The following is a 57,671-nucleotide window of genomic DNA, read 5'->3' as shown; positions in this document are numbered from 1 at the left end:
CTACAGCGAATCGCTGCTGTCATTGCCGGGGTTGGGCTGCGAACCTCGCCCGCCGGCTGCCGCGGCCGCATTCGATGTCGCCGCCGAATTGCGTGCCGATGGACGGCCCTTGCTGCTGTGCCTGCAGAACCTGATCAAGCTGCCGCCGGCTTTCGACGATGTACTCGCGCGCGTGCTGGTGCAAAGCGGCGCACGCCTGGTGATGTTCAATCGCGGCCACGGCATCACTGCACGCTATCGTGCGCGGCTGGTGACGGCTTTGCGCCTGTACGGACTGGATCCGGACGATTGCCTGCACATGGAAGATGCGCGGCCCTATGCGCAATTCCTCGCGCTGGTGCGGCAGGCCGATCTCATCCTCGATTCGCCCGGCTTCAGCGGTGGCGGTACCAGTCTCGATGCCTTGGGCATGGGCACGCCCGTGCTGACCTTTGACGGCTTCTTCGCGCGTGGAAGGCAGACCGCGGCAATGCTGCGCATGCTCGACCTGCCGCAGCTGGTTGCCAGCAGCGACGACGACTACGTCGCCAAGGCTGTCGCCTTGTGCGCCGACCCAGCGGCGCGGCAGAAGTTGCGTACGCAGATCGAACAGTGCAATGCCGGTCTTTTCCACAATGCCGACGTGCTGCCAGCGCTGGAGAATTTCCTCTACACCGCCGCAACCTCCACGTAGGGCGCGATGAGCAGCGCGAATTGCGCCGCGAGGCCCTACAGCAATGCCCGCAACCGGTAGATCGCCTCCAGCGCCGACTTCGGCGTCAGTTCGTCCGGATCGAGCTCGCGCAGCGCTTTTTCCGCTGCCGACGATTGCGCGAACAAGCCCATCTGCTGCGGCATGCCCAGCGCTGCGGCGCTGGTGGCGGCCGGCACTGAGGCCGGCTGCTGCTCCAACGCCGCCAGATAGCGCCGCGCATTGGTAATCACGCCCTTGGGCAGGCCGGCCAGCGCGGCCACCTGCAGACCGAAGCTGCGATTGGCCGGGCCTTCCTTCACCGCATGCATGAACACCAGGCTGTCGCCGTATTCGACCGCATCCAGATGCACGTTGGCGATGCCGGCGTACTGCTGGCTCAGTTCGGTCAGCTCGAAATAATGCGTGGCGAACAGGGTGAATGCCCGATTCTTGTCCGCCAGCTGCACCGCACAGGCCTTGGCCAGGGCCAGGCCGTCATAGGTCGAGGTGCCGCGGCCGACTTCGTCCATCAGCACCAGACTGTGAGATGTGGCATTGTGAAGAATGTTCGCCGTCTCGGACATTTCCACCATGAAGGTGGACTGGCCGCGGGAAAGGTCGTCGCCGGCACCGATGCGGGTGAAGATGCGATCGACAGGCCCGATGCGGGCTGCGTCCGCTGGCACGAAACTGCCGATATGCGCCAGCAGCACGATCAGCGCGGCCTGGCGCATATACGTCGATTTGCCGCCCATGTTCGGGCCGGTGATGACCAGCATGCGGCGGCTGTCATCGAGCAGCAGGTCGTTGGGCTCGAACGGATCGTCGCGAACCTGTTCCACCACCGGATGACGGCCGCGGCGGATATGTATGCCGGCTTCGGAGGTCAGCTCCGGTGCGGCCCAGTTCAGGGCTTCGGCACGGTCGGCCAGCGACGCCAGTACGTCCAGCTCGGCCATCGCCGCAGCGGCTTGCCTGAGCGCCTGCAACTGCGCGTTCAAGCTATCCAGCACCCCTTCGTACAGTGCGCGTTCGCGCATCAGCGAACGCTCCCGTGCCGACAGCACCTTGTCTTCGAAGCTTTTCAGTTCCTCGGTGATATAGCGCTCGGCGCCCTTGATGGTCTGGCGCCGGGTGTAGTGCGTAGGCGCGCGATCGACATGGGAATTGGTGATTTCGATGTAGTAGCCGTGAACGCGGTTGTAGCCGACCTTGAGGGTTGCAATACCGCTGGCTTCGCGCTCGCGCTGCTCCAGGTCGAGCAGGAACTGGTCTGCATTGGTGGACAGGACGCGCAACTCGTCCAGCTCGACGTCGAAATCGCTGCGCAGCACGCCGCCGTCGCGCAGCAGGGCTGGTGGCTGATCGACGATCGCCGTCGCCAGGTAATGCGCAGTGGCAGCATGCTCGCCCAGGCTGTCGAGCAGGCGAGTCAGCAGCGGGCTGTCGGCGCCGGCCAGGCGTTCGCGCAGTTGCGGCGTCAGTTGCAGACCGTCACGCAAGGTGGACAGATCGCGCGGCCGCGCCGAACGCAGGGCGACGCGGGCGAGTATGCGTTCCAGATCGCCGATGCCGCGCAGCACCTCGCGCAGGCCGCCGCCACGGCGTTCGTCGATCAGCGCGGCGATGGCCTGGTAGCGATGGCGCAGCAGATCCTGGCCGCGCAGCGGCCGGTGCAGCCAGCGCTTGAGCAGGCGCGCGCCCATCGGAGTGACGCTGTGGTCGAGCACGCCGAGCAAGGTGTGTTCGCTGCGCCCGCTGGCATGTGTGTCCAGTTCGAGGTTGCGCCGCGTCGCGGCATCCAGGGCAATCGTCTCGGCGGCATTCTCCACCGCGAGGCCGGACAGATGTGGCAAAGCACTCTTTTGTGTTTCTTCCACATAGCCCAGAAGGCAGCCCGCCGCGGCAACCGCCAGCGGCAGGCCCTCGCAACCGAAGCCCGACAGGTCGCGCGTACCGAAGAAACGGCAGAGCTGGCGCGTCGCCGTCTCGCCGTCGAAATGCCAGGGTGCGCGCTTGCGCAGGCCCGGCAGCTCGCTGACGAAGCGCGGCCAGGCCACGTCCTCGCTGACCAGGCTTTCCGCCGGCTGCAGCCGCGCCAGCTCCGAGGCCAGGGCTTCGGCGCTGGCGGCTTCGGTCAGCAAGAAGCGGCCGCTGGCCAGATCGACCCAGGCCAGGCCATAGCCGGTCTTGCCGGCGGCAATGGCGAGCAGGAAATTGTCGCGGCGTTCTTCCAGCAGGGCTTCGTCGGTCACCGTGCCCGGCGTGATGACGCGCACGACCTTGCGTTCGACCAGACCCTTGGCCAGTGCCGGATCGCCGATCTGCTCGCAGATCGCCGCCGACTCGCCCAGCTTGACCAGCCGTGCCAGATAGCCCTCGGCCGAGTGATGCGGAATGCCTGCCATGGGAATCGGCTGGCCGGCCGAATTGCCGCGCTGGGTCAGGGTGATGTCGAGCAGCCGTGCCGCCTTGCGGGCGTCGTCGTAAAACAGTTCGTAGAAATCGCCCATGCGGAAAAACACGAGCGTCTCGGGATAGTCGGCCTTGGCGGCAAAGTATTGGCGCATGAGTGGGGTATGCTCACTGCTGCCGGACTTGCCCGTTAAAATATCTTTTGAAACAATTGGTTGTTCGCTTGTCTGGGCGGTCATAATCAATGAGCTGTGTTCCGATGTAGTCATTTTTCGGGGTAATGTGTGTCCATATGGTGTCCATGGGCCTTTGATTGCACTGGCCCTTGTGTCCATAGAACATGGAGGCGTGGCACAATTAGCTGGCCATGGACACACGGGGTGCAGGATGCCGCAACCTAAGGTTGTGAAGTATCGCCTGTCGCAAGCTCAACTGCGGGGGCTGGACGTCGGGCAGCGCCCGGTGCTGGACTCGCAGGGAAAGACGACGCTTGAGCCGAATCCCGGCCGCAGTCCTTATCGCTTCGCCGACGGTTCGCAAGGTGCTCCAGCTGGCTTCACCATCTATGTCGGCCCCAAGGGCGCGTTCTACGAGATCCGGTCAAGAGTCGGAACGAAGGCGGTGCGCATCTCGCTCGGATCAGTTGCTGAACTCACGCTTTCCAAAGCCCACGAACTCGCCGGTGCCAAGCGGTCCTTCATCCGGGAAACCGGCGAGGATCCCCGCCGAGTCCTGGTGGAGGCCCAGGCCGCGCAGGATGCGCGCGCACTCACGGTGGGCCGCGCCCTGCAAGGCTATGTCGACTATCTGAAAAGCTTGCAGGCGCGGGGCAAGGTCAAGGCCACCGGTGTTGAGGGCGCCGAGGATTCGCTGGTCCGCCTGTCCCGGCCTGAGGTCGATCTGGCCGATGTGGCGATCACCAGCTTGACCGACGAGTTGATCAAAGATGCTTGGAATCGGCTCCGGCATTCCGCGATGACCCGGTCCAATCGCGTGCCGACCGAGGTCAAGAAGAAGCTGATCCAGGCCGGAGCCTGGTGGTGTCTAGACCGCGCTGCACTGGTCTCGCAGCTACGCCTTACCGGGAAGAACGTGGAGCTGGCCTACGCGGCCGGAATGGCAGCGGCCGAGCATACGATGGCCGATGCCTCGCGTGCGGTCGACCGGGTCATCAATCAGGAGCGCAAGGCGGCCGATGCGGCATTGCGCCGCCCCGCGTTGATGCACAACCCGTTCACTGTGCTGGCCGACGAAGGTCTTTATCGGTCGACCCGTGAGCTGCGCAAGCACTACGAGGCGGCACGGGTGCGAAATCCGCTGGGCGTCGATGACACCGCTACGGGGCAACGATCGCTGCCGACGGTGCTGAAATCGCTAGTCGAGCGTCGCGACATGCAGAACGGCCGCAATGCCACCGCAATCGACTACATCTTGCTGACCCTGCTATGGGGAACGCGACGCAGCGAATCCGCTCGGCTGTGCTGGTTCGAAAGCTGCTCGCCGGAAGAATTGCGCGGCCTAGCCTCATGGGTGTGGCTGGCACCGACATCGACGGCGAAGAATCCCATCACCGGCTTGCGCGGCTCACAAGTCTTCCTGCACGACACGAAAGCCGGCGAAGCTCAACTGCTGCCTGTGGCTTACTTCGCTGAGCGCGTACTGCGTTGGCGTGTGGACGCACGCAGGGAAGCGGAGCAGGCGCTGGCCGCCGAGATCGAGAAAGGCCGCTCGGCAGCTGCTGCCGTTCGTTCCCGCACGCGGGACGTTGTGGTGCGTGCGAAGGCCGATGCCGTAGTAGAGCGTGCCGAATGGCGCTTGGAGCAGGTGGGGCGCTGGGTGTTCCCGGCGCGCAATCCGAACGCCGTTGCCGGTCACTACCTCGATAGCAAATCGATCCTGGCCACCATCCGAGAAGATGCGAGTTTGTCGGATATTGGCCTGACGATGCACGATTTCCGGCGGACCATGGGCCGGTTCGCCGCCAAGCTGCTTTCTGGTCACATGGTCAGTCAGTTGCTCAGGCACCACAATCCCGACGACAAGGCGACGGCGATGGCCGAAGTCAGTCAGCGCTATTCCGAGGCAGAGTGGCCGGATCTGCGTGCGGCGATGGCCAAAGTGGATGAAGCCATCATTGCCACGAGTCCTTCGACCTGGAACCTGCTGCGTGAGGCAGGCAACGAAGCTTATCCTCGCTTGGACGAGCGCGACGACACGCCGTTGAACGTACCCAAATACCGAGGACGCAAGCGTGGGGGCGATTGAAGTCCGAAGGACGCCTAGGGAGGCAGCTGACACCTTGGCGCAACGCCGCGCCGCCGCCGATGCGCGTGCGAACCAGGCCATCGATATCCTTCGTTTGACCGCCGACAGCCGCCGCCATCAAGCGGCAATCGATGTTCTACAGCGGATACTTTTACGCGGCCGGGTGATGCGCTTCGACACGCTGGCGCAGATCCTCGAACCCCAGCCCTGGGTGACCGACGCCCAAGGCTATCTGATGGACCACGTCCTCACCGCTGAGACGGCGATTTTGGAGCACGTTTGCGAAGCCGCACTGTTCGAGGTGCTGGCATTGCCTGACGCACTGGAAAAGCCTTGGGCCGATGTCGAGCAGCGCAAGAAATGGAGTGAGCTGTACGCCGCGACTCTGCGTGCGTTGGCAGATCGTGCCGATGATGCGATGAGAGCTATGCGCGAGGCGGCTGCCTTGCGTCAGGCGCTGGAGAGGCCGGAACAGTAGGCGAAAACAAAGCGGATTGGGGCAGGGCACAGGGACCACGGAGAATTCGCGTGGCAGGTTGAACACCTGTATGCCTCTTTACTACTGGTAAGTGCTTACTCAAACGGCCAATCGGGATGGTCGTTTCCCATCGCTGCAGCCAACTTCGCGCGATCTTCCTCAGTAGAAGCCGGAGCGAGCCCCGGTAGGTCAATCACCTGATCGGCAGACGGTTTCATTTCCTCTTGCGATTGCGCACCCGGAGCGGTACGCCGACCGCCCAGGTGCTGTTCGCCATAGCGACGGAACGCCACTCGCACCGTCGTGGATTTCGCCACACGAGATCGGCTATCCAACACGGCGCCCGCTACCTCTGCTGTTGTCCAATCAGGCACGAGACGCATCACGAGTGACCCGATTGCTGCTCGACTTCGCGACACTTTGCGTCGTGCCTCTGCTCGGTGTCGATCAACTTCCCGCATTTCACGTAAAAGCTTCCGTGCTTGCCGTTGTGCTTCCCGTCGCGCTGCCCGTGCAACTTCGTCATTCATGCGCTGCTCTGCTGCCGAATCGTCCTTCATACGCGGGGCCTGCGAGGTTTCGTGGGAGCGGCTGGATCTGATCGAAGCGGTGCCTCTTGATCCCCATTCGGTTCCGCTTCTTCCGTGACTCGTTTGCGCCCTGGTTCGGGCACGAGTTTCAGTGATGGTGACGTGGGCCAACGCTCGAAAATATGGCGAGCCAATGAGTAAACCATCGTCGCGTTATCCATGAGTTCACGAAGATCGTCGCGTGACAGGTGCTTGTCGGGATCCCGATACTCCGTGGGCATGCCGGGCAGCAGAGATGACGTGTGAATGAAGTAGAGAATTGCTGATTTTAATTCGACGCTGAGATGCATGGTGTGTCCATGTGTTGTGGGTGGTAGCCCCATAAAACTGCAGGCCAACCACTTGCGCAATATGAAAAATATGCGCCCACGTGTGCCTTGTTGCGCCTGCGGTAGAGCGGGCTTTGCGAAAAAGATGCTCGATTCGATCCGTCGTTTTCCGCACGAATACAGAACGCCGCAGCATCGTATGCAGCGTCAGAATGAAGTCACAGCGTGGTGCTCTGATCGAGTCTCGAAAGTCGCGATTTCGTCGAGTTCAACGGGGAAATTTTCGAAGCAAGAGCGCATCTACGCAAACTCTTCGAGTTTGCGCCGCCCTTCGGTCGGCGATGCGCTGGAGCTTCGCCCCAGACCCCGGCGCTGCGCGCCGCAAGAAGAAACGGAGCGAAGCCTGCCGCGTCACTGATCTGCCGCAGTGGGCCTTCGGTCGTCATCTTGCCATTGCTGTTTCGCGATTTACCGTCGACACGAACAGTGCGCAGTGGCGATTACATCGGTGGCCCTCTTTTACGTCGATATCAAGGTATTTAGCCGTGCGAAAGGGCAGTCAGCTACCGCTGCCGCTGCCTATCGCGCGGGGCTTCGTGTCGCCGACGAACGAACGGGACTCGTGCACGACTATCGTCGCCGCAGCGGTGTGGATTCGGTGTCGACTCACGCACCGGCAGATGCACCACTTTGGGCGAGTGATCCCTACGTCTTGTGGAATAAAGCCGAACTTGCAGAAACACGCATCAATTCGCGTGTCGCTCGTGAGCTTGTCGTGGCCCTTCCCGCTGAACTCGATGGGAGCCAACGCAAGGAATTGACCGCTGCTATGTCGCAGCTGCTGGTGGGGCGCTACAGCGTGGCCGTTATGGCGGCTATCCATGAACCAGGGAAAGGAGGAGATGATCGCAATCATCACTGCCATCTGTTGATGACCACACGAGTAGTAGGTTTGGAAGGCTTCGGTGCGAAAGTTCGCCTGCTCGACGATCAGGCAACCGGCCCCGTCGAGGTGAAAGCACTACGCGAGAGCATTGCACTGCTGATCAATCAGCATTTGGCTGGCGCGGGGAAAAGTGCGCGCGTTGACCCCCGCTCGTTGGTGGCCCAGGCCGAAGAAGCAGCGGAACGCGGTGACATGGAAGCGGTGGCCCGGCTTGTACGTGTCCCGCAACGACACGAAGGCAAAGCCGCCACCGCAGCGCGGCGCCGGGGAGAAAGCAGTGGTGCACGGGACGCCAATTCGTCTATTCGAACCGACAACCGTGCGCTCGCTCACTTCGCTCGACTGCGTACCGTGGAGTTACGTCAGGAGATCGAGGCGAAGAATCGAGCAGGTATTGATCGGAAGCGCAGACCTCGCCGCAGCCGCCCCGCCGGTTTGCCAACACCACGACCTCACAGGCCGCGCCGGCTACCTCAAGAGTCTCGCAACCCCTATCTGGCAGCGCTCGCGGAAACTGTCGCACTCATGAAACGCCAAGCAAAAGAAACACTGCGCCTTGGTCGCAGGCGAGGGCACGAATTGGAACGCGAACTTCGGGAGGCTAGGCTGCGGGGAGATCGAGCAAGGCTACATCCAACCGATCGCTGGGATACGGACTTGTGGCGCACAGCAGTCGACCGCGAATCACGACAGACAAGCGCGGGCCATTCGGTGTTGCGCTCACCGGAAGCATTGCCAGCGCCACGGATAGCCCCGAAGACAATCGATGACGTCTCTGCAGCTGATCCAGTGCTAGCGAGTGAGCGCATCGCACTGAGCGATCCTCCTTCGGCCGAAGTCACTCCTGCACCTCAGGCATGCACTGAAGCGGTGGAAAGAGTTCAGTCGGTAGTAGGTGAAGTTCGTCACCGAGAATTCCCCGAGAACAAAAACCCGGAGTCTGTGCGTCGAACAGCGTCGCAACGGCAAGAACATTCACCACAGTCGAGCCAGCCGCAGAACCGGCGTCAGTGGGCAGAGTTGCGGCGCAGACAACGTGCAGCAGGAGCTGACCATGCGAAGGAGCAAAAGGGAATCGCGAACGCACCTTTTCCAGGTGCGGAAAAACTGCCTTCGATTGTGTTCCCGGACTCCACGGTGGATAGCCTTCCTATTGCGCAGCAGCCGACAGTGCCGGCGAAGCCACGGCGACCACGGCCGCGATAGGAAGCCGAGAAGCGCTCGTGCTTGCGACGCGAAGCATGACAGTCTCCGCATTTATTGCAGGGCGTTCAAATGTCGAGCTTAGAGCTGTTGACAAGAAAAAGCGAAAGTTTATGTTGTTCCGGGATGGGGTAGCCGATAGCTGCCATGCCCATACGATCAAACTGATCGTCGTCGTTGGTTGCCGCGCGATGTTTCACGCTTAGGAAGGAACCCAGAAGTAAGGACAGAGAGTCCTGCTGTTGTACAAACACGCGGCAGCGTAGGGATAGAGTCAGTGGCCCGGAATACGCAAAATTCCGGGCCACCGAGGGTGTGGTTTCCAGAAGTCCCCACACCTCGACTCTAGCTCACCGGGCCACTACGTCAAGCCGAACTCGGCTTGTCGTGTGGTGCGCGCTGCTTCTTCTCATCTAGAGTCGGAGTTACCCATGAATTTGATGCAATTAATCAGTTTGATCCTCAACCACCCTGAGCTAACTAACGTCCGTATCGGGCGTCTGTGCCGTGCCAGTTCACGCACCGTTTGTCGCTATCGAAGACGCGTTGCCCAGGCGACGGCGGTTGAGCCGCTTTCCGAATTAGACCTCAGCGACGAGCAGCGGCTGCGACGGCGGCTGAATCAGCCACGCTACACGCCACCGACCAAAACCGCGATCGATTGGGCTGAAACAGAAAAAGTGCTGAGCCAGCCGAACGTCACGCTACGTGACGCGTGGGAAAACTACCGGGCGAACCAGCCCCGTCCTCATCTGAGTTGTTCACGGTTTCGGCGAAAGGTGCGTGCCCGGTTGGGTCGGACGGAAACCCGGTGGACGCGAAAGCCGGGCATAGATTCTGCGTCAGAGAATTCCTTGCTATGAAGCGGCGAGAATTTGATATCGAACCTGGGATCATTATTCCGAGAAGCTTTTTCTTATTTTGGATGTACTGCAGAACACTCCGATCGCCTAGGGAGGGAAAGCAATTCGTAGAAGACAGGGAATCTCTCGATAATTTCTCAACCTCTGCATCTGCTGGTTTACGAAAAAAAGTCAGAAAAAGTTCAAAAAAAGTAATTTAAATCAGCGAGTTGCAAGTATTTTAGTCGACAGTAAAATCGGCAATAAATGCGAAAAAGGTTTTGAAAATAGGGGCTTGCGGGTTCGTTACTTTCTGGTATGTCTAAGGGTCTCCCCGCCACTGGGGAGAGTCGTAGACCACCGTCCCCGCAGGGACGCGCAAACGAAAGAGGCCCGAACTCCGTAGGAAGAGTTCGAGCCTCGTTGACGCGGATTTTGACAGGACCGCATCGGCATCGTAGCGCGAAACCCGTCGTCGTCAAGAGTGCTCAGGCATTCGGCGATGGCCTACGGCTTCCTTTTACCTGGAGCATGCCGATGTCCAATGCCGCTAAATCCCTTTTCAATACGATTTCCGTCCCTTCGACTGACGGTCCTCAGACCACCCCGGTTCAGCCTGGACGTTTCTACCACGTCAGCCACGAACTGGTGCCGTCGCTGACTGATCCCCGCCGTCATATCTACGTCCTGCGGACCTGGGGCAGCGACAGCAAACCCGTTCGATTTGAGCCGTTGGTCCAGTATTTTGATCATCTTGGAAAGCGCTGCGAGCCCAAGCGTCAGCGACGGATCGCAGGCATGGTGGGTCGGCTGCACGATTTCACCCAGGCACATGCCCTCAGCGGTTCCAGCGAACCCCTGTGGGTCGCGTTTCCCGAGGCATTGGTGGGCGGGACCGAGCATTTGACGGGTCCACTGAAAGATCTCATGTGGCCTCCCGCCTCGCCGGTGTCGGCGCGCGCGCGGCTCGGTTTGCTCAACGGATTCCTGGAATGGGTGAGCGACCGCGCGGGGTCGCCGGTGACGTCCGCACCCTGGCTTGATCCACTGCTGACCGCCCGTCGTGCCTCGCAGCGAGCGCGCCACGCGACCTTGCCGTATCGGGCACATACGTGGGATGCGCATGAGCGTGGCCGTGCTTCAGCACGCCAACCGGTGGTGATTGATCGTGATGCCGTTGCTTTCGACGAAAGGCATTTGGAGGAACTGTTGTTCGTCGGTTTCCGCCGAACTGGCGCGCTCCCCGAGCACGGGGCGCTGTCCCTCGATCTGAAGGATGTCCTGATCACCATTCTGCAGCACGGTGGTGGCCTGCGGTCGTGCGAGGCGTTTCACCTCTTTGAGGACGATATAGGGATAGATCCGAACGATCCGCTCAGCGCAGAAGTTCGGCTCTACCATCCCGAAGATGGCTGGGCGCCATCTCATGCCCAGCTGAAGCGCGCAGGGCGCGATGCCGTGCGGCGCGAGGAATATTTGCGCGAGTGGTACGGCAGGGTTCCGCGCAACCGTGATGCTTCTGGTCAGCACGCCGGGTGGAAGCATCTTCGCCTTGATCGTCCTGGTGAGGCGTATTCAGTCGTCCGGTGGTTTCCGTCCGAGTGGGGGCGCGTGTTCCTGCATCTGTTTAATCTGTATCTGGCCCATCAGCGTCCTACTGCGGCCGGGCATCCGTTTCTGTTGGTGAGCGACCATGGCCCTGAGCGCGGGCAGCCCTACACGCTGCAGAGCTATCGGCAAGCGCACGCCATTGCGATACGACGGATCGGATTGAAGGTAGCCAAGTCCTTGGGCACTACTCCGCATGGGCACCGGCACGCCTACGGGCGGCGTCTCGCCGCCGCCGAGGTGTCGACCGGTGTCGTGCAGGTCGCCATGCACCATCGCTCACCGCTCTCGCAGCTCGTCTACACCGCACCCACGACAAGAGAGATCGCGGATGAGATAGAGCGGCTTAGCCGCCGCTTGCTAGGACGCTTCGGTGCCCTCAGCGAGCCGTCCGAGGATGGGGGTGACGAATGAGCGTTCCTTCGAACTTCCTGAAAGCGGACACTTCACCGTTTCGCCTCGGCAACCAGGATCCTGAGTTTGGTTGGGTGACATCGCAGGACTCTGCGATGGAACTCTGGCGGTCGGCGCTGGCCGAGTGGGTGCGCGAGCTGCTCCATCCAGCACCGGCAATGCAGCACGGCCGCGAACTGATCCGGTATCTGTGGCGGTATCCGACCGTCACGCGCGACCCTCGGCAGTTTTGTCGTGCGGACTATCAAGCCCCTGTCGATCTGGCGGTGTTCCTCGACAAACCGGATTGCCGTTCAAACAGCGCTGCCAATATGCATAACGGCATTTATCGATTCTTCTGCTGGCTCTTGCACGAGAGGCCATCGGGACCGTTGACGGCTGACGGGGGAAGCTATCGCAACCCTCTGAGCCGAAAACCACTGGCCGCCGGCCCGGCGCGTACCCACCGCACGGCGATGCCACTGGCGTTGCTCGACGCTTTGGCCGACGTGCTGACGGCTGACGACTATGCGTGGCCGAAGACGCTGGCTGTGGACTGGATCACCGATGTCCACGGCGTGCGGGTCTGGTGCCCCGTGCGCGCGATAGCGGCATTGATCAAGGTGCTCCTGCCGCTGCGGCTGGCAGACGTGCGGTTCCTGGAGTCGAGCGAAGGCGACCTGGAGCGATTCACGCCGGACGGTTGGGTAACGAACCCCACACCCTGCTGCTCTGGGCGGCGCGGCTCGGCACCGCAACGCGGCTTCTTACAACGTCTGCAGGGCGCAGATCGGACGGTGTTCTTCGTGAACACGGACAAAGGCTACGACCGCCTGAAACATGCGCACCATCCTGGTCGGACAATGCCATGGCCCCAACCGCAGGTCGAGCAAGCCGTCTACGAACTTGAGGCGTGGCAAGAGCAACACAACCCGGTGACTACACCAACCCGGTGGACGACGTTGCAGGACCGGCGCGTGCGCAGGGATCCGAAAGCCTACAACCGGCAACCCGACGCGTTCTTCCTTTTCCGCGATCCTCGGGGAACGTTGCCAGCCGAGCCAGTTACCGACGCCGATATGCGGTCGATGTGGCTGGCGCTGATGGACGAAACGGAGCGGCGGTTGAAGCGAGGCGATTACCCCGCGCTGGCGGCTGCGGTTCCCCGGTTGATTAGCGCGCGCTCGGCCAAAGGCCGGCCGCTGCGCGCGGTCTATGACACGCACACACCGCGCGTGACCTACGCGACGGAGCTGGAAAAAGCCAAGGTGCCGTTGGGCGCGATCGCGAAATGCCTCGGTCATTCCAGCGAGCGCATGACCAGTCACTACTTGGCGCCGTCCGATGCCAGCATTGCCGCGACCTTGAGCGAAGCGGAGCAGCTGTTGCTGGAAAGTCGCAGTGCCAACTTGGCGGCCTGCGAGGTGCCTGGGATCCGGTCTTTGTGGGTGCCGGCTCGGAGCGCTATCAGTCCCGGGCTCTCCGGTAGCGAAGCAGGCGGCTTGGCATCAGCGGTGTCGGCTGTAACGGGCTTTGGCGTCTGTCCGGTCGGTGCTGGCCGCTGTCATGTTGGTGGGCCGGTGACCGCCGAAGGCGTGCATGGTCCTGCACCGGGCGGCGCCGATCGGTGTTTGCAGTGCCGTTTCTTTGCTACCAGTCCGGCGCACCTGCCGGGGTTGCTGGATCGCCTCACCACGTTGAGCAGAGCGTTCGTTCGTTGCATCGCCACCTACTGGCGACGGGAGTTTGATACGCGCGAGTGCGAAGACGGCTGGAACGCGGCGAAGGATGCGGCGGCACGTTCGGATCTGCAGGAGCGGTTCGTGGCGGCGAAGCAACGCTCGGACGAAGCGCTCAGCGCACTGACCGCATTGCAGCCGTCGTGGGAAGCCGCATTGACGGCGGTGACCCGGTGCCGAGCAACGTCTCACACAGCGGCACAGGGCGTCGACCTGGTGCTCAACGGCACGTCCGATGATTGGGCCGAGGCACAAGCGGCCGCGAAGGAGCCTGACGTCCTGCGTGCCCTAATGGAGGACGCGCGAGTGCACTACGGCCCGGATGTAGCGTGTGCCGATCGCGCTCGCGAGTTGGCCGACTACCTGGTCATGACGCACTGTGTGGAGCCGCCACCCGCCCCGTTGAGCGTGGAGGACGCGAGAGCTGTCGCGGTGGCGCAGCTGGCCTGGCGGGAGCGGGTAGCAAGCGCTCAGGAGGCAAGCAAAGGGCTGCCACAACGGACACTGTGGTCGTTGGCGGAAAGCCAGTGCTCAAACTGACGGCCAGCACGGATCCGAGCACCCTGTGCGCTGAGTTGTGCACCGCCTATCCCCGGCGAGCAGCGGTGGTGCGGCGGCTTTTCGACGTGTGCTCGGAACTGGAGAAGACGCCGGGCGTGGTCTTCTCGATCGCCTCGGTGGCGGCGGCGTGCGCCAAGGAACGACACCCTGGTGATACGCCGGGACCCGCAGAAGGCACGATCCGAAATCCGGAGGGTGAACCCTATAGGCGGTTGATCACGGCGTTCGCTCAGCGGCACCCCGCTCGGAAGCCGGTGCGTGCGGTGGATCCAAGTGAGGCAGAACTGTTGCGGGCGCCACCGGTGGTGCGGCACCGCGTTCGCCAGCTGGAGCGCTCGGTGGCGAGCTTGCGCGCGGAAAACAAGGTGCTCAAGGACAAGGTATTCCGTTCGCCTGCTGCCACGCCTGACGCCGCTATGCCGGTCGAACCGCAACTGTCTGCCGCAGGTCTGGACGGCTTGCGGGAGTGGCTGTCACCGGCGCATTTGGCGTCGCGCGGGTGGACAGTGGATGGAGGAGGGCGATTGCTCGATGCGCGAGGAACGACCCTGATGGCGTCGGCCGCGTATCGAACGTTGCGGGAGATGGTCGCGGGCTTGCTGCAGAGCTGATTCCGCCGAAGCGAGCGCGAAGCGCGACGTTGATAGAGAAGCCAGGTCAAGATCGAAGCGGCAAGCTATATCGTGCCTTCTTGGCGCTGCCGGCTTGGAAAACTGCTCTGGCTTGAGGGCTTCTTCAAAGTGCATGAGGATGAGATCATTCTTGCGTGCCTTTTCAGTGACCTCTTGGCGCCTTGAAACTCGGCGCCGCACTTGAGCGGTGCAATCTGGAATTGAGAGCTGTCTCAGCTCCCGTTGGTGAAGCAGGGCAGTAGCTGCAGATGGGTTCGTGCGACAGGGCCTTGCCCTGCCATGGCGTTCAGCAAAGAAATGGGAATGAGCATGGGCCGATTCTTGAAAGCTTCACTATTGGTGTTGACAGCACTTCCCGTCTTCGCCGCATCCCAGCACCCTGATACCAAAATGGCCAAGTGGCTGAAGTTGAGCGCGGTGGATCAGTTTGATACTGCGCAGGTCTTCGTCAGCAAACTGCACGCGCTGGACGCGTTGCCCGCCACGAAGAACCGAGCACCCGCCCAGATTGCACGGGAACTCGTGCTTTGCGCGAAGAATCAGGCCGACGGCCGGGACACGTTCAACAAGGAAGCAACCATCGGCTACTACCTCGCCATTTGTGTAGAACCCTACATGACGCCGTGACACACCGCCCGCAGGCCGAGGGATGAACAACATTGAAGGCCATTAGGGTCGTGTGTTCGCTGCCGTTGTGGGCCGCTCTCGAGAACTTGAAGGCGAGCCGGCGGTCGTTGGGCGGTCTTTAGCCGTGCGGAGTGCGCATCGGAACGCTTCGGATGAATATTTTTCCAGGCAAGCGAGGTTTTCGCTCCCGCCGCAGGAGGTTGTTTGGAAGGAAATGCGCTCAAGACCGGAAACAACCCGTACTACGTCCGCTTAGTCGCACTGCTTCCGCCTGTGCTGCCTCAGATCGACGCGGAGCGGGTTTGGAGCCAGCGCTTCGTATGCCCGTTCGGCTCGGAACAAACCGATGTGCGGCTCCGCTTGCGCGAGACGCTCGGAGGTCGCTCCCAGCCGTTGGCGGCAATGGGTTCGTCGACCTGAAGGTGGTCGATTGCGCTTTGAAAACGGTCACGCAACACTACAACCGCAGTAGGGACGAATCGGACCAAGCATGGGGCTGCCCTATCCGATACTTCCGTTGTCGTTCGCAGCAATCCTGGCTCGGGTCTGCGGGCGAGTCATTGGTTACGGGTCAAGATTTCGACGCAGAAAGTTTATTCGATGCGAGCGTGAGCGTCGGCTACAGGTGTTCGGCGACGGACGGATGACCCAGGTCTAACTGATGGATCGAGGCTATTTCATTCCATGAACGAGGATGAAACTTTCGCTATTTACGAAGCACTGTCCGACGCTGCTCGGGACTTTGGAAGGGATGAGGAACGCCTTACGACTCTCGCGGCTGAAGCTCGCGCCCGACAACTCGATTCGGCGACGCAGCAGACCTGGGCCGCTTCGCTGAGGAACTGCCTCCACGCAATCGCTGAAACGCCGACGTTGCTGGTTCGGGCGTTGTCGATGTGGTTGACCGTGGATGCGGACGTACCACTTGCTGCGGCACTGTTGGCGCATGCCGACCAAGCCGCCATGTCGTTGGATCATCCGACCGAACTACCGTTGGACGCTGTGTCCATCGATCAAGCCATACTGGTTGCCTACCGGTTGTGCTCCCGACATACGTCGCCTCAGCTTTCGCTGGGATGGCTGCTGAGCATGGCGCGTGCGCATCCCAACGAGGGGCCGGTTCAGCGGGCGGTCGAGCAGCTGTTGACACACCACGCGGACGAGTTTCCGCGTACGACGCTGCAACTGCTCGAGTCGGACGCCTGTGTCTTTCAGAATCTTCCGGCCGTTCAGGCCACCACAACCGTGCTGGTCGAGCAGGCTGCTGCCAGTAGGACGCGGCCGCGACTGCGGGAGTTCGCCATGACCGCGTCGATGCGACTGCAGTATGCGAGCCTTAAGCGAGATGAGCAGCGCGACATTGAGCGCGGCGCCCGTCAACGGTCGGTCATGATGCAACTGGTGCGCTCCCAACGAGTGAAGTACGCCAGCAGGGTGTCCATCCAGATAGCCGATCACGATGCCGTCCGCGAGGTGCCAATGGCCATGACGGAAATGAGCCATACCCTCGAGTTGCCATTGTCGGAATCGACAGATCCACTTATCGGGCGTTGGGTTCGCAAGAAGCTCGGCCTAGGGCCGGATCGATGAGCCTGCGGTTGGTTCTGAATCACTATCTCGCGAGTCTTCGGGAACGCGACGAACTCGATGTGCTTCTGCCCGAACTGCTGGAGGCTATGGGGCATACGGTGATTAGTCGCCCCCAGGTCGGCGTCAACCAGGCGGGCGTCGACATCGTCTCCACCTTTGCGGAAGACGGAGCGCACGAGGAGGTATTCTTGTGGGTTCTGAAGTTCGGTGATGTGGGCCGCCCAGCTCTGGTGGCCGGACCCCACGCCATCGAGCCGTCGGTGCGGGAGGCTTGTACGGATTTCGCCGAGCATCGTCTTGACGCGGTGCGCCGCGCGTTGCCCAAACGTGTCGTGGTTGTTTCGAACGGCGACTTGCGTCAGGAGGCACAAGCGTTATTTACCGGCTTGGTCGACCAAATCGAGAGGCACCACAGGATCCGCGTTGAGTTCTGGGGAGCCAGCGAACTGACGCCGCTCATTGAGGAGCATCTCTTCGATGAGGCGCTTTTACTGGGGCCGGCCAAATCCGATTTACGGGCAGCGCTGGCAGGCCTCGAGGATACTGAAGCAGCAGTCCACCGATTTGTTCGGTTCGTCGATGGTTGTCTCACCGCGACGGCGGAGGGAGAACTGCGTACACCGGCGGCCCACACGAGGGATTTCTTTCGACGTTGCGCAGCGGCGGCGATGGGGTTCGGCGTGCTGTGCGTTTGGGGGCGCACTGAAAACAACCTCAAGCCCGGCGCCATCGGCGGGGATTACCTCATTCTACGGTTGTGGGCCGCCGCCGCTGCTCGTGGACTTGAAAGCGAGCCAGCGTTTGTAGAACGGTTCATGGCTGTGCTGGGCGCGCATCTGGACAGCTTGGACAAATACTTTGGAAAGGTGAGGGAAGCCTTGCTCTCACCACGGGAGCTCGTTAGCTACCGGCCTAATCATGTCTTCTACACGCAACTACTGTTCGAAGAACTCGGTCGTTTGGCGACATTTTTGATTGCGTTGCAATACCTTGATGCTCCTGCGGCTCCACGAAAAGGAGCACTGGGATTTCTTCGCGAAGTTCTTAGTGCTCACGTGGCGTGGAGGCGTCCGGTGCTTGACGAGCAGAGTATTGATTTGGCTCTCGTGTGTGTGGCACTGCTCCGCGCCGGCGACGACGCTGTTGTACGCGGCGCGGTGCAGGAATGGCTGCATGTTCTCCGCTGGGTTCTTCGGAAGCACGAATTCCTTCCCGTGGATTCCGATTTACTGGAAGACGCAATCGCCACGCAAATCACGCGCACGGCGGCGCCTGACGCATTCTTTGAGAACTCGAGTTTTGTTCCAATGCTAGGTGCTGTGTCGGCGCTGATCGGGGACGAAATCCTTTTTACGCAGGTGCGAGAGCTTCAGCCATCGTTAGAAGGGGTTACCCTGGAACGCTGGTGGCCCAGCGTTGCTCTGGAGACTTTTACGGGATCGGGCTTGAATCTAACTGCTGTCGGTGTCTCACAAACGCTCGATGGCTTTCGAACCACTGCAGCGGAGGAAGCAATCGCGTGCCGGCAACCGTCTGAGCACGCAGCCGCACGCATCGACTTCCGATGGCGCGGTACTCCGGCGGAGATGCTTGTAGCCGTTTCAGCGCGGTTGCACCGTCATCCCGTGCCCACGTGGTTTATATCGCTCGCCGTAGAGGAGTGTGCGAGGCTCCGGGGCATGGAGCCAACGCCGGGTGGCGAGGGCGCTGGTGCGGATGTTTCCGCTGCGTAGCGATGCGCCGAATCGACGCACGCCGACGACTGGATGCCGGACAGCCGCCGTTCTGTAAAACTATAGCCAGGCTCAGCCCAAGCCGTTTCGCACTTCCTAGCATTCTGGAGGCTTGGGTACACCCGCGCCGGCACCGTCAAGCTCGACCAAGCGCCGGCCCCCGGATTCCTCCAACGTGGTTGCTGTGCCCTGTGCAGAACCTGACATGGTGCCGTAACGCTCACCACCGATCGGCCGGCGCGGGTAAGCCGGCTCAGAGCCTGTCGGAACTGGGCTCTGGAAGCAGCACGCTGCTGACGGAAGACCGCACACAAAAGCCGTGACGTTCGCACGCGACGGTTCCGGACGGTTTGCGGTGCTGGTTTCGATGCGCCCGAGGTGCTGGATGCAAAGCCGCAGCAGCGCACTGCATTGAGCTGTATTGAAAAACTCGGTGCTAACTTTCGGTTCTCGGATCCCATTGCCCGGGTTCGGCTCGAAGCACGTTGGAAAAAATACTGAGAATTTCTTTCAGCAGAACGAAGGTGAGAACAAAGCCCCCAACCGCCACGAACAACGTGTCTTCGCCCTGAAGGCACGCGTTCATGGCACCCGAAAAGAGCTTGTAGAAGATATGAAACGTTCCGTACAGACCTACGGCGTGAACGGTCATCAAGCATATTTTGCCGGCTGCGGGCGTAATCCGGTGTCGCCGATAAGCAGTCCACACGTAAGTGACAACGAGAACAACCATCACGGCGCAGCAAACAATTATCGATTGCGATACGCCGGCGTTTGACTCAGCAAGATGTGTGGCTGCTGTCGCCGATTCGGGAGGCATCGTTTATCTTCCTGGCGTTTCGATTCAGGTGCCAGACGCCACCACCTGCGAGAACCCCGGCCATGGTAACGAGCAGGGTTCCTCCGGTAAGCGTCGCGACTCCGAAGCCGAGATAGGCGCCTCCAATAAGGTACGGCCCTACATCGTCCACAATTAAGAATACATGATCAATGAAAAACAATACACGATTAGCTGTAGTGCTCACGATGTGCTTCCTTTTGGCGCGCGGTCTTTGCAAGGGCGGTGCGCGTTACCGCCCTAGGGGGCCTGAGTGCTCAGGTTGTTCGAACGCACGAAGCCGGAACGATGACCGGCCGGCGTAGATTGTCGGATGTACCGTGTCATCGTTGAGGGCCAGATCTAGCTCAACAACGCTCCTTATCCGATTTCGACGGAGGAGAAGTTGAGGGTGCGGGGCAAGTTGATGAAGGTTTCCATTTTCTGGTGACCTGGCGGATCCACCGCGCACCGTTGTGGAGAGGGCTGTGCCCGACGGATTCAGTCGGTTCGTTTCAAATGCGCTGAGGTTTAGGGGCCGGATACGCCGAAAGCACGCGACGTTCATGTCGCCGAAGCGTGCCATGACCTGCGCGACGTCGGCTGCCTTGCGCTCCAGAGCGACCGACCTGTCTCTGTAGATGCTCCACTCGGTAGCGGGCACGTCCTTCGCTTCGTCCATGATGCCGCGCGACTGGCAAAAAAGGGCCAGGTAGATCTGCTGCAGGGACATGTCTCCGAGCTCAATCGGAAAGCCAACCAACGAGGCCGGCGGGGAAGGCGGAGGGGGTGCGTTCATGGCGTCGACTCGGGGATTCTGATTGAAGCAGAAATCGACCGATCCGCAAGGGGGGCGGAGCCTGTCCGGAAGAGCACCGACGAACACGAAGATGCCGGTTTCGTGACGCTCTCGTAGGAGCGGTGGTGACGATGTGTTGGGAGCGCCCGACCCGCCCGAGTGCACCGCATGTTGCTCGTCCGCGCGGGCCAGGTCGACGGGAAGCGGGTTGCAAGCAGGTGGCTTGTGCGCCCTTTTGGGTTCGCGACGTTCCGTGATTTTCCTGTACTCACAATTTCCCGCCAAATTGTGAGTACAATTTAATTTTTTGATAAAATTCATTGAGTTGGAATCGTGATATCACGACTCAGAATGGTGGGTATCACGACTCCCACTACCTCGGACGGGTTGGTGCTCATAGCCACTTGAGCTCTTGATTGCGGTGAGCAAGACAGGACTTGTTGGCTACTGTCCTACTGGCTACGCATTGTCGTTTGGCGCGACCGCCAGTTGCTAAGCGAGCTGGCCAATTTTCTATAGTTAACTAAATTCATATTTTTACTTGATGGTGGGCGCGCGTCCGATTTGGAGACTTGCACGATCGCCGGCGGCGGATCGTCGTGCGGGGTTGCGCGTGTCGGGAAATCTGTTTGAATGTCGAACACGATCCCGTACTCGAGCAACTTGATGAATGCGTCCGATGTTTACAAAGCGAAGCTCGAAGAAGCTTCGCGCCTTGAAGGCCGACTCGCGAAAGCCACAGGCGAAGACCGTCGTGAACGGCTCTCCGACGGCATAGACGAAGCGGAGCTGGACGCTGAAAACGTCGCCCATTGCGTGGCCCTGTGGGGCGACATCGACCTTGAGCGAGCTGACTTCGATGCACTGTTGAAGGAAGTCGAAGGCAAGTCGTTGGGTGGTTGCCAGCGATGGCGGTTCGGCGTGGAGGTGCTCAGGGCCGCGGCACAGAACTAGGCGCAAGCCTTTGCCACCAGCACCTTGAAATCTCGCTGCCGCCAGATTTTCTTCACTTCTATCCCGTTCTTGAACACTTTACCTTCCGCTAGGACGAACGTGGATCGAATCCGCAGCGTCTTCGGATCCGGCCACGTCATTTCGAAGTGCCTACCCTTCTTGGCATCAAGGAACTGTAGGAGGACGATGTAAGGTGTGTGTTTGGTCGCTGACAGCATCGCGAGCAATGCTCGGGTTTCAGGAGCGTGGTCCTTGATGACCTCAATGGCGATCATCGGCGTGCGAACCGACATCTTGGGCCCTTTGGCGGCGCCGAAAACGTCGTGTCGAACGGTCGCACGGTTGGTCAGAATCCGGGAGCGCTCTTTGCCCCAATCGTAAGAAACAGTTTTCGTTCGCGCCAAAATCTCGTCTACTGCGTTAACCTTTCCCGCCTGATCTTTCTTAAAAACTCGTGTGACGATCTCCATGCGAGTCGACGATCCGATCGCATTAAGGAGGTCCTGCACCGCCTGTGTGTGCGCAGCGTCCAGTTCCTTGCGGGTGTAGCGTCGACGTCTGGCGGGATTTCCGCTGAAAGTGGCGAAATGGTACAGGCCCGAACTGCTACGTCTTATATAGAGGGGCTGTTGCCCGTTCGGTGTCCGGAAAACCTCGGCCGCGAGAGCAATATGTGCATTGGTTGGCGGGCCCAAGGTTAAGTAGCTCACCTGGATGGTCTTACCGGTGCGATCTGTGTATTTGGCAAACGGATGGGCGACAGAATGTTTGCGCGTGGCCACTTCAGTTCCTCGCAAATGTCGGAAGTAGCAGTATACAGATGCATGTGTTGGCTTGTACTCCGTTCTCCTGTTGGAGAACCGCGGCCCTAGGATCGCGCACGCATCGCCGTCCACGAGGTTTGAGACCGGCGCTGGCGGCGCACATTCTGCGTAACCGAGCGCCGCAGGTGGAAGCGGTGAAAGCCGGGTCGGGCAGTTGAGGAACCGTTCGCGGAGCTCTCTGGAAGTAGCTTCCCGGGGACGAGGCGTCGCGTAGACGAGATCCTCGGCGCGCGAAACGTGATGGGCGCCAGTGACCCCCAGGTGGTCGCGCGGCAATGCACCGTAGGCGACTTGATCGAGCGTCGAGCAGAGATAGCCAGGGACGTCACCGCGTGCCCGCCATCCCCCCTTAGGCAATCAGCAAGGTCGGTTGGCCGGTGGTCGAGCCACGAGTCGGCCTGGGCGAGTAGGCGAAGGCCCGTAGGCAAGGTCGCATTACTACCGCTCCGGGACCGCTGGATCCGGGCGGCGCTCAGCGCATCAAGCAGTGGCAGCTTCTGGGCTATGTCGGCTTCGACAGTTTCAATATCGAGGACGCGTCGGACATGAGACGTTTCTGCCGCCGCGCCACGCGCGCGAACTTGGTGCGGGGAGGGCATTGATCACCTGAGACGTGAAAAGCGCGCTGAGTAGCGTGATCGGAACCAAATGGCGGCGGTCTGCCCCAAGTTCAATACATACGGTTGTGACGAGCCGAGAGGTCGAAGCGAGATAGCTCAGCAGCATCGCGTTGCTTGGGATGAAGAGCAAAAGTGGTGACAAACACCGTGATGGGATCTCGATCAAGGCCACATACACTTGTCCCAGGCGTATGCACGAGAGCTATCATTCGCTGCAGTCTGCACCGAGCGGCGTGACATCTCGGTTGAGGCCGATCGCCTCACCGCGCTCCGTGCGTCGCAGATCCGTTCGTAGCAATTTTTGCCGGGCAGTCGATGTAAGGCAGATCTGCAGTGCGTCGAGTCAATACGTCATATTGCGTTAGACCATGCCTCGCTGACAGAAATGAAACGGAATCGCTACTGCCAAACATCAGGTCATACTGTCCGCGATCGCATTGTGTAACTAGTAATTAAAAAAAATACATTGTACACACTTGACAGATCGAAATGGGGCGCTACTATCATTGCGTGGCTAGCAAGATATCCTCCTAAGTGTCAAGCGACCGCCATACGTTTGGATCCCTTCCTGAGGGGTAGTGAAGACTGACTAGGAGTTCTTTTCGAATTCCAAGTAAAGGCCAGTGTATTCCCCGAATAGGGGGTAGTGAGAGAAAGTTTTAGGGTCCAGTTTTCGTTCCTCAGACGGATTGCGGTAAACAGGCGTTGCAAACGCTCACGGAAACGTGGGCGTTTTGCTTTTTGGGCGAGCTGGCTGCGTAGGACACGCATGTCTGTTGCTAGGGAAGGTCTGAACAACCCCCGAAAACTGCTTGCCTGCAGACTCAATCGCTATCGGTGGTGATGAAAATCGGCTCCGAGTACCGAAGATTGCCTTGCAAAGGCTGCAAATTGCAGCCTTTCTGCCGCGCTACGCGGCCGTCAGACGCAACTCACCTGTCATCGCCAGTAGTCGCTTTCGCGCCATCCACAGATTCGATAGCGCGAACAGCGTCAGGATCTGCGCGGTGTTCTTCGCCAGCCCTTTAAAGCGCACTTTCACGTAGCCGAACTGACGCTTCACGACACGGAACGGGTGCTCGACACGCGCGCGAATACTCGCCTTGCATTTCTCCGCTTTCTCGATCGCTCGCTTCTCACGGCCTTCTGGCAGCGCCTTCACCGTGCTACGACGACGCGCGATCTGCCAGTCCAGTCCCTTGCGCGCGACGTGGCTGTCCGCGCCCGTGTAACCCGCATCGGCGTGCACCACGCTTTCCTTGCCGTGCAGCAGATACTCCGCTTCATTTACGTCCGCTTCGTTCGCCGCCGTCGTCGTTACCGTGTGCACCAGACCCGAATCGACATCCACACCGATGTGCGCCTTCATGCCGAAGAACCATTCGTTCCCTTTCTTCGTCTGGTGCATCTCCGGATCGCGTTCGCCTTCCGCATTCTTCGTCGAACTGGGTGCCGCGATGATCGTCGCATCCACGATCGTTCCTCGCTTGAGCATCAGTCCCTTGCGCGACAGATAGCCGTTCACTCGCGCCAGTATCTCTGCGCCAAGTTCGTAGGTCTCCAGCAATCGACGGAAGTTGAGGATCGTCGTCTCATCCGGAATCGGCTTCGTCAGCGACAAACCCGCGAACTGACGCATCGACGCGATCTCGTACAGCGCCTCTTCCATCGCCGGATCGCTCAGTCCGAACCAGTTCTGCATCAGATGGATCTTCAGCATCACCTTCAGCGGATAGGGACGCCGACCGTTGTCAACGGCAGTTCAATTCTGACCCACCCCGGCAGCCGAAAACTGACCCACCGGCTGCGTGGTTTTGGTTCACTGCTCCATGGAAGGAATCGTCATCGACTGGCCGATGACACCGGCTTTTCGCTTGTCCTTGAGTCGATAGCTTTCGCCACGGATCTGCACGACATGGGCGTGGTGCAGCAGCCGGTCGAGCATGGCTGACGTCAGGGCTGCATTGCCGCCAAAGACGGCTTCCCAGTCACCGAAAGACAGATTGCTGGTCAGGATGACCGACCCGGCTTCATAGCGTTTGGCGATGAGCTGGAAGAACAGGTTGGCCTGATCGGTGGAGAGCGGCAGATAGCCGACTTCGTCGATGATCAGGAGCTTGGGTGCGAGCACGCTGCGCTTGATGAACTCCTTGGTGCGTCCCTGGCGTTTGGCGTTCTCCAGCAACAGGACGAGGTCGGCGGCGGTGATGAATCGCACCTTGCAGCCGGCCTGTGCGGCGGCATAGCCCAACGCGATAGCCAAGTGCGTCTTGCCGGTACCTGAGGGTCCCAGAAGAATCACGTTCTCGCGTCGTTCGACAAAAGCGAGGCCGGCCAACTCGATCAATCGTTGTTTGGGTGCTCCGGTGGCGAACTCGAAGTCGTAGCCGTCCAGGGTCTTGATGGTCGGGAAGCCGGCGAGCTTGGTCAGCGTGTGCCGGCTGCGGCCCACGCGAATGTCGATCTCCTGCTTGAGAGCGGCTTCCAGGTAACCCAGCAGGGAGGTTTCCTTGGCGGCCAGCTGATCGGCCAAGTTGGCAAACTCGGTGGCCGGCGTCATCAGCTTGAGCTGCTCGCAGAGCGCTTCCAGTCGTGTGCTCATGCGTTCACCTCGAACAGGTGCTGGTAGACCTTGGGCGATCGCTGCAGGCGCTCGCAGGGCCAGGTGGCTGCGACGAGACCTGTCGCCGGCATCGTGGTGTTCGGCAGAGGCTGCAGCGCCTGGCGCTCCTGGACCAGCCGATCCGCCGGACGCGCGTCGATCTCGCGAATCGGACGCTGATCGGCTGTCTCGGCCAGCCAGCGGCGTAGCTCGGTGTTGGCCAGATCGATGGTCAGCGCCTCCTCGGCCGCCTGCAGCCGAGTGATCAGCGGTATCCAGAAGCACTCGCGAAAATAGCGGATGAACCGCTCCACCTTGCCCTTGGTCTGTGCCCGATACGGCGCGCACAGCTTCGGCTCGAAACCGTACGTCTTGGCCTGATCCCACAGCGCGGCATGAAACCGGTGCAGCCCTTCACCGTAGGCGCCGCGCTGGATCACCACCGTTTTCATGTTGTCGTACAGCACCTTGCGCGGCACGCCGCCGAAATGGGCCAGTGCGCGCGCCTGGCAACCCAGTAGCGACTCAATCCGTTCGTTGTCGACGATCTCCACATACGTCGACCGGCTGTAGCCCAGCACGGCGACAAATGCCGACAGCGGCGCCACCCCGCGCCGAATCACCGCCCAATCCACCTGCATCTGCTCACCCGGCTCGGTCTCGTAGCGCACGACCGGCGCCGCCGGTGCCTTGGCGTAGCGCGCCGAGACCAGTTGACGCAGGATCCGCTCGCCGCCGACATAGCCCAGCGCCTGAGCTTCACGAAACAACACCGTAGCCGGCAGTCGATGCGGCAGTGCCTGATCAATACGCCGCTCTAGATAAGCGCGCACCCCGTCCAGCTTGGACGACCGCCCGCTTCGTCGCTGATAACGCGGCATCTCCTCCCCGCCGCGCAGATAACGACGCACCGTGTTGCGCGAAACCGATAGCCGCCGCGCAATCTCCCGCACGCTGGCGCCCTGCTGATGTAACACCCAGATCGTCATAAACACCTCGACCTTGATCATGTGTCCCTCCGCGCGCAGCCGGTGCGGAGAAACTACGGGTCACAGGTGGGTCAGTTTTAACTTGCCGAATGGGTCAGTTTTGCACTGCCGCTAACACCGTTGCCGGCCTTCGGATACACCGGCTCGATCAGGTTCAGCAGGATCGTCCACGGAATGACCTGTTCCATCTCCGCCAGAAACGTTTCCCGGCGCGTGCGTTTGCGCTTGCTCGCATACTCGCCATCGCCGAAGCTCATCTGATCCATCGTTCGTGTTCCTGGCGGCAGTGTTGTGCTATCTCAGCACAATTGGCGGGGCTTGTTCAGACCTTCCCTAGCACTAGAGCAATTCCAGCCATTCAATGTGCTTTGGAGAGCTCAGCTCATATGCTATCGGAGGCGCCGACGCGCTCGAACAGCAGGCCGGTAATTAGCTTCGACGCGGCCATTTGGCGGCTTTACCACGAATAGATCGCAGCCCCTTATGCGTGTGCCGAGACAAGTACACGCTCCCCCTTGCGGTGCACCGCAGCGAGCTGAGGGTGGACATGTGTTCGAGTCACAGTCTGCCAATCCTGCGGGTGATGCCGAGGGGTGACGACCGACAGCAAGCCGGTCGAGCCCCGACCTTCAAGAACCCAATCGCGCCCAGTCGAAACGAGTAGGGACGGAAGTCCTGGCCTCCGCTGGACGCAACCTAAAAAACTGTAATGGCTTTTTGCTTTCGGATCACTGGCGCGGTGATTCGCCGAGGCCATGAGCCGTTGTAGAAAGTCCGCGATTCGTTCTGCCCACAACAACGGGGCCTTGCCAAAGTTCCCATTTCTGCTTGTATGGGACCTCGGCTCAACCAGTGCATCGGTTTGCCTCCAAACACCAGTTCGCAGAGGCATTGGGTATGAGCAGAAGAAAAGCAAAGAATAGGTACGGACGGACGTTACTGACAGAAGCATCGAAGTTCGACTGCTCGCCAGAAGCCGTTCGGCGATTGATCCCGCTGTGCAGAATTCATGAGCGCAACTTGGCACTGTGCAAAGCGGCCAAGAATGGTAACTTGGCAGTTGTCCTCGAACTGATACCGAGGTGCGACGCAAGGGCTGGCGACAGCAAAGCCTTACGGTTGGCGGCAATGTACGGTCACCTTGACGTGGTCAACGCACTGATTCCAGTCAGTGATGTAGCGGAGGGTAACAACAGACCCCTGTTTTGGGCGGCAGTACGGGGCCACATCGAGATTGTCCGTGCACTGATTCCATTCAGCGATCCAACCGTCAACAACAACAGCGCCTTGTCCGCCGCTGCAGAGCGCGGCAACTTAAAGATTGTGCAAATCCTCGTTCCGTTGAGCGATCCTAAGGCCAACCACAGCGAGGCTCTGCGTCGTGCAGCGGCGGCCGGCCACCGCGAGATCGTGGCAGCGCTCATTCCAGTGAGTGATCCTAAGGCCAACAACAGCCAAGCCCTGCGTATGGCGGCGGAATACGATCAGGTCGACGTGATAGGGATGCTTCTTCCATTGAGTGATGCCGTGAACGTATTTAGGGAACTGCTAAACGCTTTAGTTGAGATCGTTCGACAACACGGCATCGAAGAAGTAGAGCAACAGCAGCTCTACCATCCTCCGCTTCGCGACATAAAGGCCTTGATCCCTCACCTCGAAGACGATTTTCTGGATCGGGCTGTGCTTGACCTGCCGGCCGGTCTTGCCAATCTGCTGCCACGTCTGTGTGTGAGGCGCGATCGCTTAGTGGTGCGCGAAGCCACAGCGCCATACGCAGCAGCGACACCCTGCCGTCGTCGCTCCCTGTAGTCGCAGAGTTGCCATCGTCCTTTTAGCTTCTTAAGGCGAAGAACTACATCTGCTTGCATTTTCGGTCATCTTTGCACGAAAAAAAAGTCCGCTATCTCGAGCGGACTGATGGGCGCGAAAGCGCAGGAACAGTATGGAGATCCGAGACCCGGAAAAAATCAGGTCGCATTGAGCGGCCGCCACAAGTATCGATCGCGTTCGTAGTTCGCTCGCCGCTTCGAAGTTTAGCAATGAAGCTATCGTTTCACGATGGTGACCGCAGATTCGGAAATCTTGATCGCTGAAGCTAGATTCCGCAAGCGGTTCGAAAAAAGTTCTCTTGACATATCGGGATAGTACGCTAGTGTTATTCCGTGGCTTGCAGATATCTTTTATGAGGTATTCGGTTTGCCACAATGTGTGACTTCCCGGTATGGGTAGAGCTTTGACGATTTCGAATTTCGAGATCTTGGAGCGTGTTGCTCTCCTTGTGAGGATGGCAACATAGAAGGATGCAGGCGCCCACGGAAACGTGGGCGTTTTGCTTTGTTCGCTCTAGGTGGTGCAAGTCCTGTGCTGAACTGGCCACAGCGAGCTAAGCGAAGCGCAACTGCGTGAGGGCGACCGAGCGTGGGTAGGAAGCGTGGAGCGTAGCCGAGGTCGAATGGACAAGAGCCGGAAAACCGATGCTGTGCCGATCAGGACACGCGGGCAAGTGACCGCGAAGCTCTTGCTGTCAATGATCGGCGTCATTAAATCCGCGATCGTGTGCTGAATGCGTGCATTCCCGCCCTGGGATCCTGCCTCATGGGCGAATTCCGACGCAGTAGTGCAGAACGCGAAGTCAGCAGAGGCCATACCGGTCGGCGATCACGAAGGGCCGCAGAGTTGCGAAAGCGCGGATGCCGTAGCGCCTGCCTTCTCTGCGGTCAGTGGTTGCAGCTGCCGATAAATCCGACCGCGCTGCCGCAACGCGGTGCGTGTGTCTGCAAAGCTGATTGGAAGGTAAACGATTGCGAGTCCGATATCTGGCAGGCTGTTGTCAGATTCGTCAATTGCGCTTATGAAAAAGGAAATTTCGAAGAGGTTTCCGCAATGAGTGCCGTCGATTATCTGTTTAGTGTAAGAAATGTCGCTATTTACTGGGATTTTGAAAATCTGCATGCCGCCCTGTTCGACGAGAAGAATGGCGCAGGTGTTTATGCAGGCGGAGACCTCCGGTTCAGGCCGCAGGACGCGTTGATTGACGTTCGGGCGATTCTGAAATTTGCGGCCTCGTTCGGTCCTTTGGTCGTCAATCGTGCTTACTGTAACTGGCAGTTCTATGGACGCTACCGGTACGACCTCCTTGACGGAGCGGTAGAACTTATACAGCTTTTTCCGCCTGGCTTTGGAACCAAAAATGGCGCGGACATCAAACTTTGTCTGGACGCGTACGAAGACGTTCTTCGCCTAGGCCACATCAACACCGTCGTCATCGTGGGCGGGGACAGCGATTTCATGCCACTGTCCCAGAAGATCAAAGCGACTGGTCGAACTGTCGTTGGCATTGGAACGAGGAAATCTACCAATCGGCATTGGGTGCAAAGCTGTCATGAGTTCCGCTTTTACGAAGATCTTGCGGCGGAAGCTGAGAAGGAACAGCCGAGTGGACCTAGGGCAGTTGCCGCTGTAGCAACGGAACAAAAGCATCCAGCGTTCGGAGTTCTGAAGCGTGTCGTCGGCGGTTAGTCGAGAGATTCAGGGTGACCCTAGCTGTTGGCTACTGTCTAGTGGCACCCATTCTTGTTGAAAGTGACCGGCAGTTACTAAGCGAACAGGCCACTTGGTCTGCCCACCTCCCGGTTTCGAAGATATCAGCAGAGGCGGTTCGGTTCTGCCGGACCGATTCAAGCTGGTCACAACGGAGGGCGCGGCTCGAGCGCGCTGCGATGTAAGGAGGGCTCGCAGCACCGTGAAACACGAGCTGCCCATGAACATATCCTTGCGGCGAGAGGCCGTTGCGTCAGAGTGAACGTCGGTGGCTTGAGGCTGGAGTGGCGCGGGGGGTTGCCTCATGGAGCGCGCTCTTCAGCTCACGGGCGGCGTGCCACGCTGACAAGTTCGGCATCAGGGCCAGGAGTCCATCAATCAGGCCGGTGTAGGCCTTTTCCCGTTCGCTGTCATCCAGGATCCATATCACCTCATCGAAACTGGAAACGGGAGCAGTTCCGTTGTGAAACGTCAATAAGGACTTGAGTTGAGCCTCAAGCACTACGCTGACGTCGCTCACGGGGGCGAGCAGGCGCGCAATACTCCGGTAGCCCCGCGTTACAGCTACCTGCAGGGCTTCACTTTCCAGGGCTTTCGGTTGACTAGCAGGGATAAGCAACCGCACAACTTCAGAGTGGCCGGACGCTGCCGCTGATCGCAACGCTTCGCTATCTCGGGCTCGGGCATCGCATACGGGTAATAGCTCCCGCACTACCTCCAAATGTCCATTCTTTGCCGCTTGGCGCAGCGCGTCGCTGTCGTCGGCTTTCGGATGGCTCAGAGGGAGTAGCAAGCGCACGACCTCAAGATGGCCGTTGCCGGCGGCGAGACGGAGTGCTTTCGAGTCCTCTTCTTCCGGGTCGCTGAACGGAATGAGGACGTGCACGATGTCGAGATGACCAAACATTGCCGCACCACGGAGCGCGTCACTGTTGTCGCTGCTAGGTCCTCTGAGCGAGAGCAGTTCTTGTACAACCTCCAGACGGCCGCCCCTCGCGGCCCACCGCAGTGCCTCCCATAGGCAAAAAGGCAACGACTCATGCGCGACAATCTCACGCACGACGTTAAGGTGGCCCCTACTTGCGGCCGCGTTTAGGACCTCGCAGATGCTTTTCTGGCTGACGGCGCCAGTTTCGCTAAGTGCTTTGGCGAGAGGAAGCAGCGCACGAACCACGTCCATATGTCCGGCTTGTGCGGCGCATCCTAGTGCGGTGACGTGGCTCGATCCGGGCCGTATGGCGCCGGCAATTTCGTTCACCACTTCCAGATGGCCATGATCCGCTGCTGCGTTCAGCGACTCTGACAGTGCTGCCGGCATGCAGTGAGGGAGCAGCTGGCGAACGGCATCGACATCGACAGCGACACTGTCGACAAGTCGGAGAAGCTTGTTCCCCGCGCGAGTGGCGTTGGGCGCCTTTTTTTTTGGTTTCGGTGGCGCGGTTCTCATACTTTTTGGCCGGAATAGAAAATGTGATGCATCCAACCAGATTTCCGGATTCTGGCAAGTGCATCCAGCCGCATCGCGTGCTACTTGCAGACATAGCGGATCAATGAATAAGAAGGACAGCAGAACCAAATGGCGGCGATCACCTCTGAGTTCAACGGAAGAGGGGCGCATAGCGGCGGGTGGCACCTGTCTTGCCTGCGCGCTTACGCAAACCAGGTGCTCATGGGCTTTTTCGGGCCGAGAAGGTTTGACGCTAATATGGTTTTATATAATTGTTGAAAGTGCGTATTGACGAACTCCGTTGCTTTGTTAGGTTGGGGTCATGAATACGACCTTCACCAATCATCTCGCCGCTGTTGAGCAGACCCAGCAGATCACCGATGTGCTGTTGTCGCCCGAAGAACCGTATAGCCATCTTCGGTTCTTCGCCGATCCTCCATCTGTAGTGCAGTTAACGTTGATCAAGTGGGCGATCGATCGTCTGCAGGTCCCGGTGCTTTGGCACCGACTGGACGAAGCTTTGGCTGCCGTCTGCGCTGCCATGGGCGAAGGGCTGCCTAATCCAGGTAAGGCCTATTTCCTCCAAGCTTCCAGAGACCTGCAACTGGCGCTGATTCACGGGGCGTTGAACAACAAAGTGCGGTGTTTCGATGCGTGGACGTTTGACCAAGCATGCAGGCGCGAGCACCGGCAGCGCGGTGATTCACCGATGCCGGAGTGGGAAGCGCCGGGTATCACCATGTTGGCCTACGCTTACAGCGCGACCGATCTGCACGTGCTTATCAAGCAGCGAGCGCCAGTTGAAGTTATCAAGCTGGCGATCGAGTGGGCCGCAGATGTGAACGCACTAGATGGAAGGGAGCACATGACAGCACTGCACTGGTTCGCCCGAGGAAACTATTGGGAGAACAAGGGCTGGGCTGATGAGGTTGTCAGGCTGTTGTTTGACGCGGGTGTGGACTCGGCAATAGCCGATCCGAAGGGATTCACTGCACTCGATTACGCAGCGATGAGTTGCAGCCAAGCCGAGTTGAAGGCTCTGGCGCTTGCAGGAGCGTTCTATACGCGGACTCAGACTGCAGAGTACACGTATTTGTTAGCGCGCGCAGGCGGGTGGGCTGATGCGCTGGAGCTACGCATCAGTCGGAGAAGTGCAGCCATCTAGCGCTGGAAGTATCGGTGCCGGAGAAAGAAGGTTCTGCGACGGGGCAAGCGCGTCTGTGATGGACGCATAGGAGCCAGACTCAACCCTTGGTTCGCTCAAGTTTGGCATGGGCCATCGTCGCCGAACGTCGTGCCTTTGAGCGATGCCGGTTGACCTGAGGCACGACGAGGTGACTTCTCATGGACCGGAATATCCACGCGCCTCGACAGCTTCGCCAAATCCGGTTGGCTGGCGCCGAACTGATCGGGTTTACGTTCTGATGCGTCGAGGCCAGGGTCGAACCCAGCCGTGGCCGGACTGCGGGAGCGCTGTTGCTAGGCGAATCCCTAACGGATGCGTCATGTCGTCATCCGCATCTGCTCATGGAGAAAGCATCCGACCGATGTCTCCTGCCTTGCCCATGAGGTGAGAAAGCAAGCGGAAGTTCTTCTCCTCGTGGCGCAGTCGGCCGGCCACGATCGCCGGATGCACTCCGATCTCGTGCGCCAACTCGATAGCATCCTCGGACGCTAGGGTTTGCCGCACCTTGGCGTGGGTCCACGTCGCTTCAGGGATCAGTGCCTCCCGCGCCATCGCATCGGCCTCCGATTCGACGCTCTGTGAGTTGGTGCGCTCCAAGTCGTCGACAAAAACCGGCAACTCAGGGTTCAGATGCTGGGCAACGTGCGCCAACTCGTGAAGCAACGCAAACCAGAAGCTGTCGACTCGGTCGTGCCGAAGGGTCAGCGCAACGATCGGTCGACCGCCGTCCAGCATGGCGGCTCCGTCGAGAAAAGTGTGTTTGAAATGCTTCTCGATGACGAGCGTGATGCCGTAGCGGGCCAGGTATTCCCTGGCAAGTTTGGGTCCCTCATCGAAGGCTGACAGTTTGGCAAGCTCACGCAACCAAGCTGGTGTAACGATGTCCTGTCTGTATTCCTTGGTGGGTATGACTTCGCGCGCCTTGCGCAGAACGCACATGCGCCAAGCCAGGATGGCGGTTTCGTCCGCTTGGCGATCGCCGCGTTGGTGCATTGGGGCACGCAAAAAAGCCGGCTCCACGCGCGTGGGCAAGAGCTCCTGCATGAACTTTCTGATCAAATCTTCAGCGTAGTCCTTGAGGCGCTGGACGTTCCCTTCAAAGTCACCGAAGTAGCCGCGCTCCAGCATTTCCTTGAGCGGAAAGCGTGAATAGTCCACTTCCGGGTCCTCGTCGAGGACCGAGCTATCGGTTTCAATGTCTTCAATCAAGATGTCTGCAGGGATGCCCAGCCCACGGTTGAGCCGACGGATCATGGGGAGCGACAGCGGACGCTTGCGCGACAAAACCTCCGAGACTTTCGAGTTCGATCCGATGTAAGGAATCAGGTCCTTACGACTGAGCTGCATCTGATCCATACGGAAGAGGATCGACTCGATCGGGTCGGTTTGGATAGGCGGGACGGTTTGACGCTCGAAATCCTGAACGACCAACGCCAGCAGCTCGAGCTCGTTTTCTTCCTTGGAGTTGGGCTTGAAGTTGAGCGACATGAGTGCAGACAAGCGCGCCATGGCTGCTTCGTAGTCCTTCGCACCCTTAATGATCTTCACGTTCATGGTTGTCTCCGTTCGTTGGCCGCACACGTCACCAGAATTACTTGAACTTCTTTTTGCTGTATTCCGCATGCGTGCCCACCCACTCCACCACCACCAATTCGTTCTGAAAACGGACCTTGACCACAAGCCGATACGTGTTGCCCTTGATGTTAAAGATGACTCGGTTGTCGGCCAAGAAATCGGCGCTTCGATACCTTCGCTTGATGTCGTGGGTTGTTTTCCATTGCTCATGCGTCACCTCAGCCTGCCACGCTTCCAACTGGCCTCGTGAGTCCGCGTGGCTTTTCTTGAACGATTCGAGAACGGGCAAGCCCAGAATCCGCATGAAAGGACGTCGTTCTTATTGGGCGGATGGCCAGTTTAGTTCCCGAATTGGGAACTGTCAAGTTGACGATTTTATCTATCGGGGAACTGTCTTGGGCGGCGTTGCCGGTCCAGCCCGTTTACCTCGGGGCTGCTTTCGAAAAAGATGGCCTGCCGAAGCGGGACGTCGCTGCTGCTGTTGGACGAAAACAGGTCCGCCGGGCTTTTTGGGCGGTCGCTGCTTGGTTCCTCCCCATAGCCTCGACGTGGCGCGGAGCCGCAGCCTCGCCGGTTACCGATCCGCTGCCGCGCGCCTTACTGCGTCGCCAAATCCGGTTGGCTAGCCGAACCAATCGGGTTCCAGGGAAGCAACCGCATGCACCTCACGGATGAACCGCTCAACGGCGACGGCTCGTCGCAACCTGAACTCCTGGACCACCGTGCAGAATGGGGTGTCCTTGCGGTCGATCGTGTTTCGAATCAACGGGAACGATCACCTCAGCGTGCTGTTCCCGCTGACCTACGCTTCGGCGGTCTACGAGCAGCCCGAGGCGCTCTTGGCGTTGCTCGCCCAGGCCCCGATGGGCACCTGGATCGACGTGCCCTACAACGGCTCCGTTCGATGGGTCTACGACGTCGAGACAGCTGCGGTCGAGGACGAGGGTAGGCGGTTGGAGGGCTGCGGGGTGACGGAGGATCCGAACCCGGCGAGGGACGTGCTGCGCTGCCTGAAGGAGGGCGACACCGCGCTGCATCTGGCCGTTCGGCTGGGAGCCGACTAGGTCGTGGCGGTGCTGCTGCGCGCAGGAGCGTCGACGCACGTGGTCAACCGAGCAGGTGAAACCCCTTTCGACGTCGCCTTGGGCGCGGCCCAGGCCAACCCACTGTTCTGGAAACTGCTGGGTTGCGCGCGGATGTTCGCGCAACGTCCTCGGAAGTTGCGTGCGTTCTTGGCCTCGTGGCTCGACGGTTCTTGGCGGCCTGACCAACCGTTCGTTCGGATCGCCGTGTCGTGGAATTGGGTCTGCATGCCCCCAAGCCGTTCAGCGTACTGGTACCACTGACGGGCTCGACGAGCCAACGGGACCGACCTGCGCTCAGACTGGATTGCTTCGGTGCTTGAAGGCTCTTTCCGTAAGCACGAGAGCCCGTGACCGCGGGCTTTTCCACAGTTGCCCGTGGCCCTGCTGTCGCGTGAGGGACCATTCTGCTCCCGGCACGAAAATGACCCGCAAAGTCAGCCGCGATGAAAGCTTCCCGGTCATGTTCCGGAAACTTGTAGGCGCTCGGCGGGATCGCAGAAGTGGCTGTCTCATAGTGTGAGACAGCCGGACCTCACGTTCGCGGGGTGGCATCGCCGCCACGCCGCCAGGGTCGTTTCATGAGCAACGTGCCGGTTCGTTCGTTCCCATCTCAGCCTTCGCCGTCGAACCCTACTGCGGCCGTCGAACCCGCCGCACCGATAACCGCCGAGCCGTCCAAGCAGGAAAAAGACCGTCCACTGTGGTGGCTTCCCGGCACGGTTTTCCTGTTCCCCTTCGGCTACGTGGCGGGCCGGGCGTACCGCGAGAGTTTTATCGGCCATCTCGGCCTGCTGGAATCGGACTTGACGTTGGCGCCGGATGAATACGTCTACCGCGGTTTCATGGCCCTCATATCGCTCGCAGACCATCTGCTCGCTCGCGTTTCGCCGGAGCTGGCTACGGGGTGGTACCTGTCCTACCTCGGCCTGGGCATGATCGTCACCTTTGTAATTTTTGCGACCAGTCGCTTTACTCGAGCAATCGGGCAGCGTATGAGCCGACTGAAGGCACGAGCAGAATCCTTTCGTGCTGCAAGATCACCGGATTTCAAGGCGTCTCTGGCGGTCGTCATAAGCACATGGATCGCTGCCGTTGCCCCGATGCTGTTCCTTTTCGCCTTGGGGCTTCTGGTTTTCCCGGCGTTCCTTGCCGGCGAGGCCGGCAAGTGGGACGCGCAAGCCCTCCTGCAGTCGGTACGCGCCTCAGGCGCCGAAGAGCGCTATCCGTCGGTTGGGTCCGTGTCGCCAGTTCCGGGTGCACCGCGCGAACTCGTTGTTGAGTGCCGACCGTCGGCCTGCGTGGTGTTCACCGGCAAGCGTTTCACCGCCGTCCGGCGTGAAGCGATCCCAAGAATCGAAGGCGTCGCTCGATGACCACCTTCAACCGGAATCAGCGCTCTTGGCGCCGGCTCGACTGCTCAGCAAGTGCAGGGTTGACGGGGCGAGGAGGGGGGCGACAACGGTTTGGATCGTTTAAAGGTGCCGGACCGGCGTTGCCGGCGCTGCGGCACGGTGGGGTGCGACGTGGTTGTTCCAACGCATCATCGTCCAACATCAACAGGGCCAACTTGACAATGCGCCGATTCGTCGCACTCTAGGAAAAGGGCGGCCCAAAAATTGCTTGCCATGTTATAATCCCGCTGTCAACAGGAGAATCGCAATGTCCGTAAAGAGCAACAATCGCACGATGGGGTTCGTCTCCACGTTAGGGCCTGCTCTCGTTTCCTATGCAGCCACGCCGAACGTATCGGTAACGCTTCGTGACGAGCGTGCGATTCCCCAGCCGGACATGACGACGGTAGAACTTGCCCCCCTCATTGTGAGCTCCACGTGGCGACCCACCGCGGAACAGCGCCGGACGGCCAAACACTTCGGCAACACCGAAGATGTATACGATTTGCTGGGCCTCTAACCGACATGGCAGATGCTGAGGGGCAACCAGTGCTCCCGGCTGCTCATCCAGCTCAGCCTGCCGAGAACGATCCTCTCGGCTTTGTTCCAGAACCTGGAATGATCGTTTGGTGCTTGGTCCCGGAAGGTCGACAACCGATCCATTTTCCGCCCCCCGGACCAAAATACCGCCCTGCTTTCATCAAGACCGTACTCCCAGATGAGAGTGGGCACCCGCTGGCTTTAACCGTGATTCCCGGCACCTCAAAACCGCCAAGTTCCGAGGTTGAATACCCGTGGGACTTCGTATTCGATCAGAACCATAGGAACTTTGGGGACAGTGGCCTGGATGCCTCAACACGATTCAAGACCAACCGTATAGTGAGCGTACCTTTCACCCTTGAGTATTTTGGTGAGTGTGCTCCTGGTGCGTCGGCGCAGACGAACGCCACCGTAGGTCGGAAATCGAACGCGCTGATGGGTCATGCTTTCGCCATCACTGCCGTCATCGAAAAAGCTTTCAGTGTTTGGGCCAACGAAGTTAGAAGGCGTAAAGCACGATAAAACCGGCATCAATCCGGCGAATTTTAGGACTCGAGTCCGTGACGCACTGCCGCCCGAAAGTTTAGACAAGCAACGCAGTTCGATAGCCGTAGGCACTCCTGCGGGAGTTGTATTTACTCATCGAGTCCTCGATAGCGTGTGTGTGGACGGCTGACGGCCGTCTCAAAAACCTGGGCGGTTCACCCTCGCGGCGGCCCCAATCAGGCGCGGGCAAGAAAGGCTTCACGAACAGCTTCTCCCTGGTCGAGAACCACCCGAACTGCTTCGCCGGGAAGTAGCTCTCTGGCCCGAGCCCAGTCATCGAGGAGTATCGGCGGGCTAACTGCCGTCGGCGTCAGGCGCAGAACGCGCTCGGCACCGACCAGCAGCTTGGCCTGGCCCAGAGCGTTCTCGGACTGGAACGCCATGGCGCCGTCGATCACGGTGCGCCACGACCACAGTCCGCCCCACCGAAGCATCCGCTCGCTGACGGTGTAGGGCTCGTCGCCGCAACCAAGGCTCAGGATCCTGACCTTGTGGCGATCAACGTCAAAGCAGGCCAAAGTGTCCACGAGCCCCACCATGATCGGGTTGTTGGCCCAAACGCCGCCGTCCACGAACCGGTACCCTCCGGACTCCAAGGGCTTGAAGAACGTCGGCGCAGCTGAGGTCGCGCAGGCGACGGTGGCCATCCGTTCGTGCTGATCCTTCGTGTAGTCGGGATGGTGCGGTGTCTTGAAGATGTATACGTTGCCGTGACGACCGTCGGTGGACGGAATGCACAGCCGGCATTTGGCGACGCCGAGCAGGCGTTCGCCGAACGTTTCGTCCACAAGAGCGGTGAGTGCTGCTCGGTCGTAACGGCTGAGCACAACGTTGCGCAGGCGGTCCCAGCGACCCCGCAGGCGGCCGAGCAGGGTCTTCGGGTACGGCGGAAAGATGCCGCAACCGCGATCGATGTAGAGATCCGCGATCTCGCGAGCAGGCATGCCGATGGCCAAACCCAGGGCGACGATGCCGCCTGTGGAGGTTCCGGTGATCAAGTCGAAATGGCTGCCGATGGAGCCGCCGCCGAGGTAGCGTTCCTCGAGCTCGGCGAGGACCGACGCTGGAAAGATACCCTTGATCCCCCCTCCGTCGATCGAGAGGATCCGGAACTCGCGATCACGCGGCCAGGGCTGCTGAACGCGGCGTTGCTTCAGTGCGCCCGACGATCTTGGAGCGGGCAGGGGGGTAATCATGCCGCCGGTCTCGTATGGTCGCGACCACCACCCGTCCACTCACCGGTGGCCAGCCATCCCTCGTAGCTGGCCAGCCAGTCGATGGTCCACGGAATGGTGGTTTCAGCGATCGCCATCGAGCGCGTCCATTCGCGCTGTGCAGGGTCGAATAGGCACAGTGTCGAGCGGCGCGCGTCCGAGGTGTTCAGGTAGATGTGCGGGACCAGCACATCGGGTGCCTGTTCGGAAACGATTTCCAGCGTGGGGTTCATCAGCCAGACTTGCGGATACAGCGATCGCACCGGCATGTCGTCGATCCAGTCTTTCAACGTTAGCGCAATTTGGACGCGGTAGGTTTTGGCGAACGGCTTTAAGCTTCCCTCCCAGACGACGTGCCAGCCACCGTTGAGCCGGATCTCGAACCCGGGGTAGAGCTGCAGCATGCGGCGTATCTGGTTTTCCATCGACATCGTCATCGGGGTGCCGGTCCTCCGAAATACGTGTGCTTCGGAGTCACGCGGCTGGCCGCCGCCGCCCCCGTCGTAATGGCGGTGGCGGCCGCTGCGGACCCGCCGGCGGCGATGTCGAAGCGACCGCTCCCCGGAACGTGCCGAGATTCGCCCTGCACGATCGCCAGGCCGGCCCGCCGGTTGAACGCTCGGATCGCTTCCAGGGCGGGGCGCTCGCCGAACAGATCCGACAGGATCTGCTGCATGGTGGCGAGATCGCAATCGCCCGTCAGCTGTTCCAGCTTGCGGACCAGCACCATGAGGTCGCTGAGGAAGGCGCCTTGCGCCTCCAGCCCCTCGGGCCAGCGATCCGTGAACACGTCGCTCTGGCAGGCGGGGTTGCTCACCACGATCAACTCCCGGGTCAGCTGGGCGCGTGCGAACGCAAGCTTGAGCTGCTTTGCTTGATGAAGCAGTTCTTCCGACAGGGTCCGCGTGCAGTTGGCGTTGTCCGCGACGAACTTCGCGAGCACGACCGAGGGCGGACACCGGCCCTCTCGCTGGTCGTACTGCACATTGCGCCAACGCTTGAGCAGTTGCAACGCGATCAGCGCCATCGATTTCCTGTGCGGAGCGACCAAATCCGGAACAGGTTCTGATTCGGCTTTGGCGACGAAGAGCGTTGCCTCGTAGTCCGCAGCGCGCGCTTCAAAAACGTTGGCGAAGGCCAGTTCAGCCGGCGTGTGCTCCATGAACCATTGCGCGAAACCCCACGGGTTCGCAACGATCCGGCGGTCATCGCGATCTTCGTGCCGGTGCCGCGCATGGAAGATGAAGCCACATCGTTCCGGAAGATGGGCCAGCCGCACCATGGGGGTGACGTCCAAGTGCATGCCGTCCGCGTACCGGATCTGAATGCAGCGCGTGCACCGCACGGTCATCTCGTGGTAGCGCGAACCAGGTTCGCCGCGAATCGCTGCTTCAAGCAGATCGAGCATCCGATGCGGCGGGGTGTCGGCGGGCAGGTTCAGCTGCGCAATGAGGTCAATGTCGAACTCATCGTGCACCAGTTTGGACGCGATCGTCGCTCCGATCGCCATCGAGCCTTGCGCGTAGAAAACATCAACGCAGCCTTCAAGAGGGCTTCCCGGCCGCTCAATCCATTTGTTCACAGCCTCGTAGCGAGCCACGGCGAGCTTGTGGTTCGTCGCACTCAACTGTACGCGTATGGCCACATCGGCCAGAAGGAAATCAATCGGCTCCGACAAAGGAAGCCCGCTGGTAGGAAACGTGTTCATAGGGTCCTCCATCGAAGCGTGAAAGGGACCTCGCAGCCGATCGACGTTTTTCGCGTCGGCGGCCGCGAAGCCATGACGGGGTCATTTGGTCTTCGTGCGATCGACCAGTTTGTAGGTCGAGTTCGGCTTGGGGGTGGGCGGCAACGGCTCGTTCCGAACCACCGTCCGTTCCGGCCCGTTGCCTCCGCGGGGGCCTTGGATCCGGTATTGGCCGGAGGCCGGAGCCGCTTGGCCTGGTTTCAACCCGCTCGTTTTGCTCATCGCACGCATCTCCTCGTTACCGTTTCAGGCAACGGTCGGGGTTCAAAAAACCGCCTTGCGGCGGGGCTGTTTCAGAGCCAGGCAACACCGTTTGTCTAAAAAACCGCCCTGTGGGGCGGTGGGTGTTACTGACTTGGGCAACGAGCCTATACTCTTCGGATTATGGGTTCAAGCCTGACGAGGTGTTAAGTGGATTTCGGGCGCTACATTGCGGATCTTCGGGATAAAAAAAGGCTCAGTCTCAGAGAGTTGGAGAAACGCGCGAGCGATCTGAGCCATGTTTATATTTGGCGCCTCGAGAAGGGCGATCGCGACGCTCCGTCCGCGGCGACGGTTGAAAAACTCGCCAAAGCTTTGGAACTGTCGGCCAGGGAGCATGAGATCGTGAGCCTTCTCCTGAAAACCGAAATCGACGACCAGCTCTTTGCCCTGATCGTGGAGCGACCCGACATCGCCATTGAGGACGTCGAGCCGGTCGCCACGATGAGCTTCCGCGGCAACCGGCCCACCGATCAGCCCGGGTGGGAGCGCTTGATCGAGATGGTGAAGTCCTTCTAGGCCGATGGACGAACTCACGGCCATCACCCGTGCCCGGAAGCTGGTAGCCGGGATCAGTTCGGCGCCCGTGGACGTGATTGCGTTGGCTTCTGCGCACAACATGGAGGTCAAGGAGAGCGACCAGCTTGCCGAAGGCGAGGCCGGTAACACATTCCGCAAAGGGGCGAAGACGTTCATCGTCGTCAACAAAAACGACGACCCGTTCCGCCGAAGGTTTACGGTCCTGCACGAACTGGCACACCACGTCCTGGATTTGCCGTCGAACCACGGAGCCACAATTCCTGCGAGTGAACTGGAACGCTTTTCCGGGCGGCCTCCGGAGGAAAAGCTGTGCGACGTGTTTGCCGCCGAGTGCTTGGTGCCGACGCATTTGATTCGCTCGCTGGCAGCAACCGCACCGTTCTGCGTCGATACGGTGCAGCGGCTTTCCGCGCATTTTCAGGCATCACGGCCCTGCGTTGCTTCGAGTTACGTGCGCGCCTCACGTGAGCTGATCGCTTACGTTTTTGCTGAAGGTGGTCGCGTGCAGAGCGCGATCATGTCGGCGGCGCTCAGGGAGCAGCGCATCTTCATCCAAGGTGGGATGGTCCCCGCTGCCTCGGCCGCCGCGCGAGCCCTGGCGCGCGACACGACCCTCGAAAGCGTAGAACTGGACGGTTCCGACTGGAGTTCGAGCGACGCAGCGATGCAGTTTGCTTGCAGCGAAGAAGCGCTGCACATGCGCGCATGGAACCAAACCCTTTCGCTCCTCACCTTCGAAAGGGTCGGACCTTCCCAGCGGGGCGCGGCGGACCGAGACGAAAGCGAGGACTTGCTGCCCGAGCTGACCGGCCATCTGCCTTGGCCGAAGCGTTGATCCCAGCAGGCTGAAACGGCAACCGGGCTGTGAGCCGCTAGGTCCACCGTACGGGTTTCCCACTCGCTACGGACAGCGGCCGGGTTGCACCCGGCTGTTCTCAGGTGTTCACAACGCAGAGCCCATGCCCCGGCGTCTGTTTCGAGAGGACAAGCTTCGCAGGATACTCTGGATGCATCCGGACAAGAGCCAAGGCTCCCTGTGAAAATAAGCGCTCAGCAACTCGAAGACTTCGCCTCCAGGAGCCCCGCCCAGAGGTTGCTGCCGGAGCTGGTTCGGCGGCTCATCCGGGCAACCGCCGACAGCATTGAGGATGTATTTTTTCCCTCCGGCGAATCGACGTTCCGCCCGGGGGCCGACGGCGTGCTGCGAGCACAAGGGAAGCCACCCTACGTCCCCGCAGGGGTCTCCGTATGGGAACTTTCCACCGAAAAGGATCCGCCAAAGAAAGGTCGGCGCGACTTCGAGAAACGGAGCAAGCCGGACGCATGCGACCGCTATCTTGATGTGGATCGCTCGCAAGTTACCTTCGTGGCGCTCAGCATGCGGCGGTGGCACACCGACGGCGGCCTGGATCGCGACGGGTTCGAATGTGTGCAGCGTGCTCGAGGGGTGTGGAAGGACGTCAAAATCTTCGATGCCGATCATCTCGAGGACTGGCTGGACCACAGCCCCACGGTCCGCGCATGGCTCGCTCGCGAGATGGCAATCGCGTCGGTGGACATGAAAAGCATCGAGGCCTTTTGGGACGACTACCGCCACGGCATCTCTCCTCGTATGAGTGAGCGGCTCCTGCTGCTCAACCGCGACGCCGATGCCGAAAGAACAATCCAGTCGGCCGTGCGCGGTGAGGTTTTCCGGGTCAAAGCCGACTCACCCCACGAAGCAGCAGCTTTCGTGGCAGCGTCGGTGTTGATGCTCCCTGAGGAAGCGCCGCATCGCGCCGCCTTGCTCGCCAAGGGCGTGGTGATCACCAAGCCAGAATCGGAAGCGTATCTGACCGATTCCGACCAAAAGTTGTTCGTCGTTGTGCTGGGGCGCGCGATCGATCTTGCGAGTCGGCTTGCGGCGCGGGGCCACACCGTGGCGGTGGCCTACGGTAGCTCGCACACCGCGCGCGGAAACAACAGCGCTCTGATCGACTTGCGCCGACCAAAGCGGCACGAGTTTGTCCAGGCGCTGCAAGACATGGGGCTGCACGAGAGCGAGGCGCGAACCACGGCGGGGAAATGCCATTGCAGCATCACCGTGCTCTACCGCATTCGTGATCTCGCTCACTCTCGGCGACCGGATTGGGCGACACCGCAACAACTGAGCCGCCTGCTCGGGCCACTTTTGTGCGGTGCGTGGATGCACCTGAGCGCTGCCGATGGCGAGATCGTCGCCGAACTCGCCGGCTCCCCCTACGAGCAGGTAGAGCAAGGTATCCGCGACGTGCTCTACCTCGATGATTCCCCGGTTCGCAGGGAAGGCGATCTCACGGCGCTCAGTGCCCCCGCCGATCTCTGGCAGATCGGCATCGAACACCGCGTGATCACCCGAGCCCATCTTGGCCGGTTCCGCGACGCGGCGATCACAGTTCTTGGCGAGCGGGATCCGGCCCTTGATCTGCCTGCCGATCGGCGGGCCTACGCTCGGATCGAAGGGAAGGGCATGAAGTACTCGTCGTCCCTGCGTCGGGGAATCGTTGAAGTGCTGCGTCTGATCGCCATCAACGCTGAGAACCTCACCTACGTGGATCGAAGTTTTTCCGCCCAACACTTTGCGGATGGCGTGGTGCAGGATTTGCCGGGTTTGGCGCTTGACTACCAGACCCTTGCAAGCCTCGATTCGCTGTTGCCGGATCTGGCGGAGGCCGCGCCCCTCCCTTTTCTCTCGGCTCTTGAAACATTGACCGGTGGTGACAGCGCGAAGTTGGCCCCAATTTTCGAGGGCAGCGACAATCCGGTCTTCGGTCGAACGTTCTATCTCGGCACCCTGCGTGGGCTCGAGGTGTTGGCTTGGGACCCCGCCTATTTCGTTCGTGCCACGCGGCTGCTCGCCCTACTGGCCGAGATCGATCCGGGTGGCCGACTGAACAACCGCCCCATCAACTCCCTGGCTCGGATCTTTCTCCCTTGGGCGCCGCATACCAACGTTTCGCATACGGCAAGGCACCGTGCGTTGGAAAAGCTCTGCGCCGGGTTTCCGAGCATCGCGTGGACCTTACTTGCCAAGCTGCTTCCGGAACAGCAAGGCATTTCGTTCGGTACCGCGGAACCGAAGTGGCGGGAGTCCGGATCTTCGCAAAGGCCTGATACAACCTACCAATCCGAAGCGTGCGACCACGAGTTCGTCGTGCAAATCGCTACGCCTTTGGCAGGAACCGATCCGACACGCTGGATCAAGTTGATCAAGGCGGTTGCAAGCATCAAGAACGAAGCACAGCTCGATGCGCTTTTGGCAGAGATCGACTGCAAGCGCTCGACGTTCGTAGCCGAAGGCCAGGACACGTCCTTGTGGGACGCGCTGTCGGCGCTCGTTGCCAAGCATCGTGCCTACGCGTCAGCGGGGTGGGCGATGCCTGTTGCCATGGTCGACAAGATCAACGCCACCACCGCCCGTTTCGAGCCGAGCGACCCGGTCGACCTCTACCGTCATCTGTTCGACGCAACGTTGCTCGAGCGCATGGACCCGAAAGAAACATCGGAGCAGCGGCGCGCGCGTGGACAAGGCCAGAGGGACGATGCCGTGGCCAAGATCGTGTTGCAGGGAGCTGAGGCCCTTATCAAGCTCTCGCGCCAGGCTAAGGCACCGGGATTGCTTGCTCCATCGATTGTCAGGACCGGTTCGCCAGAGACGGTCGCAGCGTTCGTTCTATCCACCTTCGATGGGGACGATCGGATTGCGTGGCTTTCGTCGCTGGTAAGTGGAATCGGCGTTTCTCGATTTGGCCTCTCATGGGGTCAGGGTTTGGTAGAAAACGCGGAGCGTCGAGGCGCGACGTCCGTTCAACTCGCTGCCTTGTTGCGCGCATGGGACGACACGCACGCGTTGCTCAACCTCGTCGCGTCGAAATCGGCGGAAGTGCAGTCTGCGTACTGGACATCGCGGGATGCGTTTGTGCGAAGCGACGACGAGGCTCTCGTTGCCGAAGCCGTCGAGCGCATGATGGAGCACGGACGCAGCGTGGATCTGATCCCGTTCGTTGGGGGTCGGCTGGAGCAGAGCGAAAGCACGGCCCTCGTGCGCTTGCTCGCTGGAGCGCTCGAAGAAGTCATTGCGCAGCCCGAGAGGGCGCAACACATCGACAGGTATTGGTTGGGCGAGATCTTCGAAGCGCTAAGGGCGCGAGCCGATGTTGGCCTCGAAGAGCTCGGAGCTCTTGAATACCACTGGTTTCCCGCCCTCCATGCATACGGCGCGGCGCGTGAGTTCGCGCTTCATGACCACATGGCTGAAAACCCCGAGTTCTTCGTGCAAGTGCTGAGCGATCTCTACCGCGCGGACGATGAAATCAAGGATGACGAGGGCGGAGCGGTGGACCAGCCCGATGAATCCGATGAGTCCGATGCTGAGGCCAATCTGCGCGCCAAGGCGGAGATTGCGTACAAGTTGCTGGATTCTTGGCGGCGGCTTCCATGGCTCAACGCCGAGAGTGGTCTGGGCTGTCAGAGCATGTTGAGTTGGGCTCAGGAAGTTCTTCGTCGTGCGAGCCAGGTTGGACGCGTTGGCGTGGCTGCCCGCGAGATAGGTAAGCTCTTGGCTTGCAGTCCGGATGATTCGGACGACAACATGTGGCCGCATCGGGTTGCCCGGGACTTCATCGAAGCGTTGGCGAACGACGAAATGGAGTCGGCCATCGTGATCGAGTTGTTCAACAAGCGCGGTGCGCATACAAGGTCCGCGGACGGCGGTGGAGAATCAGAGCGGGCGCGCGCACTGATAGCCGACGGCTGGGCGGACCAACTGCAGGACCAATGGCCGAGGACCGCGCACGTACTTCGGGAGAGCGCTAAGGATTGGCTGCTCCACGCGCAATGGGAAGATCGTCAGGCGGCTGAGAAGAGGATCAGCTTGTAGCTGCGGATTTGCCTCCGCCGGCCGTTGATCGTCATGCAGCATGCAGCCCCGACCGGCCGGGTTGATGTCGACCGCGATCCGGGTGATGGCGCCTCATCACCCGCGGTTCGCCTGCACGGCGCCGCGGTGCTCTACGGTCGAACGCCAAGACGTGGGCGGACGCAGCGCCACGAAAGCTTGACGCGCAGCTTGTCTTCCAGCGTTAGGGCCTGTTCGTAGGCAGCCAGCGCCTCATCGAAGCGGCAGAGCCGTTTGAGCGACGCACCGCGGACGCGGTGGGTTAGAGTCGCTCAATCCTCGTTTGCGGCTCTGTTCTCACCTCAAGTTGGTCGAGGGTACGTGCCCTTGAAAAGCTGATAACGGATCGGGGGTAGGTTGCTGCAACTGCCGGAAAATCGATGGTTTCTGAAACACCAACTTGAAGTGAGAACAGAGCCCTCGTTTGCTAGCGCCTTCCTGCAGAGCGGCGTCGGCCGGCGAAGCCCCCGCGTTCCCTGTCCGGATCGAGCTTCAGGAGATCTCGGGCTGCAGATAGTTTTTGCCGGAGAAATTCCCCCTGGGCAAGGGCGCCGCCGCCCACGCAGACGCACCCAGTAATTCGCCGTTGTGTGAACAGCGGAGCGCGCGCACTTCCAGCGGCTACTGGGTGCGTCACGAGCTCGTCGTAACGGGCGTCTCACCTGAAGTCGTAGCAGGACGCGGCACGACCGATGGGCTCACTCCCCATCCAGTTCGGATGGGGACGGCGTCTTCATCAGCCCATGCATTCAAGCTGGGCGTCTACGTCGCTGAAACTCTAACCTGCGTTGCCCGCGCAAACCCGGGGTGGACAGGACGAGCAGTAGGACCACGACCTCGCCGCGTTCATCCCCTGCGCCGCGGCACCGTGAGCGAGGACGGCACCCATGTCGTCACCGATCCCGGTTCGGACATCGCCACGGCAGGCTAGGGCGGCGCACCGGCGGTTCCGCCGCTCGAAACCCGAGTGCGCCGCCGTCGTTCATCACGCGTCAGCGTTTTTCCGATGCCCGATTAGTTCTCAGGAGGGCTGGTCGGGAGGCTGGGAGCTGTCCTACCCACGAGAAATCCAGGCCACACCCGTAACGCCCCCCCGGCGCAGTTTCCGGAGCTGCCATGACTCCTGATTTTGCAGCGAGTCGTGCCGGTCCACCGGCCCCGCGCGCCGCCGTAGGCTGTCCTGCCGACGCACAGGGCTCGTCCTCCGCACCCCTGGCGTTCCCCTTCCACGATCCGTGCGGCACGCGGCTGACGCGCGGCGAAGGCGAGCGGGCGGCCCTACCGTTATCGAGCCACTATCGAGCCACGGCGGCCGAGGGCCGAGCGCGGAGCTTTCCCTGCCGGTCGACCGGCGGTGTGTAAACGGTTTCGACGGCGCACACGCAGCTCACCTGCCACGCCCGCAGCGACCACCGTCGGACGTCGTCGGACGCATCCCGCCAGGCGTCGAGGAACCGCCGCACTCGGGGCAGCAGAGGCTTCGTCCCGACTTGGCGCGCGATGGCGTCGATCTGCTGCTGCAGCCGTACCGGATCGTGCCAAGCCAGCGTTCGCGTTGAGCGAGGAGGCGCGATCGCGACCAGTTCGCCGAACGCTTTCTCCAGTTCCCAGCGCGACATGCATCGGAGCAGGCTTCGGTCGCTTCGCGGCGATCCGCGGGGCGTGATTCGGTGTGCCCTTGAGCGGGCGGAGCGAACGCGCGTGGCGACGGTTGGCAGCACGGTCTTCTCCAACTGGGACGGACCACTGTAGTCCCGCCCGGTAGTTTGTCGAGGCACGAACCTGCGACAAGGTCGCAGTTCTGGTCGACGCCGGGAGCGAACAGTCAGCGGTCAGCGACCTCGCCGGTTCACGATCGAAACGCGGTGCGGCTCAGCGGGATGCCCAGCGTCAGGATCGCCGGCCGGTGCGGGGGCGGTTTACTCGCGAGCTCCGTCGATCGTTGTAGCTGCGTGCCTGCACGCCAGGACGGATGAGCACACGGGCGCCCCAATTCCTGCCCGGTTGGGCGATTTCCACCCTCGCCAACGATTCAGCGACCCGAACCATCGTGTTGAGGACCTGATCCCACCCTACGGTTGTTGCCGTGCGGTAAGCGCTGCAACTCAGCGATGGTTGAGCGCGCGCGACACGTCTTCGAACAACGCCTGCGCGGTAGCCATGGTAAGGCTGCCGACGATCGGAATCGTGCGGCCATCGGCTTCCAGTTCGAGTTGGTAGGAAATGGGCGCGTAGGCGTTGGCGTCGGCAACGTGGCGTGCGGCACCGGCGGCGGCAAGACCACCGGTCATGCCCGTTCCTGCGGCGAACAGCATCACGCTGCTGTCTTGGACGTTGCGATAGACGAGGCGGCGGATGCGCGAGGCCGCGATCACCTTGCCGTTGCGCAAACGCACGCCGTGCAAGCCCGCCGCGAACGTCCCAGCTGGTGCTCGGCGGCTGCGGAACTTCGCCAGGGATCCAGCGCGGCCGACGACGTAGGACCCCAGGAGGATCAAGCCCAGGAGCGCGCCGACGACGGTATGCGGCACCGATCCATGGTTCATGTCCATCCCGATGTAGCCACCCATGAATCCCTCGCTTGTCGGCCGTGAGCGTCGGCCAGCAGTTCGTCCGGTTCTCCACCTGATGGCCGCCGATGGGAGCGACTCCGTGTGGGCCGGTCTTCCTCGTCGTTGGTCCACGGAGATCAAGACGCGGCAGCCGACCTCCCGCCGGCGCCTCGATCTCGGCTCGGGCGATGGTTGACGGGTCTCGTGTCCCACAAACGGGGCTCACCAGTGACGCTTCGGAGTCGGCGTGCCGTTGAGCGCCTTCGATCGTCCCCGTCCAGCCCGGTGACGCCGCGGGGCGCTTTCAATAAAATGAGGTCGCGTCGGGAGCGGGGTTCCGCAAGGGGGGAGTGAATGCAGACGTATCTGGACGCGCATGCGGCCTTCGTCCACTGGCTCGACGGGGCGGCGGATTGCGACCCAACCGCCGAGCAGGTCGAACAGGCGATGTTTGCTTTGGCCGCGCAAGCCGCTCAACGAGGCATGACGGGCGCGCACTGGATGTTTGTGGTCGATGGGCTGATCGCGCACGCCAAGCGTCGATGCCCGGATAACCCCGAGCTCTCAAGTTTCGTTGCGCGCGGCTTCGATTTTTCCACGAAGTGGCCTCCTGCAATCTCGATCTGACGCAACGGATGCATGGCTGCGGCTGACCCCACGGCATCGGATCAGCCCGATCTGCACCTGCACAAATGTGCCAAGTCCCCCAATCAAACTAGGTTGAAGCCTTTCGTGCGATCGCGCCGCGCACGACTCCATCGACTTTCCCGGCCAACCGGGCGAACCCGTGCGCGTTGGGGTGGATCTCGCCCACCCCGTCGGCCGCGTCGGCGAGGGTGCCCCGTAGATCAGCCAGAAACACCGTGCCGGCCCGACCGTAAGAAACATCGACATCACCCCACGAACGACGCGCCCACGATCCCGCGATCGTCTTGAACGGCAAGAGGCCCTGCCGGAACATTCCCCGCTCGCTCGTGCCGTACGCGCGACAGCGGAGGCCGCGCAAGGAACGCGGGGTCTATCGGATGCGGGCTACGCCGGTGCGGACAAAAGCGCCGCCGGAAAGGAACTGAACTGGAGATTGCGCGCAAGCAAGGCGCGGTCAAGGCGATGCAAACGGACGTTAGAAGCAAGCGAGCCAGAAAGCAGAAAAGCGCCAAGCGAGCATCCGAGCTCGCGGGGAGAATCCATTTGGCGCAATGTCAGCTCGCGTGAAGGTTCGCTTCAAGGGACTGGCAAAGAACACGGCACAGGATCACGCTGCTCGCTGTCCGATTTGTGAGTAGTGGGTCAATTTTGGATGTGGCCGCTGCGGCCCGGCCAAAACATCCAAACCAACCAAACGGAAGTTGCCAGCCAAATAACAACCATCGCCGCCATGCCCCAATAGCTCTTCGGTCTGCCTTCGCGGCGGATCGCCTCCTGCCGGAACTCATCCATCAGCGACGAAGGTATGAGCTTGACGGCGAGTAGGATTCCGAGCGGCACGATGACGATGTCATCAACGTATCCGATCACCGGTATGAAGTCGGGTATGAGATCAATTGGGCTCAACGCATAAGCGGCGACGGCGCCCGCCGTCAGCTTCGCATACCAAGGGACGCGCGGATCGCGCGCGGCTATCCAGAGCGCCACCACGTCACGCTTTATGTTTTTTGCCCAGGTTTTGAGCGACGCGAAAGCCATCGCAATTCCATCCGCTGCGTTCGCAAATTTCAAACTACCCCACTGCGCATTTGTAGATGGCGCGAAAGCGGTTGCTGGCCACGATGGCGAGTTGCGTCCGCTAGCAGCTTTCTCAAGACGAAAGTGCTGCAGTCGTAACCTTCTCGGTGTTTTCTTGCGAGCATACCCAAAGAGCCGACCTCGGTAGCGGAACTGCCTTCTCGTGCGCGATTCTTTGGGGTTGTTCAGAGTTTTCTCCTACCGCTCAACGTCCTCATCGTCCTGGCTGGGCGCGGAGGCACGCTCGAACTCCGCCAGTACCGTCGCGTCCCAGATTTCGAGCTGGCGCGAACGGAACGGCTGCATCCATTCCGCGCGATCCCGCGCATGAGGATCGGAGCGGACGGGGTAACGCACGATCATTCCGTGCGGATGCTGCTGCGTCCACGCGGGCAGGTCGTGCGTGTGGATGTCGTCGATGGGTCGTGCAAGACGGCCGAAGAAGTGGAACTGGCCGGCGTAGCCTCCCACGTTTGCGACCGGCCGGCCGGCCGTCTGGGCGAGAGCGATCCGAGCCGCTGCAGGCCTCAGGTCGAAGTTTCGGTACATGCTCTGGGCGAACAGCATTTGCATGAGCACGGCGGCGCCAAGCGTCACGCTGGCGATGCGAGCGATCTCGTGACGACCGTGCGCCCACACCAGCAGGACGGCACCGAGCGCGATGAGACCCGGCGCGAACCAACCGCCGACGGCAGCAACGTCGCCGAGCCACCGCGGCCCCCTCTGCGCATCGAGGAGACCCAGGGAAAGCGCCACCAAGGCAAGGGCCACTGCGAACAGAAGCAGGGCGAGCGGCCACGCGCTCCAGCGCCGACGACCGGTTCCTGCCGGCTGCGCGCGTGCGAGAACCAGGGCGATCGCTATGCAGGCGGCGGGCAACAACGGGAGGAGGTAGTAAACCTGCTTGCCGGAAATGAGGCAGAACACGACGAACGTCGGCAGCAGCCAACTGGCAAGAAACCGGCTGCTGTCGTCCAGTTGGGGGCGTTGCGCGAACACCGCGCGCCACAGCCGCGGCCAAGCGACCCACGGGAACAGCAGCACCAGCAGCATCGGCAGGTACCAGTGCAGCGGGCGCGCATGATCGAAGCTGTCCACCACACGCCCCGCCGTCTGCAGGAAGAACAGTTCGTTGCGATACGCCTCGCCACCGGCCATACCGGCCGGAACGGCCCAGGCGAGTAGGACGGCCAAGCCGGCGGCGACGCCCAGTGCGCCCCGTCGGTACCAGCACCAAGGATCGGCTCGCGCGTACTCGCTCCACCACGGGCCGAGCAGAAGCGGAAAGGCCACATGCAGCAGCATGACCGGCCCTTTGGTCATTAGGCCGGCGCCAAGTGCCAGGGCGAACCAGCCCCAGCGCGGACGTCCGTGCATCGCCCACAGCGCGAGCACGACGGTCAAGGCCAGCAGCGTCTCGTACATGATCTGCAAGCCGAACAGAAAGGGGTAGACCAACGCGCCCAGCAACCATGGGACGCTCGCCGCGGCCGCCGGTCGGAGGTCCAGAACGCGTCGCGCAAGCGCGGCGGACGCGGCCAGCCAGCCGGCACCGATGCCGATCTGAAGGACGCTCGGCCAGATGTCGTTGACGCCGAAGACCGCCCAACCCGCATGGATCAGCCAGAACAGCAGCGGGACCTTGTGGCTGTACGGCTGCCCGTTGATGTGAGGCACGAGCCATTGCCCGGTGTTCCACATTTCCCAGGCGACGGCGAGCGTGCGCGTCGAATACAGCGGCATGGGGCCGTGCTGAAAGATCGCCAGCAGCGCCAGGCAAAACCAGAGCAGCAGCCATACGGGTGGGAGGTGCGAAGCGCGTAGTGACATGGAGGACGAGCGTCGTGGATGAATGGGCATACCGCCGGGCTGCGGGCGTTCCGGCTGGGACGCGCACGCAAACCAATGTTGCCGTTACCGCAAAGCGAACAAAGTAAAAAAGATACCAAGTGCCGGCGGGCCGAAACACGCCGCGAGCTTCGGCGGACAAATGTAAAGTCGTCTCAGGGCAATCTCAGGCGAACGTTAAGCGCTGCTGGATGGGGCAAACTCAACGCTGCTTTGCTGCCGATTGCCGTCATGAAAGAACCCCGCAGCGTCCTGTTGGTGGAAGACCAGCGCGACATCGCCGCCAACATTTGGGATTTCCTGGAGCGGCGCGGCTACCACGTCGACCACGCGTTTGACGGGGAGGCGGGCATGGCGGCCGCGTTGCGCGGAAACTTCGACGTGATCGTGCTGGACCTCGGCCTTCCGCGCCTCGACGGGCTGGAGCTGTGCCGCCGCCTGCGTGAAACCGACCAGCGGACGCCGGTGCTGATGCTGACCGCGCGCGACACACTCGACGACAAGCTGCGTGGCTTTGCCGAGGGCGCCGACGACTACCTCGTCAAACCCTTTGCCATGCGCGAACTCGAGGCGCGCATCCGTGCGGTATACCGCCGCTGCCAGCCGTCCACCGACGCGCCGCTCGTCGTCGGCGATCTGCGCTACGACCCCAAGACGCTGCGCGCGACGCGACGGGGACATTCCATCGAGCTGACCCGGGCGCAATCGGCCATCCTGCACCAGCTGATGCTGCATTCACCGCAAGTGCTGACCCACCAGTCGTTGATCGTGGCGGTGTGGGGCGACGTCGGCGGCGACGCCACGGTGGCCGCGTTGCATACCCACGTCTACGAGTTGCGCAAGTTGGTCGACCGGCCGTTCGGCGAAGCGTTGATCCTCAGCGTGCGCGGTGTTGGCTACCGTATGGAGAAAGACCGATGGCACGACGGTTGACCTTGCGTCAGCGAATTGCGCTGGCGTATTCGGCCCTGGGCCTGATCCTCAGCTTGCTGTTCGCGCTGGCGTCGACCTACCTTACGGAAGACTACGAAGAAATCGTCGTCAACGAAATATTGCTCGGGCAAGCACAGGACTACGCCGAGCGGCTGCGCCAACAACCCGATCTCCCGCTGCCGGTCACGCACCGGCTCAGCGGTTACCTGCGACGTCACGATGGGAGCGGGTTCGTCCCGCCCGATGTAGCCGATCTGCCGCCCGGCATCCACGAAGTCGACGATGCTTCCGACCCTGGCAAGCACGCCGGCGTGTTCGACATCGATGCGGGCAGGTTGACCTTCGTCATCAACCTCAACTCGATTGAGGCGCTGGAAGACTATCTGCTTTGGTTCATGCTCGCCGTCGTCGCACTCGGTACGGCGGCCAGCGGCTGGGTAGGCTGGTTGCTGGCGGGCCGCACCATAGAACCCGTGCGCCGGCTCTCGGCGGCGGTGGATGCCTTGCCGTCGCGGCCCCAGCCGACGCAGCTGGCGGGTCTCGTCGGCGAAGACGAGCTGGGTCGTCTCGCCAAAGCGATCGACGCCTACCAAACGCGGTTGGTCGATGCCGATGCGGCCGAACGCGCCTTTTTCGCCGACGCCAGCCACGAGCTGCGCACGCCGATCGCCGTCGTTCAGGGCGCCGCAGAAGTGCTGCTCGATGAAGCCGGCGCGCAGCCGGCGCTGCGCCGGCGGTTGGCGCGGCTCGAACGCGGCATGAACGAACTGACGGATCTGATCAATGTGTTGCTCGGCCTGGCCCGGCGCAGCGCCTACTTCGCCGGCAGCGTCGATGCCCGCACCCTGCTGGAAGAAAGTGCTGCCTCCCTGGCGTCGGCGGTCGAGCCGCGCTTGGTGCAAATCGACATCGAGGCCACGGGGAACCTGCGGGTTCCACGCGCGGAAGCCGTGCTTGCCTTGCGTGGAATACTTCGCCGGCTTCTGCCGCCCGGGGCCGGTGGTGCCGTGCGCCTGCGTGCGCACGGCGAGCGGATCGAACTGCACTACCGCGCATCCACGGCGCCGGCGACGCCCAACGGACCGGACGCTGCGCGCAGCGACCGTCATCTCGGGCTGACGCTGATAGGACGTTTCGCGCAGCATCTGGGGTGGCGATTGGAAGAAGAGGCAACCGAGACCGGCGAACACCGCATCGTCGTGCGGTTGCCTGCTGAATCCTCGGGGTAAGGCGGTCTGCGCAAACCGACCCGGCGCATGTGTCTTACCGCAGCGCGTGCCGCTGAGAGCGTCGGATGGTTCCCTTCATCGCACGCTGAGCAGGTGATCCATGCAACTTCCGCAATGGGCTCTTTTTGCGTTGGGTTCGGCGGTGTTCGCGAGCCTCACCGCGGTTTTCGGCAAGATCGGTATCGAGGGGATGAACACGAACGTCGCGACGTTCATCCGCACCGTCGTCGTCCTCGGGGTAACCGCGGCACTCGTCACGTGGCGCGGCGAGTGGCAGCCGGCATCGATCCCACTTCGCGGCTGGGTTTTCCTCGTGCTCTCCGGTGTGGCTACGGGCCTTTCCTGGCTGTGCTACTACCGCGCGCTTCAGCTGGGACCGGTGAGCCAGGTTGCGCCGGTGGACAAGCTCAGCGTCGCGTTCGCGATCGTCCTGGGCCTGGTCTTTCTCGGCGAAACGCTGAGCTGGAAGCTCGCGATCGGTGGCGTGCTGATCGTGGCCGGTTCGATCGTGATCATCATCGGCTGACACGACGGTAGCTGTCAGTTGTTCGCGCGCAGCGTCCGCTGCACTGCAGCGCGCAGTTCGAACACACGCAACGTTCCGCAGGCAAGCAACGCGATGACGGCGCCTACGCACCAAGCGGCGGCGACGTCGGTGGGCCAGTGAACCCCGAGCACGAGGCGCGACAGACCTACCAAGCCGGCCCAAGCTAAGGCGATGGCGAGCACGCCGGGCTGCGCACGCGGCGCTATGCGGCCGAGGCAAAAGACGAGGCAGACGGCGATCGCCGTGGCAACCAGGGTGTGCCCGCTGGGAAAGCTCGATCCCCAGTCGTACTCGGTTGGCCACAGTGCCGGCCGCTGCCGGTCTACGACCGATTTCATCAGGTAGACGCTAAGCGCCGCGGCCGTCGCGGTGGCTGCCAACAGCACTGCTTCGGAGCGACGGCGACGGGCGAACATCAGCAGCGTCAAAACCACGGTGCCGGGAACCAGCGCGTACCACGACGCCGTCATCGTCGCCAGTGAGAAATAGGGCACGAATGCGTCCGGCACCAACGCATGCAGCCGCAGCAGCAGCTCTCGGTCGACGCCCGAAGACGTGCCGGCGATGGCGTCTTCGCCGAGGTCGATGGCGACTACCGCGAGCAGGATCAAGAGTGCGGTCATGCCGGGCCGCACACCGGCCGCCTCTGCGAGTGCCGGCCAACGGCGCCGAAAGCGATGCTCAACGATCAAACAGCCGGCAATACCCAGCAAAAGCGCCAACCCATCCTCCAGCCACTCACTCATGCGGCTACCGTGCAGGTGTGGTCAGAACGGTCGAATTCTCGCGGATGCATCGCGTCAGCGGGGTAGGGCGGCGTCGGCACGTCTCGCTGACAGCATGCCGTTGCTGAAGAGATAGCTGGCCGTCTGGTAGTAGCTGATCGCCTCGTGCGCGAGCGTCGCATCGACGGCCACCTCCGGCTGGACGTTGTTCTTTTCGTAGTCCGGCTTGACGCTGCCGAGATGACCGCCGGGCGAAAGTTCGATGAGCTGGTCGTTGCGCAGATAGCCCAAGCGCTGGTAGTTGCCGATGAAAGCCCGTTCGCGCCCCGGTTCGAGGCGGAAAATGTCGGCGCCGAAGAAGCGGCTGCGGTAGCTCATGCCGAGCAGGCCGAGCACGGTCGGCGCGATGTCGACCTGACCGATCAACCGTTCCATGCGTGCCGCGGGTATGTGCTTTGGCGAATAGATGATCAGCGGAATGTGATAACGGAACACCGGGAGGCTGGCAATGCCGCCCGACGATGCGCAGTGGTCCGCCGTTATGACGAACAGCGTGTCGTCGAACCAGGGCTTGCCGCGCGCGCGGCGTAGCAGATCGCCAACGGCCCAATCGGTGTAGCGCACCGCGCTTTCGCGCTTGCCCTGTGGTGCGTCAACGCGACCTTCGGGAAACGTATACGGACGGTGGTTCGAGGTCGTCATGACGTGGGCGAAGAACGGCTTACCCGCCGTGTAGGCGCGGTCGAACTCATCCAGCGCCAGACTGTAGAGGTCCTCGTCAGCCACGCCCCAGATGTTGGCCTGGTGGATCTTGTCCGGCGCGATGTCGCCGCGGTCGTGCACTTCGTAGCCGTTGCTGCCGAAGAAGTAGTTCATGTTGTCGAACGCACCGTAGCCGCCGTAGAGAAACTCCGACACATAACCTTTGTCGTTGAACACCGTAGCCATGCTGAACAAGCCTTCGTTGCGCGGCCGCTTGACGATGGACTCGCCCGGCGTCGGTGGCACCGACAGGGCGAGGGCTTCGAGGCCGCGCACCGTGCGTGTGCCGGAGGCGTACAAACGCGTGAACAGGAGCGACTCACGGGACAGTTTGTCGAGTTCCGGCGTCAGACTCGGATTGCCGCCGTAGGCGCCGGAGTAGAACGCGGACAGGCTTTCGATGCTGATGAGCACGACGTTGAGCCGACGTTCGTCGCGGTCGGCCCGGATGGTCCGCGTGATGTCGAGCGGATCGTCGCTCACGAACTGCGCGTCGGGCGTCTCCAGCAGGGTGCGAAGATTCGCGAACGCCGTCGCTTCGGGTAGCGTCGTGTAGAACCGCGGGTACGACAGCTCGCTGGAGCGTACCGCGGCGAAGAACTCGTAGATGCCGTTGCCGGCGAGTTGGTTGACGTATTCGTTCGACGTCTGCTGCTTGAGGTTGCCGCTGACCGCGAGCGCGGTCAGCACCGTGATCAGCAGCCATCCGCCGGCCACCACGCTGCGCGAGCCAAACGTCGAGGACGTGTCGTCAGGCCGGCGCCAGCGGCGCCCGAGCATGAAGATCGCCGCGGTCGCGAACAGGATGCCGGCGACGATCGTGCGGATCGGGTAGGACTCCCGGATGTTGCCGATCACTTCGTTGGTGTAGATCAGGTAGTCCACGGCGATGAAGTTGAAGCGTGTCTGGAACTCGTCCCAGAACGTCCATTCCGCCCCCGCGACGAACAGCAGCACGAACACGAGCACGTAGCACAGCACCGCTAGCACGCTGCGGCCGAAGCGCGCCGTATACCAGCGCCGGGGCATCAGCCACAGCAGCAGTACCAGCGGCCAGGCAAAGTCGACAAACGTCACCAGGTCGTAGCCGAAACCGACCACGAACGAGAACAACCAATAGCCCGGTGACGCAGGAAGGCCGTCGCCGGTTGCGATCAGCAGGGCGAGCCGCGTCAGCGTCGAAATGCTCAAGAA

The 57,671-nt window shown here is 61.3% G+C and carries 45 protein-coding genes and 2 pseudogenes (1 of these 47 cut by a window edge); 26 read left to right on the top strand and 21 right to left on the bottom strand.

The genetic code is table 11. The features are described 5' to 3' along the window. Positions 1-673 carry the end of a tetratricopeptide repeat protein gene (locus DFR29_RS08150; RefSeq protein WP_133818087.1) on the top strand. The gene continues 1,538 nt to the left of window position 1, outside the view, so the window shows 673 of its 2,211 coding nt (coding positions 1,539-2,211); its start codon lies beyond the left edge, outside the window; it ends in the stop codon at positions 671-673. 35 nt (positions 674-708) lie between these two features. Here the strand turns inward: DFR29_RS08150 and mutS are convergent, their stop codons facing one another. Continuing rightward, entirely contained in the window at positions 709-3,327 is a 2,619-nt protein-coding gene (mutS, locus tag DFR29_RS08145) for a DNA mismatch repair protein MutS (protein ID WP_243745991.1), read from the bottom strand. Between the two features lie 148 nt (positions 3,328-3,475). On the opposite strand from mutS, the gene DFR29_RS08140 reads away from it, so the two are divergent. The 11 genes from DFR29_RS08140 (at position 3,476) to DFR29_RS08090 (ending at position 19,342) form a co-directional block, all read left to right on the top strand. Further along, positions 3,476-5,353: a DUF4102 domain-containing protein gene (locus tag DFR29_RS08140; RefSeq protein WP_133818085.1), complete on the top strand. Its 1,878-nt coding sequence runs from the start codon at positions 3,476-3,478 to the stop codon at positions 5,351-5,353. 34 nt (positions 5,354-5,387) lie between these two features. Further along, a complete protein-coding gene (locus DFR29_RS08135) occupies positions 5,388-5,831 on the top strand; it encodes a hypothetical protein (RefSeq protein ID WP_133818084.1) in 444 nt (147 codons plus the stop codon). 1,352 nt (positions 5,832-7,183) lie between these two features. Continuing rightward, on the top strand, positions 7,184-8,842 hold the full coding sequence (locus DFR29_RS08130) for a MobA/MobL family protein (protein WP_166653955.1): 1,659 nt from the start codon (positions 7,184-7,186) through the stop codon (positions 8,840-8,842). 428 nt (positions 8,843-9,270) lie between these two features. After that, positions 9,271-9,702: a hypothetical protein gene (locus tag DFR29_RS08125; protein ID WP_133818082.1), complete on the top strand. Its 432-nt coding sequence runs from the start codon at positions 9,271-9,273 to the stop codon at positions 9,700-9,702. Between the two features lie 516 nt (positions 9,703-10,218). Continuing rightward, entirely contained in the window at positions 10,219-11,703 is a 1,485-nt protein-coding gene (gene gmtY / locus DFR29_RS08120; protein ID WP_166653954.1) for a gamma-mobile-trio recombinase GmtY, read from the top strand. Further along, entirely contained in the window at positions 11,700-13,961 is a 2,262-nt protein-coding gene (locus DFR29_RS08115) for a VPA1269 family protein (protein ID WP_133818080.1), read from the top strand. Before gmtY ends, DFR29_RS08115 begins: the two co-directional genes overlap by 4 nt. Continuing rightward, the gene (gmtX, locus tag DFR29_RS08110) at positions 13,949-14,593 is read left to right on the top strand and encodes a gamma-mobile-trio protein GmtX (RefSeq protein WP_133818079.1); all 645 of its coding nucleotides are present in this window, start codon (positions 13,949-13,951) and stop codon (positions 14,591-14,593) included. Before DFR29_RS08115 ends, gmtX begins: the two co-directional genes overlap by 13 nt. 300 nt (positions 14,594-14,893) lie before the next feature. Then, the gene (locus DFR29_RS08105; protein ID WP_133818078.1) at positions 14,894-15,241 is read left to right on the top strand and encodes a hypothetical protein; all 348 of its coding nucleotides are present in this window, start codon (positions 14,894-14,896) and stop codon (positions 15,239-15,241) included. A 684-nt stretch (positions 15,242-15,925) separates the two neighbouring features. Further along, positions 15,926-16,831 (top strand): hypothetical protein, encoded by a 906-nt coding sequence (locus DFR29_RS08100; protein ID WP_133818077.1) that lies wholly within the window; start codon positions 15,926-15,928, stop codon positions 16,829-16,831. Beyond that, the gene (locus DFR29_RS08095; RefSeq protein WP_133818076.1) at positions 16,828-18,564 is read left to right on the top strand and encodes a hypothetical protein; all 1,737 of its coding nucleotides are present in this window, start codon (positions 16,828-16,830) and stop codon (positions 18,562-18,564) included. Before DFR29_RS08100 ends, DFR29_RS08095 begins: the two co-directional genes overlap by 4 nt. A gap of 421 nt (positions 18,565-18,985) precedes the next feature. Further along, positions 18,986-19,342 (top strand): hypothetical protein, encoded by a 357-nt coding sequence (locus DFR29_RS08090; RefSeq protein ID WP_133818075.1) that lies wholly within the window; start codon positions 18,986-18,988, stop codon positions 19,340-19,342. A 1-nt stretch (position 19,343) separates the two neighbouring features. On the opposite strand, the gene DFR29_RS08085 is transcribed toward DFR29_RS08090, so the two are convergent. Continuing rightward, the gene (locus DFR29_RS08085) at positions 19,344-19,589 is read right to left on the bottom strand and encodes a hypothetical protein (RefSeq protein ID WP_133818074.1); all 246 of its coding nucleotides are present in this window, start codon (positions 19,587-19,589) and stop codon (positions 19,344-19,346) included. A 45-nt stretch (positions 19,590-19,634) separates the two neighbouring features. Then, positions 19,635-20,180, bottom strand: coding sequence for a hypothetical protein (locus DFR29_RS08080; RefSeq protein ID WP_133818073.1), 546 nt, complete (start codon positions 20,178-20,180; stop codon positions 19,635-19,637). Between the two features lie 633 nt (positions 20,181-20,813). Between DFR29_RS08080 and DFR29_RS08075 the strand changes: the two genes are divergently transcribed. After that, positions 20,814-21,134 (top strand): hypothetical protein, encoded by a 321-nt coding sequence (locus DFR29_RS08075; protein ID WP_133818072.1) that lies wholly within the window; start codon positions 20,814-20,816, stop codon positions 21,132-21,134. Here DFR29_RS08075 and DFR29_RS08070 read toward each other — a convergent pair. The 5 genes and pseudogenes from DFR29_RS08070 to DFR29_RS08050 all read right to left on the bottom strand — a co-directional run. Continuing rightward, positions 21,131-21,916 (bottom strand): hypothetical protein, encoded by a 786-nt coding sequence (locus DFR29_RS08070; protein WP_133818071.1) that lies wholly within the window; start codon positions 21,914-21,916, stop codon positions 21,131-21,133. The genes DFR29_RS08075 and DFR29_RS08070 overlap by 4 nt on opposite strands. Before the next feature lie 1,572 nt (positions 21,917-23,488). Then, positions 23,489-24,331: pseudogene (locus DFR29_RS08065) on the bottom strand (IS5 family transposase); the annotation flags it as partial. 66 nt (positions 24,332-24,397) lie between these two features. Continuing rightward, positions 24,398-25,180 (bottom strand): IS21-like element helper ATPase IstB, encoded by a 783-nt coding sequence (gene istB, locus DFR29_RS08060; RefSeq protein WP_133818070.1) that lies wholly within the window; start codon positions 25,178-25,180, stop codon positions 24,398-24,400. Then, entirely contained in the window at positions 25,177-26,190 is a 1,014-nt protein-coding gene (gene istA / locus DFR29_RS08055; RefSeq protein ID WP_133818069.1) for an IS21 family transposase, read from the bottom strand. Before istA ends, istB begins: the two co-directional genes overlap by 4 nt. 101 nt (positions 26,191-26,291) lie before the next feature. Beyond that, positions 26,292-26,435: pseudogene (locus tag DFR29_RS08050) on the bottom strand (IS5/IS1182 family transposase); the annotation flags it as partial. Between the two features lie 631 nt (positions 26,436-27,066). On the opposite strand from DFR29_RS08050, the gene DFR29_RS08045 reads away from it, so the two are divergent. Both DFR29_RS08045 and DFR29_RS08040 read left to right on the top strand, forming a co-directional pair. Next, positions 27,067-27,978 carry an ankyrin repeat domain-containing protein gene (locus DFR29_RS08045; RefSeq protein WP_133818068.1) on the top strand — a complete coding sequence of 304 codons (912 nt, stop codon included), beginning with the start codon at positions 27,067-27,069 and terminating at the stop codon, positions 27,976-27,978. A gap of 915 nt (positions 27,979-28,893) precedes the next feature. Beyond that, a complete protein-coding gene (locus DFR29_RS08040) occupies positions 28,894-29,688 on the top strand; it encodes an NYN domain-containing protein (RefSeq protein WP_208113543.1) in 795 nt (264 codons plus the stop codon). Between the two features lie 274 nt (positions 29,689-29,962). Here the strand turns inward: DFR29_RS08040 and DFR29_RS08035 are convergent, their stop codons facing one another. Beyond that, positions 29,963-31,327: an ankyrin repeat domain-containing protein gene (locus DFR29_RS08035; RefSeq protein ID WP_133818067.1), complete on the bottom strand. Its 1,365-nt coding sequence runs from the start codon at positions 31,325-31,327 to the stop codon at positions 29,963-29,965. A 151-nt stretch (positions 31,328-31,478) separates the two neighbouring features. On the opposite strand from DFR29_RS08035, the gene DFR29_RS08030 reads away from it, so the two are divergent. Beyond that, positions 31,479-32,321 carry an ankyrin repeat domain-containing protein gene (locus DFR29_RS08030; protein WP_133818066.1) on the top strand — a complete coding sequence of 281 codons (843 nt, stop codon included), beginning with the start codon at positions 31,479-31,481 and terminating at the stop codon, positions 32,319-32,321. 360 nt (positions 32,322-32,681) lie between these two features. Here DFR29_RS08030 and DFR29_RS08025 read toward each other — a convergent pair whose 3' ends face one another. Both DFR29_RS08025 and DFR29_RS08020 read right to left on the bottom strand, forming a co-directional pair. Beyond that, the gene (locus tag DFR29_RS08025) at positions 32,682-33,896 is read right to left on the bottom strand and encodes an ImmA/IrrE family metallo-endopeptidase (protein WP_133818065.1); all 1,215 of its coding nucleotides are present in this window, start codon (positions 33,894-33,896) and stop codon (positions 32,682-32,684) included. 37 nt (positions 33,897-33,933) lie between these two features. After that, positions 33,934-34,221 carry a type II toxin-antitoxin system HigB family toxin gene (locus tag DFR29_RS08020; RefSeq protein WP_133818064.1) on the bottom strand — a complete coding sequence of 96 codons (288 nt, stop codon included), beginning with the start codon at positions 34,219-34,221 and terminating at the stop codon, positions 33,934-33,936. A gap of 367 nt (positions 34,222-34,588) precedes the next feature. On the opposite strand from DFR29_RS08020, the gene DFR29_RS08015 reads away from it, so the two are divergent. The 3 genes from DFR29_RS08015 to DFR29_RS08005 all read left to right on the top strand — a co-directional run bounded on the left by DFR29_RS08015 (position 34,589) and on the right by DFR29_RS08005 (position 36,913). Continuing rightward, positions 34,589-34,981 carry a hypothetical protein gene (locus DFR29_RS08015; RefSeq protein WP_133818063.1) on the top strand — a complete coding sequence of 131 codons (393 nt, stop codon included), beginning with the start codon at positions 34,589-34,591 and terminating at the stop codon, positions 34,979-34,981. A 599-nt stretch (positions 34,982-35,580) separates the two neighbouring features. Further along, a complete protein-coding gene (locus DFR29_RS08010) occupies positions 35,581-36,375 on the top strand; it encodes a hypothetical protein (RefSeq protein ID WP_133818062.1) in 795 nt (264 codons plus the stop codon). Positions 36,376-36,661: 286 nt separating this feature from the next. After that, positions 36,662-36,913, top strand: a complete 252-nt coding sequence (locus DFR29_RS08005; protein WP_133818061.1) for a hypothetical protein — start codon at positions 36,662-36,664, stop codon at positions 36,911-36,913. 742 nt (positions 36,914-37,655) lie between these two features. On the opposite strand, the gene DFR29_RS08000 is transcribed toward DFR29_RS08005, so the two are convergent. The 3 genes from DFR29_RS08000 to DFR29_RS07990 are packed head-to-tail and all read right to left on the bottom strand — an operon-like array spanning position 37,656 to position 40,401. Then, a complete protein-coding gene (locus DFR29_RS08000; protein WP_133818060.1) occupies positions 37,656-38,675 on the bottom strand; it encodes a CBASS cGAMP-activated phospholipase in 1,020 nt (339 codons plus the stop codon). Then, a complete protein-coding gene (locus DFR29_RS07995) occupies positions 38,672-39,130 on the bottom strand; it encodes a type II CBASS E2 protein (RefSeq protein WP_133818059.1) in 459 nt (152 codons plus the stop codon). The genes DFR29_RS08000 and DFR29_RS07995 overlap by 4 nt, the downstream gene beginning before the upstream one ends. Next, on the bottom strand, positions 39,127-40,401 hold the full coding sequence (locus DFR29_RS07990; protein WP_133818058.1) for a nucleotidyltransferase domain-containing protein: 1,275 nt from the start codon (positions 40,399-40,401) through the stop codon (positions 39,127-39,129). The genes DFR29_RS07995 and DFR29_RS07990 overlap by 4 nt, the downstream gene beginning before the upstream one ends. 450 nt (positions 40,402-40,851) lie before the next feature. Here DFR29_RS07990 and DFR29_RS07980 point away from each other — a divergent pair, with 450 nt between their 5' ends. The 3 genes from DFR29_RS07980 to DFR29_RS07970 all read left to right on the top strand — a co-directional run bounded on the left by DFR29_RS07980 (position 40,852) and on the right by DFR29_RS07970 (position 46,138). Continuing rightward, positions 40,852-41,220, top strand: a complete 369-nt coding sequence (locus DFR29_RS07980; RefSeq protein ID WP_133818056.1) for a helix-turn-helix domain-containing protein — start codon at positions 40,852-40,854, stop codon at positions 41,218-41,220. A 4-nt stretch (positions 41,221-41,224) separates the two neighbouring features. Continuing rightward, complete coding sequence (locus tag DFR29_RS07975; protein ID WP_133818055.1) at positions 41,225-42,076, top strand: ImmA/IrrE family metallo-endopeptidase; 852 nt, start codon at positions 41,225-41,227, stop codon at positions 42,074-42,076. A 201-nt stretch (positions 42,077-42,277) separates the two neighbouring features. Continuing rightward, a complete protein-coding gene (locus DFR29_RS07970; RefSeq protein WP_208113542.1) occupies positions 42,278-46,138 on the top strand; it encodes a hypothetical protein in 3,861 nt (1,286 codons plus the stop codon). A 1,313-nt stretch (positions 46,139-47,451) separates the two neighbouring features. Here DFR29_RS07970 and DFR29_RS07965 read toward each other — a convergent pair. Both DFR29_RS07965 and DFR29_RS07960 read right to left on the bottom strand, forming a co-directional pair. After that, the gene (locus DFR29_RS07965) at positions 47,452-47,775 is read right to left on the bottom strand and encodes a hypothetical protein (protein ID WP_133818053.1); all 324 of its coding nucleotides are present in this window, start codon (positions 47,773-47,775) and stop codon (positions 47,452-47,454) included. 486 nt (positions 47,776-48,261) lie between these two features. Then, a complete protein-coding gene (locus tag DFR29_RS07960) occupies positions 48,262-48,726 on the bottom strand; it encodes a hypothetical protein (protein WP_133818052.1) in 465 nt (154 codons plus the stop codon). 336 nt (positions 48,727-49,062) lie between these two features. Here DFR29_RS07960 and DFR29_RS07955 point away from each other — a divergent pair, with 336 nt between their 5' ends. Next, complete coding sequence (locus DFR29_RS07955) at positions 49,063-49,335, top strand: hypothetical protein (RefSeq protein WP_133818051.1); 273 nt, start codon at positions 49,063-49,065, stop codon at positions 49,333-49,335. An 88-nt stretch (positions 49,336-49,423) separates the two neighbouring features. On the opposite strand, the gene DFR29_RS07950 is transcribed toward DFR29_RS07955, so the two are convergent. The 3 genes from DFR29_RS07950 to DFR29_RS07940 form a co-directional block, all read right to left on the bottom strand. Further along, entirely contained in the window at positions 49,424-49,651 is a 228-nt protein-coding gene (locus tag DFR29_RS07950; protein WP_133818050.1) for a hypothetical protein, read from the bottom strand. Between the two features lie 347 nt (positions 49,652-49,998). Beyond that, positions 49,999-50,394 (bottom strand): YkvA family protein, encoded by a 396-nt coding sequence (locus DFR29_RS07945; protein ID WP_133818049.1) that lies wholly within the window; start codon positions 50,392-50,394, stop codon positions 49,999-50,001. A 237-nt stretch (positions 50,395-50,631) separates the two neighbouring features. After that, positions 50,632-52,263: an ArnT family glycosyltransferase gene (locus DFR29_RS07940; protein WP_133818048.1), complete on the bottom strand. Its 1,632-nt coding sequence runs from the start codon at positions 52,261-52,263 to the stop codon at positions 50,632-50,634. A gap of 249 nt (positions 52,264-52,512) precedes the next feature. Between DFR29_RS07940 and DFR29_RS07935 the strand changes: the two genes are divergently transcribed. From DFR29_RS07935 to DFR29_RS07925, 3 genes are all read left to right on the top strand, one after another. Next, the gene (locus DFR29_RS07935) at positions 52,513-53,214 is read left to right on the top strand and encodes a response regulator transcription factor (protein ID WP_133818047.1); all 702 of its coding nucleotides are present in this window, start codon (positions 52,513-52,515) and stop codon (positions 53,212-53,214) included. Beyond that, positions 53,211-54,443 (top strand): sensor histidine kinase, encoded by a 1,233-nt coding sequence (locus DFR29_RS07930; RefSeq protein ID WP_166653953.1) that lies wholly within the window; start codon positions 53,211-53,213, stop codon positions 54,441-54,443. Before DFR29_RS07935 ends, DFR29_RS07930 begins: the two co-directional genes overlap by 4 nt. 100 nt (positions 54,444-54,543) lie before the next feature. Next, on the top strand, positions 54,544-54,969 hold the full coding sequence (locus tag DFR29_RS07925) for an EamA family transporter (RefSeq protein WP_133818045.1): 426 nt from the start codon (positions 54,544-54,546) through the stop codon (positions 54,967-54,969). Positions 54,970-54,983: 14 nt separating this feature from the next. Here the strand turns inward: DFR29_RS07925 and DFR29_RS07920 are convergent, their stop codons facing one another. Further along, positions 54,984-55,736, bottom strand: a complete 753-nt coding sequence (locus DFR29_RS07920; RefSeq protein WP_133818044.1) for a phosphatase PAP2 family protein — start codon at positions 55,734-55,736, stop codon at positions 54,984-54,986. 54 nt (positions 55,737-55,790) lie between these two features. Further along, on the bottom strand, positions 55,791-57,446 hold the full coding sequence (locus tag DFR29_RS07915) for an LTA synthase family protein (RefSeq protein ID WP_243745990.1): 1,656 nt from the start codon (positions 57,444-57,446) through the stop codon (positions 55,791-55,793). Positions 57,447-57,671 lie beyond the last annotated feature (225 nt).

The organism is Tahibacter aquaticus (assembly GCF_004363655.1).
GTDB lineage: Bacteria > Pseudomonadota > Gammaproteobacteria > Xanthomonadales > Rhodanobacteraceae > Tahibacter > Tahibacter aquaticus.
Note: the sequence above shows the minus strand (reverse complement) of the source record. Positions and strands in the feature narration are given on the sequence as shown.

What these genes read in the sequence shown, in the direction of transcription:
- DFR29_RS08095 (WP_133818076.1), top strand. Translation starts at nt 16,828, where the DNA reads ATGAGCCTGCGGTTGGTTCTGAATCACTATCTCGCGAGTCTTCGGGAA.
- DFR29_RS07945 (WP_133818049.1), bottom strand. Translation starts at nt 50,394, where the DNA reads ATGGCTTTCGCGTCGCTCAAAACCTGGGCAAAAAACATAAAGCGTGAC.
- DFR29_RS07960 (WP_133818052.1), bottom strand. Translation starts at nt 48,726, where the DNA reads ATGGGTGGCTACATCGGGATGGACATGAACCATGGATCGGTGCCGCAT.
- istB (WP_133818070.1), bottom strand. Translation starts at nt 25,180, where the DNA reads ATGAGCACACGACTGGAAGCGCTCTGCGAGCAGCTCAAGCTGATGACG.
- DFR29_RS07925 (WP_133818045.1), top strand. Translation starts at nt 54,544, where the DNA reads ATGCAACTTCCGCAATGGGCTCTTTTTGCGTTGGGTTCGGCGGTGTTC.
- DFR29_RS07975 (WP_133818055.1), top strand. Translation starts at nt 41,225, where the DNA reads ATGGACGAACTCACGGCCATCACCCGTGCCCGGAAGCTGGTAGCCGGG.
- mutS (WP_243745991.1), bottom strand. Translation starts at nt 3,327, where the DNA reads ATGACCGCCCAGACAAGCGAACAACCAATTGTTTCAAAAGATATTTTA.
- DFR29_RS08025 (WP_133818065.1), bottom strand. Translation starts at nt 33,896, where the DNA reads ATGAACGTGAAGATCATTAAGGGTGCGAAGGACTACGAAGCAGCCATG.
- DFR29_RS07990 (WP_133818058.1), bottom strand. Translation starts at nt 40,401, where the DNA reads ATGAACACGTTTCCTACCAGCGGGCTTCCTTTGTCGGAGCCGATTGAT.
- gmtY (WP_166653954.1), top strand. Translation starts at nt 10,219, where the DNA reads ATGTCCAATGCCGCTAAATCCCTTTTCAATACGATTTCCGTCCCTTCG.
- DFR29_RS08115 (WP_133818080.1), top strand. Translation starts at nt 11,700, where the DNA reads ATGAGCGTTCCTTCGAACTTCCTGAAAGCGGACACTTCACCGTTTCGC.
- DFR29_RS08030 (WP_133818066.1), top strand. Translation starts at nt 31,479, where the DNA reads ATGAATACGACCTTCACCAATCATCTCGCCGCTGTTGAGCAGACCCAG.
- DFR29_RS08105 (WP_133818078.1), top strand. Translation starts at nt 14,894, where the DNA reads ATGGCGTTCAGCAAAGAAATGGGAATGAGCATGGGCCGATTCTTGAAA.
- DFR29_RS08010 (WP_133818062.1), top strand. Translation starts at nt 35,581, where the DNA reads ATGAGCAACGTGCCGGTTCGTTCGTTCCCATCTCAGCCTTCGCCGTCG.
- DFR29_RS08075 (WP_133818072.1), top strand. Translation starts at nt 20,814, where the DNA reads ATGTCGAACACGATCCCGTACTCGAGCAACTTGATGAATGCGTCCGAT.
- DFR29_RS08020 (WP_133818064.1), bottom strand. Translation starts at nt 34,221, where the DNA reads ATGCGGATTCTGGGCTTGCCCGTTCTCGAATCGTTCAAGAAAAGCCAC.
- DFR29_RS08140 (WP_133818085.1), top strand. Translation starts at nt 3,476, where the DNA reads ATGCCGCAACCTAAGGTTGTGAAGTATCGCCTGTCGCAAGCTCAACTG.
- DFR29_RS08100 (WP_133818077.1), top strand. Translation starts at nt 15,926, where the DNA reads ATGAACGAGGATGAAACTTTCGCTATTTACGAAGCACTGTCCGACGCT.
- DFR29_RS08125 (WP_133818082.1), top strand. Translation starts at nt 9,271, where the DNA reads ATGAATTTGATGCAATTAATCAGTTTGATCCTCAACCACCCTGAGCTA.
- DFR29_RS08045 (WP_133818068.1), top strand. Translation starts at nt 27,067, where the DNA reads ATGAGCAGAAGAAAAGCAAAGAATAGGTACGGACGGACGTTACTGACA.
- istA (WP_133818069.1), bottom strand. Translation starts at nt 26,190, where the DNA reads ATGATCAAGGTCGAGGTGTTTATGACGATCTGGGTGTTACATCAGCAG.
- DFR29_RS07955 (WP_133818051.1), top strand. Translation starts at nt 49,063, where the DNA reads ATGCAGACGTATCTGGACGCGCATGCGGCCTTCGTCCACTGGCTCGAC.
- DFR29_RS08000 (WP_133818060.1), bottom strand. Translation starts at nt 38,675, where the DNA reads ATGATTACCCCCCTGCCCGCTCCAAGATCGTCGGGCGCACTGAAGCAA.
- DFR29_RS07995 (WP_133818059.1), bottom strand. Translation starts at nt 39,130, where the DNA reads ATGACGATGTCGATGGAAAACCAGATACGCCGCATGCTGCAGCTCTAC.
- DFR29_RS08035 (WP_133818067.1), bottom strand. Translation starts at nt 31,327, where the DNA reads ATGCGCCCCTCTTCCGTTGAACTCAGAGGTGATCGCCGCCATTTGGTT.
- DFR29_RS08080 (WP_133818073.1), bottom strand. Translation starts at nt 20,180, where the DNA reads ATGAACGCACCCCCTCCGCCTTCCCCGCCGGCCTCGTTGGTTGGCTTT.
- DFR29_RS08015 (WP_133818063.1), top strand. Translation starts at nt 34,589, where the DNA reads ATGAACCGCTCAACGGCGACGGCTCGTCGCAACCTGAACTCCTGGACC.
- DFR29_RS07965 (WP_133818053.1), bottom strand. Translation starts at nt 47,775, where the DNA reads ATGTCGCGCTGGGAACTGGAGAAAGCGTTCGGCGAACTGGTCGCGATC.
- DFR29_RS07940 (WP_133818048.1), bottom strand. Translation starts at nt 52,263, where the DNA reads ATGTCACTACGCGCTTCGCACCTCCCACCCGTATGGCTGCTGCTCTGG.
- DFR29_RS07935 (WP_133818047.1), top strand. Translation starts at nt 52,513, where the DNA reads ATGAAAGAACCCCGCAGCGTCCTGTTGGTGGAAGACCAGCGCGACATC.
- DFR29_RS07920 (WP_133818044.1), bottom strand. Translation starts at nt 55,736, where the DNA reads ATGAGTGAGTGGCTGGAGGATGGGTTGGCGCTTTTGCTGGGTATTGCC.
- DFR29_RS08005 (WP_133818061.1), top strand. Translation starts at nt 36,662, where the DNA reads ATGTCCGTAAAGAGCAACAATCGCACGATGGGGTTCGTCTCCACGTTA.